58 protein-coding genes and 1 pseudogene (1 of these 59 only partly in view) are annotated in these 57099 nt (G+C 49.0%); 34 read left to right on the top strand and 25 right to left on the bottom strand.

Annotated features, from left to right (window positions below):
• The 8 genes from D3D03_RS12955 to D3D03_RS12920 all read left to right on the top strand — a co-directional run.
• On the top strand, positions 1-767 hold the 3' portion of the coding sequence (locus tag D3D03_RS12955; RefSeq protein WP_028107165.1) for a TerC family protein. The gene continues 91 nt to the left of window position 1, outside the view; 767 of the gene's 858 nt are visible here — the last part of the coding sequence; its start codon lies off the left edge, out of view; the stop codon is at positions 765-767.
• A gap of 153 nt (positions 768-920) precedes the next feature.
• Positions 921-1676 (top strand): TerC family protein, encoded by a 756-nt coding sequence (locus D3D03_RS12950; protein WP_119923780.1) that lies wholly within the window; start codon positions 921-923, stop codon positions 1674-1676.
• A 61-nt stretch (positions 1677-1737) separates the two neighbouring features.
• Positions 1738-2871, top strand: coding sequence for a YfbR-like 5'-deoxynucleotidase (locus D3D03_RS12945; RefSeq protein WP_026834188.1), 1134 nt, complete (start codon positions 1738-1740; stop codon positions 2869-2871).
• A 13-nt stretch (positions 2872-2884) separates the two neighbouring features.
• Positions 2885-4084, top strand: a complete 1200-nt coding sequence (locus D3D03_RS12940) for a Bcr/CflA family multidrug efflux MFS transporter (protein ID WP_119923779.1) — start codon at positions 2885-2887, stop codon at positions 4082-4084.
• 165 nt (positions 4085-4249) lie between these two features.
• On the top strand, positions 4250-4501 hold the full coding sequence (locus tag D3D03_RS12935; protein WP_119923778.1) for a hypothetical protein: 252 nt from the start codon (positions 4250-4252) through the stop codon (positions 4499-4501).
• On the top strand, positions 4491-5012 hold the full coding sequence (locus D3D03_RS12930) for an NfeD family protein (protein ID WP_119923777.1): 522 nt from the start codon (positions 4491-4493) through the stop codon (positions 5010-5012). Before D3D03_RS12935 ends, D3D03_RS12930 begins: the two co-directional genes overlap by 11 nt.
• A complete protein-coding gene (locus tag D3D03_RS12925) occupies positions 5009-6532 on the top strand; it encodes a flotillin lipid rafts scaffold protein FloT (protein WP_028107163.1) in 1524 nt (507 codons plus the stop codon). The genes D3D03_RS12930 and D3D03_RS12925 overlap by 4 nt, the downstream gene beginning before the upstream one ends.
• Positions 6529-6939, top strand: a complete 411-nt coding sequence (locus D3D03_RS12920) for a hypothetical protein (protein WP_119923776.1) — start codon at positions 6529-6531, stop codon at positions 6937-6939. Before D3D03_RS12925 ends, D3D03_RS12920 begins: the two co-directional genes overlap by 4 nt.
• 112 nt (positions 6940-7051) lie before the next feature.
• On the opposite strand, the gene D3D03_RS12915 is transcribed toward D3D03_RS12920, so the two are convergent.
• A complete protein-coding gene (locus D3D03_RS12915; protein ID WP_026834182.1) occupies positions 7052-7900 on the bottom strand; it encodes a DegV family protein in 849 nt (282 codons plus the stop codon).
• Positions 7901-7914: 14 nt separating this feature from the next.
• On the bottom strand, positions 7915-8739 hold the full coding sequence (gene lipL, locus D3D03_RS12910; protein WP_026834181.1) for an octanoyl-[GcvH]:protein N-octanoyltransferase: 825 nt from the start codon (positions 8737-8739) through the stop codon (positions 7915-7917).
• A 148-nt stretch (positions 8740-8887) separates the two neighbouring features.
• Here lipL and D3D03_RS12905 point away from each other — a divergent pair, with 148 nt between their 5' ends.
• The 3 genes from D3D03_RS12905 (at position 8888) to D3D03_RS12895 (ending at position 12343) form a co-directional block, all read left to right on the top strand.
• On the top strand, positions 8888-10192 hold the full coding sequence (locus D3D03_RS12905) for an HD domain-containing protein (RefSeq protein WP_028107161.1): 1305 nt from the start codon (positions 8888-8890) through the stop codon (positions 10190-10192).
• Positions 10189-11040, top strand: coding sequence for a phosphotransferase family protein (locus D3D03_RS12900; RefSeq protein WP_119923775.1), 852 nt, complete (start codon positions 10189-10191; stop codon positions 11038-11040). Before D3D03_RS12905 ends, D3D03_RS12900 begins: the two co-directional genes overlap by 4 nt.
• A gap of 124 nt (positions 11041-11164) precedes the next feature.
• Entirely contained in the window at positions 11165-12343 is a 1179-nt protein-coding gene (locus D3D03_RS12895; RefSeq protein WP_028107159.1) for a NupC/NupG family nucleoside CNT transporter, read from the top strand.
• A gap of 95 nt (positions 12344-12438) precedes the next feature.
• On the opposite strand, the gene D3D03_RS12890 is transcribed toward D3D03_RS12895, so the two are convergent.
• Positions 12439-13068 (bottom strand): NAD(P)-dependent oxidoreductase, encoded by a 630-nt coding sequence (locus D3D03_RS12890; protein ID WP_119923774.1) that lies wholly within the window; start codon positions 13066-13068, stop codon positions 12439-12441.
• Positions 13069-13144: 76 nt separating this feature from the next.
• Entirely contained in the window at positions 13145-13330 is a 186-nt protein-coding gene (locus tag D3D03_RS12885) for a 2-hydroxymuconate tautomerase (RefSeq protein ID WP_014969267.1), read from the bottom strand.
• 168 nt (positions 13331-13498) lie between these two features.
• Here D3D03_RS12885 and D3D03_RS12880 point away from each other — a divergent pair, with 168 nt between their 5' ends.
• The gene (locus D3D03_RS12880; RefSeq protein WP_028107157.1) at positions 13499-14026 is read left to right on the top strand and encodes a hypothetical protein; all 528 of its coding nucleotides are present in this window, start codon (positions 13499-13501) and stop codon (positions 14024-14026) included.
• A 70-nt stretch (positions 14027-14096) separates the two neighbouring features.
• A complete protein-coding gene (locus D3D03_RS12875; RefSeq protein WP_119923773.1) occupies positions 14097-14591 on the top strand; it encodes a YwhD family protein in 495 nt (164 codons plus the stop codon).
• 99 nt (positions 14592-14690) lie between these two features.
• Here D3D03_RS12875 and D3D03_RS12870 read toward each other — a convergent pair whose 3' ends face one another.
• Both D3D03_RS12870 and D3D03_RS12865 read right to left on the bottom strand, forming a co-directional pair.
• On the bottom strand, positions 14691-15533 hold the full coding sequence (locus D3D03_RS12870) for a metallophosphoesterase (RefSeq protein WP_233550708.1): 843 nt from the start codon (positions 15531-15533) through the stop codon (positions 14691-14693).
• Between the two features lie 78 nt (positions 15534-15611).
• Positions 15612-17168, bottom strand: a complete 1557-nt coding sequence (locus tag D3D03_RS12865) for a BCCT family transporter (RefSeq protein WP_119923771.1) — start codon at positions 17166-17168, stop codon at positions 15612-15614.
• Positions 17169-17548: 380 nt separating this feature from the next.
• Here D3D03_RS12865 and D3D03_RS12860 point away from each other — a divergent pair, with 380 nt between their 5' ends.
• The 3 genes from D3D03_RS12860 to speB all read left to right on the top strand — a co-directional run bounded on the left by D3D03_RS12860 (position 17549) and on the right by speB (position 20138).
• A complete protein-coding gene (locus D3D03_RS12860; protein WP_119923770.1) occupies positions 17549-18223 on the top strand; it encodes an NAD(P)H-dependent oxidoreductase in 675 nt (224 codons plus the stop codon).
• Positions 18224-18365: 142 nt separating this feature from the next.
• Complete coding sequence (gene speE, locus D3D03_RS12855) at positions 18366-19205, top strand: polyamine aminopropyltransferase (protein WP_014969274.1); 840 nt, start codon at positions 18366-18368, stop codon at positions 19203-19205.
• Positions 19206-19265: 60 nt separating this feature from the next.
• Complete coding sequence (gene speB, locus D3D03_RS12850; RefSeq protein ID WP_028107152.1) at positions 19266-20138, top strand: agmatinase; 873 nt, start codon at positions 19266-19268, stop codon at positions 20136-20138.
• A 45-nt stretch (positions 20139-20183) separates the two neighbouring features.
• Here the strand turns inward: speB and D3D03_RS12845 are convergent, their stop codons facing one another.
• Together D3D03_RS12845 and D3D03_RS12840 are read right to left on the bottom strand one after the other, a co-directional pair.
• The gene (locus tag D3D03_RS12845; RefSeq protein WP_119923769.1) at positions 20184-20768 is read right to left on the bottom strand and encodes a LysE family translocator; all 585 of its coding nucleotides are present in this window, start codon (positions 20766-20768) and stop codon (positions 20184-20186) included.
• A 3-nt stretch (positions 20769-20771) separates the two neighbouring features.
• A complete protein-coding gene (locus D3D03_RS12840; RefSeq protein ID WP_119923768.1) occupies positions 20772-21230 on the bottom strand; it encodes an Lrp/AsnC family transcriptional regulator in 459 nt (152 codons plus the stop codon).
• Between the two features lie 219 nt (positions 21231-21449).
• On the opposite strand from D3D03_RS12840, the gene D3D03_RS12835 reads away from it, so the two are divergent.
• Both D3D03_RS12835 and D3D03_RS12830 read left to right on the top strand, forming a co-directional pair.
• Entirely contained in the window at positions 21450-22247 is a 798-nt protein-coding gene (locus D3D03_RS12835) for a DUF4397 domain-containing protein (RefSeq protein ID WP_026834168.1), read from the top strand.
• Positions 22207-22830 (top strand): class F sortase, encoded by a 624-nt coding sequence (locus D3D03_RS12830; RefSeq protein WP_233550707.1) that lies wholly within the window; start codon positions 22207-22209, stop codon positions 22828-22830. The genes D3D03_RS12835 and D3D03_RS12830 overlap by 41 nt, the downstream gene beginning before the upstream one ends.
• A 74-nt stretch (positions 22831-22904) precedes the next feature.
• Here D3D03_RS12830 and D3D03_RS12825 read toward each other — a convergent pair whose 3' ends face one another.
• From D3D03_RS12825 to D3D03_RS12785, 9 genes are all read right to left on the bottom strand, one after another.
• Positions 22905-24212 carry a globin-coupled sensor protein gene (locus D3D03_RS12825; protein ID WP_026834166.1) on the bottom strand — a complete coding sequence of 436 codons (1308 nt, stop codon included), beginning with the start codon at positions 24210-24212 and terminating at the stop codon, positions 22905-22907.
• Positions 24213-24418: 206 nt separating this feature from the next.
• The gene (locus tag D3D03_RS12820; RefSeq protein WP_026834165.1) at positions 24419-24643 is read right to left on the bottom strand and encodes a hypothetical protein; all 225 of its coding nucleotides are present in this window, start codon (positions 24641-24643) and stop codon (positions 24419-24421) included.
• A gap of 86 nt (positions 24644-24729) precedes the next feature.
• Positions 24730-24936 carry a cation transporter gene (locus D3D03_RS12815; RefSeq protein WP_119923766.1) on the bottom strand — a complete coding sequence of 69 codons (207 nt, stop codon included), beginning with the start codon at positions 24934-24936 and terminating at the stop codon, positions 24730-24732.
• Positions 24933-27065 (bottom strand): heavy metal translocating P-type ATPase, encoded by a 2133-nt coding sequence (locus D3D03_RS12810; protein WP_119923765.1) that lies wholly within the window; start codon positions 27063-27065, stop codon positions 24933-24935. The genes D3D03_RS12815 and D3D03_RS12810 overlap by 4 nt, the downstream gene beginning before the upstream one ends.
• A 12-nt stretch (positions 27066-27077) precedes the next feature.
• Positions 27078-27374, bottom strand: coding sequence for a metal-sensitive transcriptional regulator (locus D3D03_RS12805; protein ID WP_028107147.1), 297 nt, complete (start codon positions 27372-27374; stop codon positions 27078-27080).
• Between the two features lie 134 nt (positions 27375-27508).
• The gene (locus tag D3D03_RS12800; protein ID WP_028107146.1) at positions 27509-29041 is read right to left on the bottom strand and encodes a DHA2 family efflux MFS transporter permease subunit; all 1533 of its coding nucleotides are present in this window, start codon (positions 29039-29041) and stop codon (positions 27509-27511) included.
• Between the two features lie 229 nt (positions 29042-29270).
• Positions 29271-29597 carry a bacillithiol system redox-active protein YtxJ gene (gene ytxJ, locus D3D03_RS12795; RefSeq protein WP_026834160.1) on the bottom strand — a complete coding sequence of 109 codons (327 nt, stop codon included), beginning with the start codon at positions 29595-29597 and terminating at the stop codon, positions 29271-29273.
• A 4-nt stretch (positions 29598-29601) separates the two neighbouring features.
• Complete coding sequence (locus tag D3D03_RS12790) at positions 29602-31227, bottom strand: acetolactate synthase large subunit (RefSeq protein ID WP_026834159.1); 1626 nt, start codon at positions 31225-31227, stop codon at positions 29602-29604.
• Complete coding sequence (locus D3D03_RS12785; RefSeq protein ID WP_119923764.1) at positions 31224-32663, bottom strand: NAD-dependent succinate-semialdehyde dehydrogenase; 1440 nt, start codon at positions 32661-32663, stop codon at positions 31224-31226. The genes D3D03_RS12790 and D3D03_RS12785 overlap by 4 nt, the downstream gene beginning before the upstream one ends.
• 370 nt (positions 32664-33033) lie before the next feature.
• Here D3D03_RS12785 and D3D03_RS12780 point away from each other — a divergent pair, with 370 nt between their 5' ends.
• From D3D03_RS12780 to D3D03_RS12725, 11 genes are all read left to right on the top strand, one after another.
• Positions 33034-34734 carry a glycoside hydrolase family 13 protein gene (locus D3D03_RS12780; protein WP_051524068.1) on the top strand — a complete coding sequence of 567 codons (1701 nt, stop codon included), beginning with the start codon at positions 33034-33036 and terminating at the stop codon, positions 34732-34734.
• A gap of 115 nt (positions 34735-34849) precedes the next feature.
• On the top strand, positions 34850-35272 hold the full coding sequence (locus D3D03_RS12775) for a YwiB family protein (RefSeq protein WP_233550706.1): 423 nt from the start codon (positions 34850-34852) through the stop codon (positions 35270-35272).
• Entirely contained in the window at positions 35262-35681 is a 420-nt protein-coding gene (locus D3D03_RS12770; RefSeq protein ID WP_026834156.1) for a hypothetical protein, read from the top strand. The genes D3D03_RS12775 and D3D03_RS12770 overlap by 11 nt, the downstream gene beginning before the upstream one ends.
• Before the next feature lie 79 nt (positions 35682-35760).
• A complete protein-coding gene (locus D3D03_RS12765; RefSeq protein ID WP_119923763.1) occupies positions 35761-36201 on the top strand; it encodes an NUDIX domain-containing protein in 441 nt (146 codons plus the stop codon).
• A gap of 79 nt (positions 36202-36280) precedes the next feature.
• Positions 36281-37324, top strand: a complete 1044-nt coding sequence (locus tag D3D03_RS12760) for a zinc-binding dehydrogenase (protein WP_119923762.1) — start codon at positions 36281-36283, stop codon at positions 37322-37324.
• A 189-nt stretch (positions 37325-37513) separates the two neighbouring features.
• Positions 37514-39646: a (Fe-S)-binding protein gene (locus tag D3D03_RS12750; RefSeq protein WP_119923761.1), complete on the top strand. Its 2133-nt coding sequence runs from the start codon at positions 37514-37516 to the stop codon at positions 39644-39646.
• 366 nt (positions 39647-40012) lie between these two features.
• Positions 40013-40411 (top strand): MerR family transcriptional regulator, encoded by a 399-nt coding sequence (locus D3D03_RS12745; RefSeq protein ID WP_028107138.1) that lies wholly within the window; start codon positions 40013-40015, stop codon positions 40409-40411.
• Between the two features lie 34 nt (positions 40412-40445).
• Positions 40446-41759, top strand: coding sequence for a hemolysin family protein (locus D3D03_RS12740; RefSeq protein WP_026834150.1), 1314 nt, complete (start codon positions 40446-40448; stop codon positions 41757-41759).
• Positions 41760-41932: 173 nt separating this feature from the next.
• Positions 41933-43618 (top strand): LytS/YhcK type 5TM receptor domain-containing protein, encoded by a 1686-nt coding sequence (locus D3D03_RS12735; protein ID WP_026834149.1) that lies wholly within the window; start codon positions 41933-41935, stop codon positions 43616-43618.
• Positions 43619-43721: 103 nt separating this feature from the next.
• Positions 43722-44750: an aldose epimerase family protein gene (locus tag D3D03_RS12730; protein WP_026834148.1), complete on the top strand. Its 1029-nt coding sequence runs from the start codon at positions 43722-43724 to the stop codon at positions 44748-44750.
• 71 nt (positions 44751-44821) lie between these two features.
• Positions 44822-45676 carry a DegV family protein gene (locus D3D03_RS12725; protein WP_026834147.1) on the top strand — a complete coding sequence of 285 codons (855 nt, stop codon included), beginning with the start codon at positions 44822-44824 and terminating at the stop codon, positions 45674-45676.
• Positions 45677-45743: 67 nt separating this feature from the next.
• On the opposite strand, the gene crcB (D3D03_RS12720) is transcribed toward D3D03_RS12725, so the two are convergent.
• Both crcB (D3D03_RS12720) and crcB (D3D03_RS12715) read right to left on the bottom strand, forming a co-directional pair.
• Complete coding sequence (gene crcB, locus D3D03_RS12720; RefSeq protein ID WP_026834146.1) at positions 45744-46091, bottom strand: fluoride efflux transporter CrcB; 348 nt, start codon at positions 46089-46091, stop codon at positions 45744-45746.
• Positions 46088-46489 (bottom strand): fluoride efflux transporter CrcB, encoded by a 402-nt coding sequence (gene crcB, locus D3D03_RS12715; protein ID WP_026834145.1) that lies wholly within the window; start codon positions 46487-46489, stop codon positions 46088-46090. Before crcB (D3D03_RS12715) ends, crcB (D3D03_RS12720) begins: the two co-directional genes overlap by 4 nt.
• Before the next feature lie 146 nt (positions 46490-46635).
• On the opposite strand from crcB (D3D03_RS12715), the gene D3D03_RS12710 reads away from it, so the two are divergent.
• A complete protein-coding gene (locus D3D03_RS12710) occupies positions 46636-48108 on the top strand; it encodes a methyl-accepting chemotaxis protein (protein WP_119923760.1) in 1473 nt (490 codons plus the stop codon).
• Between the two features lie 101 nt (positions 48109-48209).
• Positions 48210-49139, top strand: coding sequence for an NADP-dependent oxidoreductase (locus D3D03_RS12705; RefSeq protein ID WP_119923759.1), 930 nt, complete (start codon positions 48210-48212; stop codon positions 49137-49139).
• Between the two features lie 259 nt (positions 49140-49398).
• On the opposite strand, the gene D3D03_RS12700 is transcribed toward D3D03_RS12705, so the two are convergent.
• Together D3D03_RS12700 and D3D03_RS12695 are read right to left on the bottom strand one after the other, a co-directional pair.
• Positions 49399-50169: a nucleotidyltransferase domain-containing protein gene (locus tag D3D03_RS12700; RefSeq protein ID WP_119923758.1), complete on the bottom strand. Its 771-nt coding sequence runs from the start codon at positions 50167-50169 to the stop codon at positions 49399-49401.
• An 81-nt stretch (positions 50170-50250) separates the two neighbouring features.
• Positions 50251-50622 (bottom strand): winged helix-turn-helix transcriptional regulator, encoded by a 372-nt coding sequence (locus D3D03_RS12695; protein ID WP_026834139.1) that lies wholly within the window; start codon positions 50620-50622, stop codon positions 50251-50253.
• A gap of 120 nt (positions 50623-50742) precedes the next feature.
• Here D3D03_RS12695 and D3D03_RS12690 point away from each other — a divergent pair, with 120 nt between their 5' ends.
• Complete coding sequence (locus tag D3D03_RS12690) at positions 50743-51603, top strand: VOC family protein (RefSeq protein ID WP_119923757.1); 861 nt, start codon at positions 50743-50745, stop codon at positions 51601-51603.
• A 329-nt stretch (positions 51604-51932) separates the two neighbouring features.
• Here the strand turns inward: D3D03_RS12690 and D3D03_RS12685 are convergent, their stop codons facing one another.
• Positions 51933-52853 carry an Rgg/GadR/MutR family transcriptional regulator gene (locus D3D03_RS12685; protein ID WP_119923756.1) on the bottom strand — a complete coding sequence of 307 codons (921 nt, stop codon included), beginning with the start codon at positions 52851-52853 and terminating at the stop codon, positions 51933-51935.
• Between the two features lie 179 nt (positions 52854-53032).
• Here D3D03_RS12685 and D3D03_RS12680 point away from each other — a divergent pair, with 179 nt between their 5' ends.
• Positions 53033-53635, top strand: coding sequence for a CPBP family intramembrane glutamic endopeptidase (locus D3D03_RS12680; protein ID WP_026834136.1), 603 nt, complete (start codon positions 53033-53035; stop codon positions 53633-53635).
• A gap of 98 nt (positions 53636-53733) precedes the next feature.
• Here the strand turns inward: D3D03_RS12680 and D3D03_RS12675 are convergent, their stop codons facing one another.
• Both D3D03_RS12675 and D3D03_RS12670 read right to left on the bottom strand, forming a co-directional pair.
• Positions 53734-54519 (bottom strand): NUDIX domain-containing protein, encoded by a 786-nt coding sequence (locus tag D3D03_RS12675; protein ID WP_119923755.1) that lies wholly within the window; start codon positions 54517-54519, stop codon positions 53734-53736.
• Between the two features lie 177 nt (positions 54520-54696).
• Positions 54697-55908 carry a dicarboxylate/amino acid:cation symporter gene (locus D3D03_RS12670; RefSeq protein ID WP_119923754.1) on the bottom strand — a complete coding sequence of 404 codons (1212 nt, stop codon included), beginning with the start codon at positions 55906-55908 and terminating at the stop codon, positions 54697-54699.
• Positions 55909-56210: 302 nt separating this feature from the next.
• On the opposite strand from D3D03_RS12670, the gene D3D03_RS12665 reads away from it, so the two are divergent.
• A complete protein-coding gene (locus D3D03_RS12665; protein ID WP_119923753.1) occupies positions 56211-56798 on the top strand; it encodes a DedA family protein in 588 nt (195 codons plus the stop codon).
• A 99-nt stretch (positions 56799-56897) separates the two neighbouring features.
• Here D3D03_RS12665 and D3D03_RS12660 read toward each other — a convergent pair.
• Positions 56898-57099, bottom strand: a pseudogene (locus tag D3D03_RS12660) (copper amine oxidase); the annotation flags it as partial.

Below are 57099 nucleotides of genomic sequence, written 5' to 3'. Positions count from 1 at the left end.
TGGCAGTAATGGTAAAACATTTGCCGGGCGAGCAACAGAAAAAGGCTTTATTTTATGGATTGGCAGGAGCATTTGTGCTTCGATTCGCGGCATTATTCGCAATTTCATTCCTCGTCGACATTTGGCAGATTCAAGCACTTGGTGCCGCCTATCTCTTGATCATGGGACTGCGGCATATCTACAAAACCGTCAAGGCCCGGCGAATTGGTGAAAATCATGGCGCCGAAAATGAACTTGACGAAGAACCAAAATCAGAAGAACCGGTCTCAAAAGCAGAGTTTTGGAGAACCGTTGCAAAAATCGAATTCGCTGACCTTGCGTTTGCCGTCGATTCGATTTTGGCAGCCGTCGCACTGGCTGTTGCTCTTCCGAACTGGGGAACTGGAGAAATTGGTGGCTTAAACACAGGTCACTTCGTCGTCATCTTAACGGGTGGACTGATGGGGGTCGTCTTGATGCGATTCGCAGCACGTGTCTTCGTTAAATTGCTGGCCGAGCGTCCTGGTCTTGAAACAGCCGCTTTCGCCATCGTTGCTTGGGTCGGGGTAAAACTCGCAGTCCTCGCACTCGAACACCCGAACTACCATGCATCGATCGAAGGAACGATTTTTGAAGCAATGAAACTTCCGGAAGGTTTTGCTCACAGTACACCATGGCAAATCTTCTTCTGGACAGTGATGGTCAGTCTTGCACTTTGGGGTTGGTTCTCATCTCCAAAAACGAAATCAAATCCAGATGCAGAAAAGAAAGTCGAAAAAGAGTTATAAGAAAGCTGAGGCTCTCCTGAAATGGAGAGCCTTTTTTTGTCTGAAAATCCTCCGGACCGGGTAAAAAGAAAAATCATCCTCAAGCCTTCAGTCTTTTTCTTTTAGGTAAGCCGCATTATAATAAACTTACTGAACAAAAAGGGGATTCGTTTTATGGATATTGGATTAATTACGCAGTATGCGACCGTTGGGCTCGTCTTGATCATCTTGCAAGGGCTGTTGTCTGCTGACAACGCGATGGTCATGGCTGTCCTCGTTCGTCCGTTACCGGATGAGCAACGGAAAAAAGCTTTGTTTTATGGATTGATTGGGGCCCTCGTCTTACGTTTTGTCGCCATCTTCTTCGCCTCGTACTTGGCGACGGTTTGGGAATTGCAGGCACTTGGGGCGATTTATCTGTTTTATGTCGCCTTCAAAGGGATTGTGGAAGCACGATCTAACAAACATCAAGTGCCGGACGCGATGGCATCACAAAAAGCGTCCCCTAATTTTTGGTGGACGGTCGTCAAAGTCGAGTTTTCAGATTTAGCATTTGCCGTTGATTCGACGCTGGCAGCGGTTGCCATGGCGACGACGCTACCGATGATTGGCGGAACGATTGGCGGATTGAACACCGGACAATTCTGGGTCGTCTTCTTCAGCGGAATCATCGGACTGGTCATCATGCGTTACTTCGCCAGCTGGTTCGTCGTCTTGTTACAGAAACGACCGGGTATTGAAGAAGCTGCCTTTTGGCTCGTCGCCTGGGTTGGGGTGAAGTTAGTCGTCATGACGCTTGCTCATCCATCGATTGACGTGTTACCACATGAATTTCCGGAGAGTACACTTTGGCAAACTATTTTCTGGGTTGTCCTCGCACTGATTTTGGTGTTAGGTTGGTTTAGAAGTGGTACGAAAACAGAAAAATAATAAAGAAAAGCGGGCAAGGGTCATCATTCCCCTGCCCGTTTTTGAATGAGGAGAGATGACGATGCAAAACGGTAATTTCATTCGGATGTTGACACGGATGCAAAATGTTCCGCGCTGGGATGAGTACGCTCCGCGTTTTCCGGATAATGCGGCGAGTCACAGCTTTCGGGTCGCGTTATTCAGCTTGATGGCGAGTTATATCGAAGAGGAGGCGACCGGCGTCAAGTTGGATCGTCTGTCGTTACTCGGAAAAGCTTTGTTTCACGACATGAACGAAGTCATCACGGGACCGATCAAACACCGGACGAAAAAAGAACCGACGCTGCATGCGCATATTCAGGCGATGGAACAACAAGCGAGTGAAAAACTCGTCGCGCTGCTGTCCAAGTCGTTGCAACCGGATTTTACGAACTATCTTGTCTTTGCGGAAGATGATTCGCGGGAAGGACAGATGGTCGAGGCGGTGGATACGTTTGATGCGATGTTGTTTGCGAAACGGGAAGCCGACATGACCGGGTCGACGTTCTTTAAAGCCAAAACGGCGGAATTGCAGACAGTGCTTTTAGATCATCCTATACATGCGATCCGGACGTTGACCCATTCCGTGTTTGCGGAAGATACCATGTCGCGCTTCATCGACAACGTCCTGATGATGGATACGATCCGGCGCTGGAAAGGCCGTTTTAATACGATTGATGATAACGATGCGACGCATGCGTTCCGTGCTGCATCGCTTGGGCTATTCAACGGCTTGATTGAATCGAAGAAGTACGGCGTGGAGATCGATACGGCGGAAGTCGTGTCGCGTCTGCTTTGTCATGATTTGGTCGAAGGAACGACAGGCGATGTCCTCGGTCCCGTCAAACATGCGACGCCTGTCACGGCAGCGGCTTTTGAAGCGTATGAGCGGACGGAAGGGGAAGCGTTGATTCATCTGCTTCCGGCATCGATGCAGCGTGAGTTTCACCGGTTTGTCGTCGAAGCCAAAGATGAAACGTATGAAGGCCAGATGGTCGATGTCGTCGACAAACTCGATGCATTGATTAAGATGAACATGGAGCGGAAACTGAACGGCGTCGAATACGAGACGGGTTACCGGGCACAATTAAAGAAAGTCCAAACGGCCTATGAGAATCCATCGGTAGTCTTTTTCCTTGCCTATGTCTTACATGACTTGGATTACGTGACATCTTAAAAGGAGGAAGACGATGACAAACGCCTCACCGATTCAAACGAAACGATTGACGCTCATTTTAATTTTAGGATCACTCGCGGCACTGGGTCCGCTGTCGATTGACATGTATTTACCGGCGTTTCCCGACATGTCGCGCTCGTTTGGCGCCAGTGCCTCGTCGATTCAACTGAGCTTGACTGCCTGTATGCTCGGGATGGCACTCGGGCAGATTATCGTTGGACCGCTCAGTGACGTACGCGGACGAAAACGCCCTTTATTGATGGCGTTGTTCGCCTACTTGCTCGCCTCACTCGCCTGTGCCTTTGCACCGACGATTGAAGTCTTGATTGCCTTGCGGTTTGTTCAAGGGGCGGCAGGTGCATCGGGGATCGTCATTTCACGAGCGATTGTCCGTGATTTATTTGAAGGACCCGAACTGACGAAATTTTTTGCGGCGTTGTCGCTCGTCAACGGAACAGCACCGATTTTGGCACCGATCATCGGTGGGCAGATCTTACGGTTCGGAGACTGGCGGGTTGTCTTTTACCTTCTTGCCATTCTCAGTACACTGATGCTGATTGCCGTCGCCTTCCGGTTACCGGAAACACTCCCGGTTCATCATCGGGTGGAAGGGAACTTAAAAACGACGTTCCAGACATTCGGACGGTTGTTATCGGACCGGACGTTCCTCGGATACGCGTTCGCCCAAGCGTTTGTCATGGGAGCGATGTTCGCCTATATTTCCGGCTCGCCGTTTGTCTTACAAAATATTTATGGCGCCAGTCCACAACAGTTCAGCTTTTTGTTTGGGATCAACGGAATCGGAATCATCATCGCGGCGCAAACCGCGGGACGACTGGCCGGACGGGTCGACAGTGAGAAGATGATGCGGATTGCGTTAACGGTCGTTGCGCTTGCGGGTATCGGTCTCTTCCTTGCCTTGACCTTGTCGAGTTCCTTGATTTTGGTCATGATTCCATTATTCTTTGTCGTCTCGAGTGTCGGGATGATTTCGACGCTTGGTTTCACCTTGGCCATGCAAAATTATGGGTCGACGGCAGGAAGCGCTTCGGCGTTGCTCGGTTTGTTGCCGATGCTTGTCGGTTCACTCGTCTCTCCACTTGTGGGGGTGATGGGCGAAGATTCAGCCTTGCCGATGGGATTGATCATCATGACGCTTGATTGTTTGGCACTTCTCGTCTACATGCTGCTGATCGTTCGAAAAAAAGGATAAGCAGATCATGACAACGAAGCCGATTCCTGTTGAATCGGCTTTTTTTGTTGCGGATACACTCAGATTCCAGAAAAAAGTCAAAAAGGATTCCGTGGATTTTGAAACTATTTCCAAAAAGAGACCGTAAATAAAAGTGAGCTCAGCACGCAGGAAAGGAGCAGGCGGATGAAAAAACGACACTTGTCAGGTACACGGCCGGTACCTGAACTTCGTGATCAACGGACACTTGAAAGTCTGCTGGCACGGCATTATGCGGCACAAAAAAAGTATGACAGGCGGCGCCGCGAAGCGGACAGTCCTCGGGAACGGGAACTGGCCGGATTGTTATATGAAGAAAACCGGTATGCCTATCTTCAAGCTTACCGCCAACTCTACGGATCGAGTCCGTTCGTCGAGGTGACCGAAGATGGACGTTAGTACACTGTATCTTTACGCACTGGCAGCCGCTGCTTGCGGCGTCTTATTGTCCGTTGTTTTCTCCGATTTGATTCCGGGCATCGATCAAATCTTTCATCCGACGTTGATTTTGTCCTTTGTGATCGTGACGTCAGCTTTCGGTTTTGCTTTGGAGCATCTGACAGCACTGGGTTCACTCGTTATTTTGCTGATCAGTGCCGGAATCAGCCTTGTCGTCACGTCCTTATTGCATCTATTTATTTTTGTTCCCTTGGCAAAGGCGGAGCAATCAATCAGTTTTTCAGAACAGACCTTGGAAGGACGCAGTGCGATCGTCATCGTCCCGATTCCGGAAGCGGGGTACGGTGAAATTCTCGTCGATGATGTATCAGGACGAATTGCCAAATCAGCCGTTCTTTTTGAAGGTCCTGCTTTAGAACAAGGAACAAAAGTCATCATCATTGAAATGAAACAAGGCGTGGCGCATGTCATGACCTATCCCATCCAGTGGAAAGAGGAGATGTTTTCATGAATCCGATTATTATCGTAGCCATCATTGCCGGCGCTCTGATTTTGGCGCTGATTGCTTTATTCGTAACGAAATACCGGACAGTCGGACCGGAAGAAGCCTTAATCGTATCCGGGAGTTACCTCGGAAATAGTCCGACCGTCAACACCGATGAATCCGGCAACCGGGTCAAGATCATTCGCGGCGGCGGAGCCTTCATCTTACCGGTATTTCAACAAGCATCACCACTCAGTTTACTGTCGAGCAAACTCGAAGTGACAACGCCCGAAGTCTACACGGAGCAAGGGGTTCCGGTCATGGCGGACGGGACAGCTATCATTAAGATCGGCAGCTCGATTTCTGAAATCGCGACGGCAGCCGAACAATTTCTCGGTAAATCAAAGGAAGACCGGGAAGGCGAAGCCCGGGAAGTCCTTGAAGGTCATTTGCGTTCGATCCTCGGTTCGATGACGGTCGAAGAAATCTATAAGAACCGCGATAAATTCTCGCAAGAGGTCCAACGTGTCGCGTCTCAGGATTTAGCGAAGATGGGACTGGTCATCGTATCGTTTACGATCAAAGATGTCCGGGATAAAAACGGCTATTTGGAATCACTCGGGAAACCGCGGATTGCCCAGGTTCGCCGTGATGCAGACATCGCGACGGCTGATGCGGAAAAAGAAACACGGATCAAACGGGCGGAAGCCTCAAAAGACGCCAAAAAAGCAGAGCTCGAACGGGCGACGGAAATTGCGGAAGCGGAAAAAGAAAATCAGCTGAAGATGGCCGATTACCGCCGCGAGCAGGACATCGCGAAAGCGAAAGCCGACCAAGCATATGATCTCGAAAATGCGCGTGCCCAACAGGAAGTCACGGAACAACAAATGCAGATCAAAATCATCGAACGTCAGAAGCAAATCGAACTGGAAGAACGTGAGATTCTCCGTCGCGAGAAACAATATGATGCGGAAGTCAAAAAACGGGCGGACGCCGACCGGTACTCGATCGAGCAGGCGGCACAAGCCGACCGCGCGAAACAATACGCGGAAGCCGATGCCACGAAATACCGGATTGAAGCGTCCGCGAAAGCCGACGCTGAACGAATTCGTCTTGATGGTCTGGCCAAAGCGGAAGCGGAGCGGGCACAAGGGGAAACGGAAGCCGATATCATCCGTTTGAAAGGTCTTGCAGAAGCCGAAGCGAAAGAAAAAATCGCTCAAGCGTTCGAACAGTTTGGACAAGCGGCGATTCTCGATATGGTTGTCCGGATGATGCCGGAATATGCGAAACAAGTGGCGACACCGCTCAGCAACATCGACAAGATCACGGTCGTCGATACAGGAAGCGGGGAAGGCGGCGGAGCAAATCGGGTGACCGGATACGCCACTGACTTGATGGCATCGTTGCAGGAAACACTCAAAGCATCATCCGGCATCGATGTGAAAGACTTGATCGAAAACTTTTCGGGCAAAGGCACGACGAAACCATTGACGGTCAACTTGAACCAAGGGGAACCGGTCGCGTCGGGAACGAAGTCTGAATGAAACCGAACGTTGTCTTGACAGTGCTGTTCCTGCTGGTCATCGTAAATCTCGTTGCACCGCTGTCGCTCCTTGTCCTCGTAGCAATCGCTGCGGCGTTCGGGCTGTACAAAGGCTATACATCAGAGGGCGGAATCCAGAACATCTTTAACGTCAAGCGGGTTTCCTATTCGCTTCGCCATCCGCTGACGCGGGCGGAAGCGCTGGCTGCCGGTCTGATCGGTCTGTTGACGATAGATCTTCCCTACTTGTGGAACGGAATCCGGACAGGACTGTCCTTGCAAGACGTTGGCTATTTGTTCTTTGAACTGGTGACGTTGCTCTTGTTTGTATATGTGTTGTTCCGCTTTTTGGTACTCGGGCTTTTTGAACCGGGAACAGAGCGGACACCGTATGCATCGAGACGATAAAACAGTGAAATAACAGATTAAAAAACAAAAAATCCGGATGATCCAACCTTTCCTGATCAAGAAGAGGGGGGATCATTCGGATTTTTTTAATGTGAATAAAATCAAGCGGCTGTCAGGCCGGCAAATCATAGCCGATGACAAGCAGTCCCGGTCCGGTGTGCGAACCGATGGCCGCTCCGGCAATCGTAATCAAGACTTCACTTGGAGAGAACTGGGCTTCGATCAATTGTTTTAATTGTTCTGCCCGTTCGAGCGAGTCGCCGTGACCGATGATGATCCGGTGTCCGTCGATGGCAGGACGTGCTTCTTCCATCCATTCGACGATCCGGTTCATGACCTTTTTCTGACCACGGATCTTTTCTTTTGGAATCAGTTTCCCGTCTTCGACCGTCAACAGCGGAAGAATCGACAACAAACCGCCGATGAAGGCACTTGCCCGCGAGACACGCCCGCCGCGCATCAAGTATTCGAGCGATTCGACCGTAAATAAGTGTCGGACGGTACTGATTTTTTGTTCCGTATAGGTCTTCGTTTCCTCAAATGAATGCGTCTTTGCATATTCAGCGACGTCTAAGACGAACAGTCCTTGACCGGTCGAAGCGGTTTTCGTGTCGATGATCGCATACGGGACATCGGGATAGGTTTCAGCGAGTTCTGCTGCAAGCATCGTCGCGGTTTGGTAAGTACCGGACAGTTCGCTGGAAAACGCCAGATAGATAAACGGGTCACCTTGTTTAAAGTGCGCCGTAAAGACCTCGACCATCCGCGACACCTCGACTTGGAACGTTTTAGGTGCGGCACCTTCCCGCATTTTGGCGTAGAGTTCGAGCGGCGAAATGGATTCCCCGTCAAAAAACGTATCTTCTCCAATCAATACGCCAAACGGCATGACGGTAAAGTCATAGGCATTCAGTAATTCTTTGGGTGCATCGGCACCACTGTCTGTAATAAAACGTATCATGTTCGTTCTCTCCTTTATTCACCTAGGACTTTTTCATTTCGATCCAACATCCGACCCAGGTTTACACCGAAGCGTTCGTTCTCGATTTCGCTCAAGACGGACGGTGTGAGTGTCGCGCCGAGTTCCATCAAGGAGCGATAGACACGCAAGAGACATGATTCGACCGTTAACGGAAGCTGCAGTAACTCTTCAAGGGAAGCCATCGTTTCCGGGACGACGGTCGGATACACGAATTTAGTTGTTTCTCCTTGTAAGGCGGCAGCGTAAAAATCACGGACAAGTTGCGCTCGGGCACTGCCACTGCCGTTCACGCAGAGATAAATTTGGACAGCGACGCCTCCGCGGACACGTCGTTGTGAGATGCCGGCAAACTTTTTACCGGCAATCGATAAATCATACGATCCGGGACAATACGAACCAACGACCTCTCCGGCGACGATCGCATCGGTTTCTTCGGCGAACATACGGCGGACAAGAGCGAGCATCGCTTCATATCCGCTGTCGATATCAATCCCTCCGCGTTCCGGAAGAACAAGCGAGACGTTGAGGACGCCGGCATCGAGGACGACGGCAAGGCCGCCGGAATTCCGGATGACCGGTTGGAAACCATGGGCATGCAAAACGTCGATTCCTTGATCGAGATGAGGAAGACGTGCATCCTGGATTCCGAGGACAACGGTTTCGTGGTGGACCCACGAGCGGATGGCCGCACCCTCTGTAGCGACGGAGGCGCATAATGTATCGTCCATCGCAAACGATTGTGTCGCATGAAAGGCGTTTCCGAGTGACGTTTGATCAAAAATACGATAATGTTCTTGTTTTAAGAGTTCGATTCCCATAGGCTCGTTCCTTTTTTTCTGGATTTGCGACATCATTATAGCATAAGGCGATGTAAACTTTCTGTAAGAAGCAAGTGAAGGAACAGGAACAAACCGTTTCAGACCGAAATAGAACGATAGAGAACGAACCATTAAAAGGAGAGAGCGTATGTATCAGTCACTGGGGCAATTAAAAGAAACAAAGGTATTTAAGGATCCCGTTCATCGTTACATCTACGTCAGTGACCAATTGATCTGGCAATTGATCGGAACAAAGGAATTTCAGCGCTTGCGCCGGATCAAACAACTCGGAACATCGTTTTTGACGTTCCATGGAGCCGAGCACACCCGTTTCCACCATTCGCTCGGCGTATATGAGATTACGCGGCAATTGATTGACGTCTTTAACGGTCGTGCCGACTGGGACGATCAGTACCGTGAATTGACGCTTGTCGCAGCACTGCTGCACGACGTTGGACACGGACCCTTTTCCCATGCCTTTGAGAACGTCTTTGGCGTCGATCATGAGGAATGGACGGAACGGATCATCTTGGGGGATACAGAAATCAAGCAGGTTTTGGATCAAGTCGGTGAAGGGTTTGCGGAAGAAGTGGCGTCGATCATCAATAAAACCCACCCGAACCAATTGCTCGTGACGATGATCAGTTCCCAGCTCGATGTTGACCGGATGGACTACCTGTTGCGGGATGCGCACTTCGCCGGTGTCAGTTACGGGAAGTTTGACCTCGAACGGATGCTGCGTGTCCTGCGTCCGGCACCGAATCAGATGGTCGTCAAGCAGTCCGGCATGCACTCGATTGAAGATTACATCATGCGGCGGTATCAGATGTACTGGCAAGTCTATCTCCATCCCGTCACGCGATCGAGTGATTATTTATTAAAAGCGATTCTGGAACGGGCCAAAGAACTGTATACGGGCGATTACGAATTTGCGATTGATCCGATTCATTTAAGTCCACTCTTTACACAACAGATGTCCTTAAAAAACTATTTGGCGCTCGACGAGACAATCGTCTACTTCTACTTCCAACAGTGGGCGGAGGAGGAAGACGTGGTATTAAGCGATCTGGCACGTCGGTTCGTCGACCGGAAATTATTTAAATATGTCGATTACCCGGCTGATAAACGGGCGCGTGTTCATAAAAAACTCTGTTCCTTATTTGAACAGATTGGTCTTGATCCAACCTATTATCTGCTCGAAGACAAGCTCAGCCGCCTGCCGTATGACTTGTACGGGGACAATGGAGAAATCAGTAAACAACCGATCATGCTCCAGATGAAAAGCGGTCAGATGAAAGAGATTTCTCAAGTCTCGCCTCTTGTTCAAGCGATTGCCAATTCGCGTCAGACGGACGAGAAGCTGTTTTATCCCCAAGAAATCTTGCACGACTTACGCGAATTTGCGAATGAGAAGATGCAAATCGACCAATTGTTACTTGGAGAAGAGTCATGAACGACATCATCGCGACCATTTTACGGCGTGTCGGGTTGGAGCAAGAACTGATTGAACCGTTAAAAGGCGCCACTTCCTCGCATGTGTTTCGAGCGGGGGAGAGTGTCTTTCGAATTCATACAAACGCTGCATGGCTCAAGCAGGAACCGGACCTCGTCGCGCACGAGGTTTTTGCGTTACAGGCCGCAGGTCATCTTGGACCGGATGTTGAGAATTATCAATTGACGCAGGAGGGCGACATTCCGCCATGGATCCAAATGACGCATCTGCCGGGAACCGTTCGACTCGAGCCGCTCGATCGGTCCTATCTCAGACAACTGGCGAAGACGTTAGTGAGGATTCATCAACTGCCGGTCCCGGAACGCCGGTATCAGTATGCTCCGTATGCGACGCAACGAATGGTTCCGTCTTGGGCGAAACAAACTGAAGTATGGCAACGAGCTGTAGCAGAACCGCCGGCAGAGAGTCGGCAGATCCGGTTCATTCACCGTGATTTCCATCCGGTCAATGTGTTATACGAATCAGCTGAAAAGTATAACGTAGTCGATTGGATCAATGCCTGTGTGGGTCCGGTCGAAGTCGACGTCGCCCATTGCCGATTAAATCTGGCGCTGCTCGAATCACTCGAGGCAGCAGAGCAGTTTTTAGCTGAATATATCGAGTGGAGCGGATTTTCGTATGACCGAAAGTGGGATTTAACAGCTGTTTTTGATTTTGAACCTGAGACAATCGATGTGTATCCCGGTTGGAAAGCATATGGGAAGGCGAACATCAGTCGGGCCAATGTTCGGGAACGGATGGAAAACATTGTATTGAAAGTTTATGAAAATGACGAAAGCGGTTACTAAATGAACTTTACCCCTTGCAGTTCTTCCGAATGTTGATTATTCTAGTACTTGGGAAAGAGATTGAACGTCAGACCTCGTACTTATGTACAACTGATAAAATACACTATGGATTGAGGGATAGTTCGTGAAATATTTAATCGCAATACTTGGACTTGTCGTCGTGTTCGGCTTGGCATTCCTTGTCAGTAGCAACCGTAAAGGCATCAAATTGAAACCGCTTGCGGTCATGCTAGTGCTTCAGCTTGTTCTTGGATTCATCCTGTTGAATACGTCGTTCGGTTTTATCATCATTAAAGGGATTGCCCAAGTCTTTGATAAATTGCTCAGTTATGCAGCAATCGGTATCAACTTCGTCTTCGGCGGATTAGCGAACGAAGGGTCACAACCATTCTTCATCAACGTCCTGTTACCAATCGTTTTCATCTCGGCTTTGATCGGGATTTTACAGTTCACGAAAATTTTACCGCTTCTCATGCGTGGGATCGGCTTAGTTCTCTCGAAAATCAACGGCATGGGACAACTTGAGTCATACAATGCCGTAGCGTCAGCTGCAATCGGTCAGTCAGAAGTTTTCATCACGGTTAAAAAACAAATCGGTAAATTACCGCCGAACCGTCTGTATACGTTATGTGCGTCCGCGATGTCGACGGTGTCGATGTCAATCGTCGGAGCGTACATGACAATGGTTGAACCGAAATATGTCGTCACAGCCATCGTCTTGAACCTGTTTGGTGGATTCATGATCGTTTCGATCATCAATCCGTATACGGTTGATCCAAAAGAAGATATTTTGGAAATCGTTGAAGAAAAACAAACGTTCTTCGAAATGCTCGGCGAATACATCATGGACGGATTCAAAGTTGCGATCATCGTCGGAGCGATGTTGATCGGATACAATGCCTTGATCGGAATGGTCAATGACATCTTCTTGATGGTACTCGGCATCTCATTCCAAGACATCCTTGGTTACATCTTCGCACCGTTCGCCTTCATCATGGGGATTCCATGGGCCGAAGCGGTCAGTGCAGGTAGTATCATGGCAACGAAATTGATCACAAACGAATTCGTCGCGATGCTCAGCTTGCCTGAATACGCAAAAGAATTCTCAGAGCGGACACTCGGAATCGTTTCCGTCTTCTTGATTTCGTTCGCGAACTTCTCTTCAATCGGAATCATTGCTGGTGCGGTCAAAGGACTTGACGATCGTCAAGGTAGTGTCGCAGCAAGCTTTGGTCTGAAGTTACTCTACGGAGCAACACTGGTCAGCGTCTTGACGGCAATCGTCGTCAGCGTGTTACTGTAATTTAAATTGGGGTGACGATCCGGTCGCTCAATCAAAGAAGGACCTGATTTTTAAAATCAGGTCCTTCTTTTTTGTTGTTGTTCATATTCATTGCTTTAACCGCGCGAAGCAATCCCGACCCGTTCCCGGTGGAAAAGATCTTCCGTATAGACTTCATACGCAAAGCGGGCGACATTGATCCGTGGAATCGGACCGGTGTCTTGCGTAAAACGGTTGGATTCAATCAACACGTCCTCGATTGCCTCTTCTTCGACGAGTTGTGTCGGGCAGATGACGGTGTAATCGACGTCGGCATCTTTCAGCGTCAGATACGCTTTCAGATGATCTTCGGCCGCGACAGTTGAACGACGACGGGATTCGCTCGACTGGAACCGGTACTTGCCGGGTTCATCGGAAGCATCCAGAATGCCTGCCGTACCGACAAAGATGATGCGGTCAATCTGTTGTTCTTTCATTTTTGTAACGAGGTGGGGAATCGCTACCGAAAGAATTTGTTTTTGATCGGTCCCGAGACAGCTGAAGACAGCCGAGGTCCCTTGAACGACACGTTCGAGATCATCGACGTCGGTGGCATCCCCCTGGATGACTGTCAGATGGGGATGATCAGGCAAACCGTGTTGCTCAGAACGAACGAGTGCGTGCACCTCGTGTCCTTCTTGCAGCAGTAAGTCGAGTAATGGTCGTCCCGTTCTCCCGGTTGCGCCGAGTAAGCTGAATGTTGCCATGATAATTCATCCTTTCTCCGGTAAGTATATGGAACAGGAGGAACGATACGGTAGAATCGTTCCTCCTGAAAAGTGTTTATTTATCAGCGAACATCACGCCAGCTTGACCATAATCGGTTTTCTCCATCTCTTCGATGAAGACAGTAACGTTTTCTTTTGGTGCATCAACTGACTCAGACACAGCTGCTGTGACTTTTTCGATCAAAGCACGTTTTTGTTCAACCGTGCGTCCGGCTAACATTTTGACTGTAACGTAAGGCATTTCTATTCCTCCTTCTGGCATAAGTTCAACACGCCATCAGTATACCGTACGTCACCCGGGTTGCGTCAAACCGCACATGGAAATCGAAAAAGAAGGGTATAAGACAGGAGTAGCCTGTCGTAAGCAAGAAGTACTTACACTAACAAATGATGAGGATGAGGTGAAGGCATGGAGATGGAACCGGTGATTCGTAAAAAAATCCATACGCTACTGATTTTTGACCGCGCTTTACCAGAAGATGATACGTACCCCCTGTCAGGGGCAAAAGGTCTCGAGGTCGCGGAAGTGTTGTTCGGACAAAACATTCCGTTTGGACGGCTCGTGACGGACAAGGAACTGGCTGTACTTGTCGGCAACGAGGAAGCGAAACGATACGGGATGCTGACATTGTTACGTGATGATGTCCGATTTAAGCCGATTTTTCAAAATCGGAAACCAACGCCGGAAATTGAAGAAGAAATTTCGGAGCGCGTTCGGGAGCTGGCCAAACAATTGCGGGCCATCCGCTCAAGATGTTCGTCACTCGAGCGGGTCATCTTGTTTGGACGCGGTGCGCAAACGCTGTATGATCAAGCCTTAGTGCAGTTGGAAGAGCTGAATCCTCCCGCCCACGAAGAGCTGACTTCCCTTGAGTGTCATCGCTTACCGACGATTCGTCGTGTCACACGTGACCAGCTGGAGACGCTGAGACGATAAACGAAGACTTGCGCCGACTGTTGGATGCGGTATGATAGAAGCAACAGCGGTAAAAGGGGACGAGTAAACGATGGAAAAGAAAATTAACTTTAATATCATTTCAGATAACTCAACAGACGGACACGGTGGATTTGGTGTCGGAACGTTGAGCCTAAACAGCATGTCACCAGTCATCATCTCACCGGAAGATGGTGAAGCTTATATCGATATGGGCGCCATGCATGCCAAAGCGGCAATCGAAAAACGGATTAAGTTCACGACGGACAAAGCGGATACACCAAACGGGAAACCGTACTGGATCGTCTGGGTGACGGTCGGTCGGAAACCGGAAGGCTTTTATTACGGCGGCGTCGCAGCGTGTGACCTGTTAGTCGATGTCGAAGCGAGACGCGGCTTTAAGATTTTGGCGGATCATGTCAACAAGATGGACAAATCGTTAAAAGGTCGGATCGTCGTCAGTCATATGGATGAGATATCGAAACGATTGTTGCGTGAATTCCTGCAAACACACAAACCGGAGATGTGGGAGAATGCAGAGCCGGAATTACATGAAGCATTGGCTTAAAATAAGGGGCTGACTCAAAAGTCAGTCTCTCCAAAGACAAGGGTGGCAGAATGATAATCTGCCACCCTTGTCTTTTTTCAGTCTGCCCCTTTTGATGGATCACGTGCGTAATGTCACGACAATCAGCTCGGGGTGATTGAAAATCCGGAACGGGAACAGACTGTTGCCAAGTCCGCGGCTGATGATCATCTTTGTCTGCTCGATGGTATGTTGTCCCGCTGTCAGCTCCGGGAAAAATCCTTGACCCGGTGCATACATCCCGTCAGTCAACGGAAGCCGGATTTGTCCGCCGTGAGCATGTCCGGACAGGACGAGGTCCATGTTTCGTTCGGCATACAGCGGCAAGTATTCCGGGCGGTGCGCCATCAACAGTTGGAAGGCGCTGGTGTCGACTGCTGACTGGGCTTGATCGAGACTTTGACGGATTCCGTCCGGCTCTTGCAACCCTTCACTCCAGCGGGTCGTCGTCGGATCGTCGATTCCGAGCAATTCAATGAATTGTCCTTCCTGCTCAAGCGGAACGGATGTATTTCGCAGAACCGTTACGCCGAGCTGTTCAAGCTTCGGCAAAATCGTGAAATTACGCCGGACTTCGTGATTGCCGGTGACAAAGTAGACAGGGTAGTCTGCCGCCAATTTTTCCATCAGCAGAAGAGCATCTGCTTCACCGTCACGTCGGGAATCGATCAAGTCACCCGTCATTAAAATGAGATCGGGCTGGAGCTTATTAATTTTTTTCAAAAGATACTTCTGACGGGAACCAAACGATTTCCCGTGCAAGTCGGCAATCTGCAAGATTTTATAGTCGTCAAACGCGGCAGGCAGTTTATCCGATTGAACGGTTACTGCCGTCGTGTCGATTTGATTGTTTTCCCGGTACAAAAACCAACTGCTGAGAGCAAGAATCCCGAGTGGAATGAACCATTTTTTTTTGAGACGCAAGTCCCCACCTCTTTTCTTATCTTCAGCATACCAAAAAGACCCTGTCTTCCGCATGAGGGAGACAGGGTCTGACTACAGTTACGCTTCTTTTTTCAAATCGTCTGTTGCTTTCGCAGCATCCGGTTCATTGGAAAGATCCATGAACAGGGCGATCACCATCATCCCGACGACAAAGATGAACGGGAAGGCCGCGAGAACGGCTGCTGCCTGCAAGGCACTGAGCCCGCCGGCATACAGGAGAACGGCAGCGATGGATGACTGGATGATTCCCCATGTCAATTTGATACGCAGACTTGGCATCAAGCTACCACCGGAAGACAACATCCCGAGGACGTAAGTTGCCGAGTCGGCAGACGTGATGAAGAATGTTGTGATCAAGAAGACGGCAATGATGCTGAGGAACGTTCCGAGACCACCAAACGTCTCGAACAAGGCGAACATGCCGGTTTCGACACCTTTGTCGTTGACCGTCGAAATGAGATCAACGTTGTTGAACAATTCGTTCCAGATCGCAGATCCACCGAAAACGGAGAACCACAGCAAACCGAAAATCGTTGGCACGAGCATAATACCAAGAACGAACTCACGGATTGTCCGTCCTTTTGAAACCCGGGCGATAAACGTTCCGACGAATGGTGACCAAGAGATCCACCACGCCCAGTAGAAAATTGTCCACGCATTAATCCAGCCGCGTTCATCCGGATTAAAGGCTGATGCCCGGAAACTCATGACAGGCAGGTTTTGCAAGTAAGCGCCTGTCGTTTGGACAAACAAATCCATGATGAAACTGAACGGTCCGAGGAACAGAACTCCGACCATCAAGAGTGTCGCGAGGACGATGTTGGCGTTACTTAAACGAACGATTCCTTTATCGAGACCGGAAGCAGCACTCATCATATAGAGGACCGATACGACCAAGATGATGATCAATTGCGTCAAGAATGAGTTCGGAATACTATCGACGAGGAAATGAAGCCCCCCGGAAATTTGTTGAGCACCGAGACCAAGTGATGTCGCGACACCAAACGCAGTGGCAACGATGGCGAGTACTTCAACCGTTCCTTTACCTGCTGCTTCGTACTTCGGTTTCATCAGCGAGGCGACCGTGTCGCCGATTGTTGCCGGACGTCCTTTACGGAACGTCGAGTAGGCGATGGCAAGACCAACGATCGCATAAAGCGCCCACGGATGAAGACCCCAGTGGAAGAACGAGTAGCGCATGGCGAGCGGAGCAGCTTCCGTTGGATCGCTTGTCGCGACCGGTGGCGTATGGAAGTGAGTCAGTGGTTCCGAAACACCCCAGAACACAAGACCAATCCCCATACCGGCGCTGAATAACATCGCGAACCAGGAAATGAGTCCGTACTCCGGACGGTCCGAGTCTTTACCGAGTCGGATTGAACCGAAACGGGAAAAAATTAAGAAGATAGCAATTAATAAAAAGGCACTCATCCCAATGAGATAAAGCCAGCCGAAGCCGTTTGAGACAAAGTTTTGAGCGATTCCAGTAACATTGCCAAGATTTGCGGCACCAATGAGTGATTCAGGCAAGATTCCCCATATGGTAAAGAGCACACAGAAAATGACGGATACAATAAAGACGTTCGTGATCTTACTTTTTCGTTTATTTTCCATCGTGTTCAACACCTTCTTTCGAATTTTACATGTGAGTTTTGTGTTCTTTTTAGACAACGACATTAATAATTCCCGCGTTCTTTAAAAACAAAACCTTATCACGCAAGTTCTTACCGTAACAAACTTTGGAGGTAACTGGCAAATCACAATGGGTAATGACTAAAAGTGGAAGGGCTTCAATGACATGGAGTATTTTCAGTGGGAATCCCTTGATGGAGCGGTTCAGGCTTCCTGTTGTTAAGGGCGAAAATAACAGGAATATTTATTATTTCCCGCTTCTGCTTTTTTGTAACACACATCAACGAAGCAAAATAACAGACGTGCCGAAAGGGGTTTGATATCGTATCAAGTAGTCATCACATCATTAGGAGGAATCAACCATGCATCACGAGCAAACGAAACAACAGATTTTAGAAGCATTTCAGTTCCGCCATGCAACCAAGTCATTTGATCCAACGAAAAAAATAACAGCAGAAGATTTTTCATTTATTTTGGAGACGGCACGTCTTTCACCAAGCTCATTTGGCTATGAGCCGTGGAATCTGCTTGTCATTCAAAACGAAGCGCTCCGCAAAGAAATCCGGAACGTCTCGTGGGGGGCGCAAGGTCAACTGCCGACCGCGAGCCATTATGTCATCTTCCTCGCCCGGACAGGGGAACAGATGCAACCGGATGGGGCACATGTGCAACATATGATGGATGTGCTCGGTTTATCAGACGAAGCCAAAGCCGGTCGGACGAAACGATATGGCTTGTTCCTCGAAGAAGACTTTCAGATTGGTCGCAATGAAAAAGCGATGGCAGATTGGTCAGCAAAACAGGCTTACATTGCGCTCGGAAACATGATGTCGACGGCAGCACAAATCGGGATTGATTCCTGTCCAATCGAAGGATTTGATCAGCAGGCGGTCGAACACCTTTTGGAACAGCATGATTTACTGGATCGATCTGTTTTTACCGTCCCGGTCATGGTCGCCTTCGGTTATCGGTCGGACGAGCCAAAACGTGAAAAACAACGGCGGTCTCTGGATGAAATCGTCACATTCGTCGACTAAAAAACGGTTGAAAATTTTCGAATTATATAGAAGTTTCTTTCAAAGTCCGGTATACTCGCATTTGTATGATTAAGAAGCGCCGTAAACGCCACTCGCATACGAACAACTTTTGTCTTGATGAAAGAAAGGGGTTCTATCGCAAATGGAACAAAAATTAAAGTTATGGTTCACGGAACACCAAACGGAAGATTACGGTATCACATTCCGTGTCAACCACGTTTATGAGAGCGAACAAACGGAGTTTCAACGCCTGGAGATGGTTGAGACGGACGAGTTCGGTACGATGTTGTTGCTTGACGGAATGGTCATGACGACAGATCGAGATGAGTTTGTATATCACGAAATGGTCGCACACGTTCCACTGTTCACACACCCGAATCCAAAATCGGTTCTGGTTGTTGGTGGAGGAGACGGTGGCGTCATCCGCGAAGTGTTAAAACACCCATCAGTCGAAAAGGCTGTTCTTGTTGAAATCGACGGAAAAGTCATCGAATACTCGAAGAAATATCTACCAAACATCGCAGGTGGTCTCGACGACGCACGTGTTGAAGTCATCGTGGGAGACGGCTTCATGCATATCGCAGAAGCAGTCAATGAATATGATGTCATCATGGTTGACTCGACAGAACCTGTTGGTCCTGCCGTTAACCTGTTTACAAAAGGTTTCTACTCAGGAATCTCAAAAGCATTAAAAGAAGACGGTATCTTCGTCGCACAGTCGGATAACCCATGGTTCACACCAGACTTGATCCGTGATGTCCAACGCGATGTCAAAGAAATCTTCCCAATCACGAAACTCTACATTGCCAACGTTCCGACTTACCCGAGCGGTCTGTGGACATTCACGATTGGATCGAAAAAACATGATCCTCTCGCTGTCGCACCAGAGCGTTTCCACGAGATCGAAACGAAGTACTATACACCGGAACTTCACACAGCAGCATTCGCGCTACCGAAGTTCGTCAAAGATTTAACGATTTAATTGTACGTCAGGAGTGTTCCGTTTTTAGGGGCACTCCTTTCTATGACTGGAGGAATAATGATGCGTTTTGATGAAGCTTATTCAGGTAAAGTGTTTATCGCGAGTCAACCGACTCACGAAGATGCAAAAGGTGTATTGTACGGTATGCCGATGGACTGGACGGTCAGTTTCCGTCCCGGTTCACGATTTGGTCCAGCCCGGATCCGTGAAGTGTCGCTTGGACTGGAAGAGTACAGTCCGTATCTTGACGGCGATATCGCCGATGCAAAATTGTTTGATGCCGGCGACATTCCGTTACCGTTCGGCAATGCCCAAAAGTCACTCGACATGATCGAAGAATACGTCGATTCGTTGTTGACGGCAGGAAAGTTCCCGCTCGGTATGGGAGGCGAACACCTCGTCACATGGCCGGTCGTCAAAGCCTTCGACAAACATTATGATGATTTTGTTGTCCTGCACTTTGATGCACATACGGACTTACGCGATTCGTATGAAGGAGAGCCGTTGTCGCACTCGACACCACTCAAAAAAATCGCGAACTTGATCGGACCGGAAAACTGTTATTCGTTCGGCATTCGTTCAGGGATGAAAGAAGAGTTTGAATGGGCGAAGACGTCCGGTTACAACTTGTTTAAATACGAAATCGTCGAACCGTTAAAAGCCGTTTTACCGAAGCTTGCTGGTAAAAAGGTTTACGTGACGATCGATATCGATGTGCTCGATCCTTCGGCGGCACCCGGAACCGGGACGCAGGAAATCGGCGGTGTGACGACAAAAGAATTACTTGAAGTCGTTCATATGATTGCACGTGCGGATGTCGACGTCATTGGAGCCGATTTGGTTGAGGTCTGTCCGGCGTATGATCAGTCTGACATGACAGCGATCGCGGCTGCCAAGGTCTTACGTGAAATGATGATTGGGTTTATCAAGTAAAAACGAAAAGGTCAGATCCGTTTTGCGGAATCTGACCTTTTTTCGTCATATCAGAAGTTCATACAATCCGTATCCACCAAAACCCAGCAACAAGAAAGCCGACAAGTATTGAATGGAGCGGGAGAGAGCAGGAGAAATTTGTTTTTTGACGAGATGCATCAGTTGGCTTAAAAACAGCCACCAACTGGCTGAACCAAGAAAAATACCAAGCAGTAAGCTGAGTGGCGATACTGCTGTCTCCTGAAAACGGGCGAGAATGGCTAAAAAGGCAAGAATCGTCATCGGATTCATCAACGTGAGCAGTAAGGTCGATCCATATGCTACTGCTAATGAGGTAGTTGGCCTCGATAACGGAACCGCGTGTGTCTGCTTAAGTGTTTTCACGCCGAAGTAACAGAGAAACAGACTGCCGACGAATTGAAGCGGAACGGTATGTGTCACAAACAGCTGGATCAGTGATAAGCCGGATAAAGCGATCAGTCCATAAATTAAATCCGCTGTGGCGGCCCCTAAACCGGAAACGAATCCGAAACGTCTACCGAACTGAAGTGTCCGTTGGATACAGAGTAACCCGATTGGTCCAACCGGAGCTGCGATGGCGAAGCCAATCAGCAAACCGTTCATTACCATGGATCAATCCTCCGGAAGCAGCGGTAAAGCCGTCGATTCTTTTAATGTCCGCATGATAATCGTCGTTTTCGTCCGGGAGATGCCGTGCAGGCTTTTGATCTGGTTCGTGATGATATCGTCTAATTCTTCGGTATTGCGGCACCGGATTTTCAGCAGATAATCATCTTCTCCTGCGACATGATGGCATTCAAGGATATGCGGCAACTCCTGAATCCGTTGTAAAAAAGGATCACGGTGTTCGGGGCGTTCCAGGGAAACGGCAACGAATGCGCCAAGATCGTAGCCAAGCCGCGCAGGATCGAGAACAGTCTCGAACCGACGAATCATCCCTTGTTCTTGTAAACGGTTGACGCGGTCAGCTGTTGCGGGAGCCGATAAGCCGATGTGCTTTGCAAGAGTCGACCACTTCATTCGGGCATCTTGCATAAGTAACTTAATTATCTTCATATCCAATGAATTCATAATTAAAAACCTTCTTTTCTATTGTTTTTAATTATAATTTATTTCATTTAAAATAAAATCGCAATATGCAATTTTTGAAAAAAAAGCACACTCAAACATTTACAGAGGTTGTGATTTACTTTAAGTTTAAGATGTCACCACAAGGGAAATGTTCTAAGTGTAAAACGAAATGTTGGTTTGAGAGCGGAATACATTATGACATGAGAGGTGGAAAAAAAGATGAAAAAGATTTTATCTTTCGTTACAGCTGCTCTGCTATTCGCACTTTTTGTGCTCCCAGTAGGCGCAGCGGACCATCAGGCAATGGTACGTGTAATTCATGCTTCGCCGGATGCTCCAGCAGTTGACATCGCTGTCGACGGCAAAAAAGCCGTGTCAGGAGCGGAGTTTAAAGCAGTCACAGATTATCTCACTCTCCCAGAAGGAGAACATAAAGTAGAAGTCTTCGCAGCAGGTACAACAAAAGATCCTGTACTTTCTCAAACACTCAACATCGAAGCGGGAAAATTCTATTCTGTTGCGGCAATCGGTAAATTAGCAGACATCAAACTTGCTGTTATGGAAGATAACGGCAAAGGGGAAGATGGCAAATCAATGGTCCGTGTCGCTCACTTTGCACCGGATGCACCAGCAGTTGACGTCGCTCCAAAAGGTGGAGATCCACTCTTCAGCGACCTTGAATTCTCGAAAGTCTCAGATTACGGCACACTGGATGCCGGCACGTATGATCTTGAAGTACGCCCAGCCGGTGCGACAGATGTCGTCAAAGCACTAGATGGTATCAAGCTCGACAGTGGCAAAAACTATACAGCACTTGCAATTGGTTTACTTGAAGGAGAACCAGCCTTCGACGTCCTCTTGATTCCAGATGGCGGTGAAATGGCCGCAATGCCGGACACTGGTCTCGGCGGAACAACGGAAAACTCTTCAATGGCAACAACTTGGGCACTCGTAGCACTTGCTGGAGCAGCACTTGTTGGGACAGCCTATGTCGTCCGTCGTAAAGAAAACGCGTAATCTCCTTTTATTCTGTACCGTGATGCTCGCTGGGTGTGGAGGAGCAGAGAAACCGGCTGCTCCGTCCGTACCACAGTCAGAGGAACCGGCATCACCTGTCGTTGAGCAACCGAAGCCAAAATCAACTGAGAAACAGACGGAACCATTTGTTCCGGCACGTTTACGTATTCCGACCATCGACGTGGATACAAAAGTAGAAGTCGTCGGGAAGGATACGAAAGGGCGAATGGACGTACCAAAACAGACGGATCAAGTCGGATGGTACCAGTATGGGGCGAAAGCCAACCAGACCGGCAATGTCATTTTGGCGGGTCATTTAGATGATACGGATGGACCGGCAGTTTTTTATGATTTAGCGAAGGTCAAGCAGGGGCAGCGGATTGAAGTAATTTCAAAAACGGGTGAGAAAGTCTCATACGTGGTGACAAACGTGAAGTCTTATCCCGTTGATCAAGCACCGGTCGGATCGATTTTTGGTGCGACACTTGCACAACGTTTAACCTTGATTACTTGTATCGGAACGTTCACCCAATCGAAAGGGTACGATGAACGATTGGTCGTGACGGCGGAACAGGAGAAATAACAAAAGGACCAATCCATAACGGATTGGTCCTTTTGTTTAGTCAAAACGGATTGGAAAAACGATTTCCGGCGGAATTAGGCGTTGACTTCAGAAGCCGCGACGAGATCCGTTGTTAAAGCAGACAACCCTTGTGTCGTTTGACTGATGCCTTGGATCGTTTGGACGATTTGACTTAAATCATTTTTATTACGTCCGAACATGTCTAAGTAGTTTTCCATCTCTTTTTTAACGGTGTGGATCCCGACTTTCACTTGTTGCAACTCATTGCGGGAAGCGGAGTTCGAACGCGTGATGTCCTCCATCTGTGACACCAACTCGTTGATGTTGCCGTTGTTTTTTTGAATTAATGTATTGATGCTGCTGCTGAGTAACTTCGCGTTTTCCGCCAAGTTGCGGACTTCGATCGCAACGACAGAGAAACCTTTCCCGTGTTCACCGGCCCGGGCGGCTTCAATCGACGCATTCAAGGCAAGCAAGTTCGTCTGATTCGCGATGTCTTCAATTCCTTGTGTCATCTTGACGATTTCATCCGACGTCGTTTTCAGTTGCTGAATGCTCGTCAACGACGTGCTGACTTGTTCCGTCGATTGGACGAATTGTTGCTCCATTTTTTCCATCTGCGTTTCATTTTCTGATGTCAATCCGACCAGATTGCGGCTTGTCTTTTCCGTTTGATCGGTTTCAGATAAGATTTGTGTCGCGCGACGACTCGTTTCCGAGATCGCACCTTCCGTCTGTTCGACAGTACTTGCGACTTCCTGGCTGACACGCACGACGTCTTGTAACAAACGGCTCCGTGATTCGTTTGCCGCACTGACTTCATGTAAACGGGCATCCACATATTGACTCGTCACGATTTGCGCATCGAGATTCATCGCGTGGTTGAGCGCTAAAATGGCATTCGACAACTGAGCCGGATCGTGTTGGAAATGCTCAACGATTTTCGGAATCAACAATGTATTAAACGCTGCGTAAGACGCGATGAACCAGGTCACCGGGACGAAGTTGCGGTTATGCGTTTTCCCCATGCGGGTCCGCATCGCCAAGAACTTATCATCCATGTTACCGGTCAATAAACTGCCGAAGTAGTCAGCAAACACTTTTTTGAGCCGTTCCCGTGTCGATGAGTTTTGAGCAATCTGGACCATCTCTGGATGCAGAAGCAAATGATCGAGTACTTGCTCGAGGACTTCATCCAAGATGCTGTTGACGACAGGTGCCATCGCTTTTAAGGTTTGCAGGTGTTCTTCCGTGTAGCCCATGTATTCTAAGCGTCCTGTTAAGCTCGGATCACTTGTTTTCGTAATAAGTCGTTTGTCTGGAAATCCGATTGTCGCCTGATAGGTCGACGTCGATGATTTAGTTTTAAATGGATTGCGCACGATTTGCCCCCGATTTTCTTGGAATTAAGATTTTTAGTGTCTTGTTTGTTATCGGCTGTTTCTGGAAATCCGATAATCGTTTTCTATAAAATTTAGTTCTGGCTGATAAAACATTGACCTGAAACAAAAAAACTCACGGTCTTGGACCATGAGTGAAATGACCTCTTCTGAAATGAAGGGTACGTGCTATATGTGTCAAACAATAATTAGACAGGTTGATCCTCTTGAAAGGCTTTTTTGGCGTCGACGATTGTCCGCATCCGGCTGACACAACCTTGAACGAACTGAATGTCGATCGACGTAAAGCGGGTGACAGGTCCTTTGGCTGACTCAGCGCTGAATGTGAAGGTTCCGAGATTCCAAAGTTCGATTTTAAATCGTTTTCCTTTGTTGTCATCGAAGTGTTCTACGAATTCGATTTTCGGTACCATACGAACCCCTCCTTGTAGAACCATTCCCGTTTTTTTCAAAATAAAAAAGCCAAACTGCGTGTTTCAGACAGTTTGGCGCAAAATATTTAAGCGGATGGAACGTCGTATCCGATTTCTTCAATGGCGTCGACAAGACGTTCTGTCGTGACGTCTTCGTGTGTCACCGTGACCGTGTTGTCCGCAAGTGAAACCGTTGCGTTGGTTACACCGTCCAACTCATTTAGTGCCGATTCGACACTCGCTTTACAGTGATTACATGTCATACCGATAACAGGGATGGTTGTTTCTTTCATGATAGATGTCCTCCTTTAGATAATGGAATACGTTTTAAGCGTAACGCATTTGTGACGACGGAAACAGAGCTGAATGCCATGGCGGCACCTGCGACCCAAGGGGCGAGGAGGCCGAGACAGGCAATCGGAATCCCGATTGTGTTGTATCCGAGGGCGAAGACCAGATTTTGCCGAATGTTTTTCATCGTCTGTTCACTGAGTCGAATGGCGGTGACGACTTGCTGCAGGTCGTGTCCAAGTAACGTGACGTCTGCCGCTTCGAGTGCGACGTCTGTCCCGCTGCCAAGCGCAATCCCGACGTCTGCCGTCGCCAGTGCCGGCGCGTCATTGATGCCGTCCCCGACCATGGCGACCCGTCGTCCTGTTGCCTGCAATGCTTTGACGTGGTCGGCTTTTTCAACCGGTAACACATCAGCGAAGACGTGATTTTGCGGAATACCAAGTTCGACTGCCAGCTGGTCCGCGACTTCCTGCCGGTCCCCGGTCAACAGGTAGACTGCTTTTGTTTGTTGCAGTTCTTGAATGACCTGCTTGGTGGTAGGTTTCAGTTCATCCCGGATGGCGTATCCGGCTTTGATTTCCTGATCAACTGCGACATACACGAATGTAGCGCCGGCAGCCGACCAGTCAGGGAGAGCAAGATTACGTTCCCGCATCATGCGTGCCGATCCGACGATCACGTCACGCCCTAAAATCACTCCGCTGACACCTCGTCCGGCATCAACGGTGAAGCGGTTGATGTCAAAGACGACATCCCGTTCCTCCGTAATCGCATGCGCAAGCGGGTGTTCCGATTTTTTCTCAAGTGCTGCCGCAAAATCAAGGGCTTCCTCCTGACCAAATGTCTTGACGACGACAGGCCGACCAACTGTCAACGTTCCCGTCTTATCAAAGACAACGGCGTCGACATGCTGTAACGACTCGAGTTGCGCACCACCTTTAAATAACACACCATGTTCGGCTCCTTTGCCCGTTCCGACCATGATGGAAGTTGGTGTCGCAAGTCCAAGGGCACACGGACAGGCGATGACAAGCACGGCGATTGCCGGACGAATGGCTTCCGCGAACGAACCGGTCGTCCACCACCAGACCGCTAACGTCAGCAAGGCGATGGCGACGACAATCGGAACGAAGACACCGGAAATCCGGTCAGCCTGCCGCTGAATCGGCGCTTTTTCCGTCTGCGCTTGTTCGACGACGCGGATGATGTTCGCAAGCATCGTCTCCTGACCAACTTTTGTCGCTTCAATCACGAGATGTCCGTTCGTGTTTAATGTGCCTCCGATGACGGCGTCGTTGTTCGTTTTATGGACCGGAAGCGGTTCACCGGTCAACATCGATTCGTCGAGATAAGCATCACCGGATACAATCATTCCGTCCACCGGAATTTTTTGTCCCGGTTTTACGACGAGCTGCATTCCGGTTTGGATCTGATCCATCGGGACGGTCCGTTCGACGCCTTGTTCCAGGACAACCGCATCGGTCGCCTGTAAGGAAAGAAGACTTTTAATGGCACCCGTCGTTTGTTGTTTGGCACGGTCCTCGAGGACTTTTCCAAGAAGGACAAGTGTGATCAACACGGCGCTGGTCTCAAAATAGAGATTCGGCATCGCCGGATGGATCAGCATTTCCGCGACCGAATAAAAGTAGGCAGCCGATGTCCCAAGTGCCACGAGGACATCCATATTGGCGCTTCCGCTGCGCAGGCTCTTATAGGCTCCGATATAGAACGGAGCACCGATGATGAACTGGACCGGTGTCGCCAGCGTGAACTGGAGCCACGGATTCATCAGGAATGGCAAATGGACCAGACTATTCGGGATGTGTGACACCATGCTGAGCAACAACGGCAAAGACAACAAGGCGGCGATCCAAAAGCGGTAGAGCATCCGGCGGTTTTGAACCTGTTCGTGCGGAGTCGTCTTAAGCGTGGCGCTGTAGCCGACTTTTTTTATCTTATCGAGGATCGTCTGCTCTTCCATGTCGTCCGGAACAGCAATTCGAGCAGTCTCAAGCGGCAGGTTGACCGTCGCTTCGACACCGTCCATCCGATTTAAGACCTTTTCAATCCGTGCGGAGCAGGCAGCACAGGTCATGCCTTCGATGTTGAGTTCAATCGTTTTCGACATCTGGATCCCTCCTTACTTCTTGAGACGCGCGATGACGGCCATCAGTTCATCGACATACACATCCGTGTCCTCGTTACCCGTTGCAGCATCGTGCATACACATCTTGACGTGACGTTCGATGATCTGCAGCTCGACTTGCCGGAGTGCGGCCTGAATCGATGCGGTTTGGGTCAAGATATCAATGCAGTAGCGGTCTTCCGCGACCATGTTGGCAATGCCGCGGACTTGACCTTCAATCCGTTTTAAGCGTTTCGTTAAGGCATCTTGTTCCTCGGATGAGCGGGGAACAAGCGGGTGATCATGCGCCATGAGAGGGCACCTCCTTTTGGCTTCTTTGTCTGGTTCGACTATACCATATAGGTATGGGGGGTACCAGTATAAAGATTCAACATAAAAAAACCGCTTCATCCAAAAGGATAAAGCGGTCGTAAGAACTAATTGATTTACTGATTTGAGACTTGCGGTTTGACGATTTGTTCATTCAACGACCGGTTGCTGATGATATCTTCGGCTTGTGTCGCTCGTTTGATGAAGAACGAGAGCACAAACGCAAGACCGGCGATAAACGTCGAGATGAAGAAGGCATAGTTGATGCCGTCGAGCGTCGCCTGCATGACGATTTGCTGTTTCATAGCAGCAGCAGCCTCGGCAGTCGGTTGACTCGTCATGTTTTTCGCCGCTTCCTGCGCGAGTTCTGTCCCGCGTGTCTTCGCATGGGTCGACATGATCGTGACGAGCAGAGCTGTTCCGATTGCACCGGAGACTTGCTGTAACGTATTGTTCATCGCTGTCCCGTGCGGGTAGTAACGGGTAGGCAACTGGTTCAGTCCGTTAGTCGAAACCGGCATCATGACCATCGACATTCCGAACATCCGGAGAGAATACAGGATGATCAAATGCGTATACGTCGTATCCATCTCAAGCTGACTGAAGTAGTAACTCGTGACGACCGTGATGAACAATCCGGTAATCGCCAGCGGACGTCCGCCAATCTTATCAAACAGTTTTCCGTTGATCGGCGACATGACAGCCATCAAGATGGCTCCCGGCAGTAACATCAGACCGGCATCGAGGGGAGAGATACCGCGAATCGTCTGAACGTAGATCGGTAAGAGCAGCATCCCGGAGAACATCGCGATCGTCACGACCATCGAGATGACTGACGACAGGGCGAACATCGGATACCGGTAAATTTTAAAGTTGAGCATCGGACGTTCCATCTTCAATTGACGCAGGATGAACGTGACGAGGGCGACAACTCCGATGATCAAGGCCAAGATGACATGGAGACTGTCCCATCCCTTAGAACCGGCAGAACTGAAGCCGTACAACAGACCTCCGAATCCGAAGGAAGACAAGACGACCGACGTAAAGTCGAGCTTGGCATTGGATCGTTCTTTGACGTCACGGAGTAAGACGAATCCGGTCACTAGAACAATCAAGGCGATCGGCGTGATGAAATGGAACAACATCCGCCAATCGTAATGCTCGATGATCCAGCCGGATAGTGTCGGACCGATGGCCGGTGCACCCATCATGATGAGACCGAAGAAGCCCATCGCGGTGCCGCGTTTTTCGATCGGGAAACTGACGAGCATGACGTTCATCAACAGAGGCATCATGATGGCAGATCCAGAAGCCTGAATCATCCGACCGGCGAGCAGGACCGGGAAGGCATCCGCAAAGCCGGCAAGAATCGTCCCGAGCGAGAACAAGGTCATCGCCAGCAGAAACAGGCGGCGGACCGAGAATTTTTGAATCAGGAAAGCGGAAGTCGGGATTAAAATCCCGTTAACGAGCATGAAACCCGTCGACAACCACTGAACGGTCGAGGTTTCAATGTTCAAATCCTTCATGATGGAAGGAAGGGCGATGTTAAGTAACGTGTTGTTTAAAAAAGCAATAAAGGCACCGATCATCAGTACGGCAATGATGCCATAGGGGGGACGAGCGGAAGCAGATTTTTCATGTTGCATGGGTTTCCTCCTTAATGAACTGGCAGTACACATTTCTATACGGTCGTTCTATCTGTTGTCTATCTTAATCTGATTTAACTTGAATTACAAATATTAATAGCTAAGAAAGATAATTTTATTTTTTGTAAACAAGATGAATCGTTAGGAGGGATCGTTTCATATAAAAAAGCGTCACTCCTTTTGCTTTGTCGAAAACAAAAGGAGTGACGCTTTAATAAAATAGACGTTATTATCCGACGTGTGTCTGCAGGGCATCCATCGTAATGTCGTAATGCGATGTCGTCCAAACGGCGCGTCCGTCCTGAATAAACAGCACTTGCGGCGACTCATGCCGGACATTGTAATGTTCTGCGATGTGATTCGACAAGGTCCGTGCTTCCTGAACCAACAAGTAAGCAGTCGGAACGGATGTCGTATCAGCATACTTCGTGTACTCGGAAAAACCAGCCGAACTGATCGGGCAGGTTGTACTGTGTTTACAGATGACGAATGTCGTATGTTCTGAAACAAATTGATCAAAATCGGAAAGCGATTGTAATTTTCTAAGCTGTGTCATTCTATCATCCTCCATAAGTTCGTAAACGGTCACTTAACTTCAGATTCTCCCTGTAATCGACCGGACAGTCAATTAAAACGGGTCCGTCACTCAAGAAAGCTTGCTCGAGACAAGCGGAAAGTGTGCCGTGTTCTCCGACACGCAGACCAAGTGCGCCAAAGGCGACAGCGAGTTGCACGAGGTCCGGATTGTCGAATTCGATATAAGGGGCCCGTCCGTACGCTTGCTGTTGTTTCCATTCGATCAGTCCATACGTCCCGTCGCGCCAGATGATGACGACGATCGGCAACTTCAGCCGAACAGCCGTCTCAAGATCCTGACCGTTCATTAAAAAGGCCCCGTCACCTGACGCACAGAGGACACGCCGGTCCGGATAAAGTAGTTTCGCGGCGATGGCACTTGATAACCCGTATCCCATCGAGGAAAAGCCGTTCGAAATGAACAGTTGATTCGGGCGTGTCGTTTGAAAATGCCGTCCGAGCCAAACTTTGTGCGCGCCGACATCGGAAAAGACCATCCCGTCCGAACCGGTCGCCTGTTCCAGTTCCCGGACGATGCTTTGCGGATGAAGCGGCAGTGCCATCGAGTAGGGTGCCTGAATTTCCTTGCGTAATCGATCACGGTCTTGTTGCCACCCGGACCAGGCACGATTCGGCACGTCGTCGGCAAGTAACCGTAACGTATCCGGCAAAGAACCAATCAAATTGGCGACGACCGGATAATACTGGTCCACCTCATGTTGATTCGTATCGATGTGGAGGACCGGTGTCCGGTTCGGGTTCCATTTCGACGGCGGCAGTTCCGTAATGTCATAACCAATCGCGAGGATTAAATCGCTTTGGTCGATGATGCGTTGATTATAATCAGCGTTCGGCAGACCGATCGTATGAGCAGCGAGCTCGTGGTCGGACGCAATCGTTCCTTTTCCCATCATCGTCTCGACAACGGGGACACCTAAACGTTCGACGAAGTGACGAAAGGCATCCGTCGCTCCGCTCCGATTAATTCCGAATCCCGCAATCACGACAGGTTTTTCCGCTTGTTCAATCTGACGCAAGACGGCACTGTCCTTGACCGAGGTCGGATGCAGATACGTTGGAGCACTATCCACAAGCAAAGGAGTTTTGGCATCGACGTCAGCTTTGGCAATGTCTTCCGGGAAGGAGATATGTGTCGCGCCCGGTTTTTCGGAAGCAGCTTGAGCAAACGCCTGGCGGACGACTTCTGAAATGACTTCACCGGAAGAGATCGATGTACTGGATTTTGTGATCGGCTGGTACATCTCAACTAGATCGAACATCTGATGCGAGGCTTTATGCTGCCGCCACGTTGCCCCTTGTCCGGTAATCGCGACGACCGGAGAATGATCCATCGTCGCACTGGCGATACCGGTCATCATATTCGTTGCACCGGGTCCAAGCGTCGAGAGGCAGACGCCGGGGCGTCCGCTCAATCGGCCGAACATCGAGGCCATGAATGCCGCGTTTGTTTCATGACGTGTCGTCACGAAGGTGATGTCTGATTTACTGATCGCTTCGAGTAACGTAATATTTTCTTCCCCCGGCACACCGAAAATGTGTGTCACACCTTCTGCTTCGAGACAGTCAACGAACCGTTCAGCGGCGTTCATTGGTCGAGACCGCCGATGGAGACATACTTCGTTTCAAGATAAGCCTCAAGCCCTTCAGAACCGCCTTCACGTCCGACACCGGACTGTTTCATGCCGCCAAACGGCGCTTGAGCCGCCGAAGGAACACCGTCATTCCAACCGACGATTCCATAATCGAGATTTTCGATGGCTCGGAATGCCCGGGCATAGTTGTTCGTGAAGACGTAAGACGCCAGACCAAACGGCGTCTGATTGGCATAATGAACGGCTTCTTCATCCGAACTGACCCGTTGGACGGGGGCGACCGGACCAAACGTTTCTTCGTTCATGATCAGCATCTGTGGAGTGACGTCAGCAAGAACCGTTGCTTCATAATAGTAGACATCCTGATCCTCGTCGGTTTGTCCTGTTCCGCCGGTTACAATCCGTGCACCGGCTAATGTGGCGTCATCGACATGTTTTTTGACTTTGTCGTAGCCGGACTTGTTGATCATCGGACCTATTTTCGTGTCGCTGTCGAGTCCGTTGCCGGTTTTCAATTTAGCTGTTTCCTGACCTAGTTTTTCGACGAAAGCGTCGTAAATCGAATCGGATACATAAATGCGGTTCCCGCAGACACATGTTTGTCCGCCGTTGCGGAACTTCGATTTGATCGTTTCAGCGACAGCAAGATCCAAATCGCAGTCATCAAATACAAGGATCGGAGCATGTCCGCCAAGTTCGAGGGACATCGCCTTGATCGTCTCGGCACCTTGAGCCATCAATGTCCGGCCGACTTCGGTTGAACCGGTGAAGGTGATCTTATCGACGTGGGGATGGGTTGCAAGCGATTCCCCCAAGTCTTTACCGCTGCCCGTCACGGCATTGACGACGCCGTCCGGAATGCCGACTTCCTGACAAAGCTCAAGCAGACGGAGTGCGGTCAACGGAGTGGCCGTTGGTGGTTTTAAGACAAACGTACAGCCGGCGACGAGTGCAGGTGCCAACTTCCGCGTAATCATTGCCGCCGGGAAATTCCATGGTGTAATCGCAGCGACGACACCGACCGGCTGTTTGATGACGTGCAGTCGTTTGTTTGTATCATGTGACGGAATGATCCGACCGTAGGCGCGTTTTCCTTCTTCCGCAAACCATTTGACGAAGTTCGCCGCATACTCGACTTCGCCTTCCGACTCAGCGAGGGGTTTTCCCATCTCGAGTGTCATCAGCCGTGCCAATTCATCCTTTTTCTCAAGCATCTTCGCATACAATTTTTCAAGTAAGGCGGCGCGTTCATAAACGCTCCGTTTCGACCATTCCGGAAAAGCCTTCCGGGCGGCTTCGACGGCATCGTTGACATCTGACTTTGTTCCGTTCGGTACACTGCCGACGACTTCCCCGGTCGCCGGATTTTTGACATCGGTTCGTTCCCGCTCATGATTGAGCCATTGTCCATTAATCAAAAACTGTCCGTCCATCTTACAAAATCCCCCTTTTTTATTCGCATTGTTAAGGATATACCCGAAGATTGAAAAAAAGATTCATTTTTCCGGGAAAAGGTTGTGCAAAAGGCTAGAAATTGACCGATAAACAGTGTAGGATAATTCAGTAAATGTAATGTATTTCTGTTAGAAAAATTTTGTTTAAAAATCAAATTCGGCAATTGTGTAAAGTAACGGAATCAACCTTGAATCGTTGACATTCCAACTGGGTTTGATAAGATAAAGATAGGGTATTTGCGCAATCGGTTGCGCTATAAAAAACTAAACCGATGAATAGTATAAAACGTCGAGAATTTGTATAAAAAAACGGACAACAAAGACTGAAATACGAGAGGATTTATCCATAATGACACAAATGATACCGCGTCCGGAAACGGCACAAAAAACACTCACGCGAGCTTGGTGGAAAGAAGCAGTTGCTTATCAAATTTATCCACGCAGCTTTTATGATGCAAACAACGATGGAATCGGCGATATCCCGGGTATCATCGCAAAATTGGATTATCTGAAAGATCTCGGAGTCGATGTGTTATGGATTTGCCCGATGTTCAAATCACCAAACGATGACAACGGATACGACATCAGTGATTATGAAGACATCATGGACGAATTTGGAACGATGGCCGATTTTGATTTATTAATGGAAGAAGCACATAAACGCGATATTAAAGTACTGCTGGATTTAGTCGTCAATCATACGTCGGACGAACACCCGTGGTTCCTCGAATCCCGTTCGTCAAAAGACAACGATAAACGTGACTGGTACATCTGGAAAGATGCAGTCAACGGCGGTGAGCCGAACAACTGGGAAAGCATCTTCGGCGGTTCAGCATGGGAATACGATGAAAAGACCGAGCAGTATTTCCTGCACGTCTTCTCACGTCGTCAACCCGACTTGAACTGGCGGAATAAAGACATGCGTCAAGCGGTCTACACGATGATCAACTGGTGGCTTGATAAAGGGGTCGACGGTTTCCGGATCGATGCCATCAGCCACATCAACAAGGATCAATCGTATGCCGACTTGCCAAATCCACTCGGTATGCCGCACGTTCCTTCATTTGAGATGCATATGAACGTCGAAGGGATTCACGAATATCTCGAAGAATTAAAAAACGAGACGTTCTCTAAATACGACATCATGACAGTTGGTGAAGCGAACGGTGTAACACCGGAAGAAGCAGATCTTTGGGTCGGAGAAGAAAACGGCAAGATGAACATGGTCTTCCAATTTGAACACATGGATCTGTGGCGGGCCGACGCCGAAAAAGGCGTCGACGTTGTCAAACTGAAACAAGTTTTGACGAAATGGCAAAAAGGACTCGAAGAAACAGGCTGGAACGCACTGTATCTTGAAAACCACGATAAGGTCCGCTCGGTCTCGCTTTGGGGTGATGAAGGACAATACTGGAAACAAAGCGCGAAGTCACTTGCGATGATGTATTTCTTCATGCAAGGGACGCCGTTCATCTACCAAGGGCAAGAGATCGGAATGACAAACGTTCAGTTCCCGGACATCTCCGACTACGATGATGTCGCGACGAAAAACATGTACAACATGCAACTGGCATCAGGGAAAACACATGAAGAAATCATGGAAGTCATCTGGAACTCGTCCCGTGATAACTCCCGGACACCGATGCAGTGGACGAATGAACAAAACGGCGGGTTCTCGGAACAGTCGCCATGGTTCGGCGTCAATCCAAACTTTGCGGATATTAACGTCGCGTCCCAGCAAACAGATGAAGACTCGATCCTGAACTTCTACAAACGGATGATTCAGATTCGGAAGATGGAAGAAACGTTGATTTACGGAGAATACGACTTAATCCTTCCTGAGGATACAAAAGTGTATGCTTACACACGAACACTCGGAAATGAACAATTCCTGATCGTGACGAATCTAAAAGATGAAGTGGCGGAAGTCGATACCGACATCATTCTTCACTCGGATAACGTCATGCTCGCGAACTACGAGACGACGTATCACGAAGGAACAGAATTGACGCTTCAGCCGTTCGAAGCACGTCTGTACCGCGTACGCTGAGGAAAAGACTGGATTTGGCAGATGCTGAATCCGGTCTTTTTTGTTTTGGCGCGCGGAAAGCAGAAGATGCAGGACATCAGAAAATCGTGTACGCTAGACGGTGAGGTGATAAAAAGTGAAACCAACACGTTATCCGGTGCGGTTGCGACAAGTCACATCGATTCAAGATGAAGCGATGCGAGAATCTGTCGAGCTTGAAACCGATGGCACATTGTTTGAAACGAAGGATGGGTTTGCCCTGAAGTTCATTCAAGAGGACGATCAACCGATTGACACGACCATCAAATGGTCACTCGATCAGGTGGCGTTGAACCGAAAAGGTCCGGTCTCGATGCACCATGTCTTCATACTGGGACAAAAGACGAAAAGTGGTTATGAGAGCCAGTTTGGTCAGATGGTCATGGAGACGGAAACCGCAACAATCGAAATGACAGAACAACGCATGCAATTCCAGTACGACCTGATGATGAACCATCAGCCGGTCGGCACGTATACGATTGAACTAACTTGGGAACGGAGTGAGACAGATGGCATTTGAACAAACGGTAAAAGAGATGGAACAGATGCTCGAAGAAGATTGGTTCGAGTGGTTGGAAAATGATGAGCCGAAATACAACGAATGGCGCGATCAACTTGAGGCGCTTGCAGAGCAGGTCATGACGGAATACAATTCGAAAGTCGATTCGGACGCGATTGATTCCTTATTATTGATTAACGAAGACTTACCGGTCTTGTACGGTGAAGATACGGTCATGCTGTATACGGCGTTACTTCATTCACGAAAAGAAGATGATTCGGTCTACGAACGTTATTTGACGATCTTAGGTGCCTTTTCAGAAGAAAATCATCCGGCAATCCGGGAAGTCGAACAGGCCGTGTCGAAAAAAGATTACAAAACAGCATATGCACGTGCCGTGAAATTACCGCAATCGCTTGGATTAGAATAAGTATGTGCCGGAGCAGTTCCATTCAAAGGATATTTGAACGGGCTGCTTTTTTTGTGTTCATGACAAAGGGGGAATCAGCATGAGAACGTTATACCGGATTGTCGTCGGGATTGTCAGACAAGGGGATCAGTTGCTGTTGGTCAAAAATCAGGCGGATGGAGCGGAATCGATCTGGAGTCTGCCGGGTGGTGTGATTGAAGCCGGCGAGACGCTGGCGGACGCTTTAAAACGAGAGATGGCAGAAGAAACCGGACTGTCCGTCGAGACGTTCCAACTGGCATACGTGACAGAAAACTTCATCGAACAGTTTGATGCCCACAGTCTCGTCACCTATTTTGAGTGTACGGTCAGAGGCGAATTGTTACCAAATGATCCTGACCGAGAAGTCGTCGACTGTCAGTGGGTGCCGATCGAACAGCTGGGGGACTATCTTCTGAATCGTGATGTGCTTGAACCGTTGCAGGATTATTTGAATGAGACATCCAAATCCTATTATCTGTACGAAAAGATGGTTTGGTAATTTCGCAGAATAAAGTCTAAAGCTTTTAAAAAGCGGGCAAGGGATAAAGAGAAACTGTTTCAGAGAGGAAGGAAAACATATGAAAGTCGTTCAAGTCAATGGATATGGTGGTGTCGAGCAACTCGAAGTCGTGGAACGTCCGGTTCCGAAACCGCGCGCCGGGGAAGTCCTGATCGAAGTGAAAGCATGCGGCATCAACAATACGGAAATCTGGATGCGGGAAGGCGCCTACGGAACGGATGCCCAATCAGGCTGGAAACCGGAAGGCGTTCAGTTTCCCCGTGTCCCGGGTTCTGACATCAGTGGACGGATCGTGCAGGTCGGAAGCGGGGTCGACGAAGCACGCAACGGTCAAGACGTCGTCTTGTTTCCGTTCACTTCAGGGGGTCAGCCGGGAACGGAACATATCAGTGAAGACATGGCGTTCATCGGATCAGAGTATGACGGAGGATATGCCGAATATGTCGTTTGGCCGGCAGAACTGTGTTATGCGATGCCGCTTGCCGACTACACGAAAAGTGCTGTTTTCTCCGTCAGTGGATTAACGGCATGGCACATGAACGAACAAGTGCAACTGCAACCGGGGCAAACGGTCCTCGTCACAGGTGCAAACGGCGGCGTCGGCTCCTTGAATGTCCAGATTGCCACCCGCGTGTTTGGGGCGACCGTCATTGCCGTGGTCGGAGACTTGAAGACGGAAGAGGCACTCAAACGTCTTGGCGCCACACATGTCTTGTCGTACCGCTCGGAACAATTGGCGGACGAGATCATCGCCGTTAACGGCGGACCGATTGACGCTGTGCTCGACGTGGTCGGGGATCCGTTGTTCAAGACGGCGCTGACTGTTTTGAAAAATGGCGGGAAGTTCTGCATTTCCGGTTCTGCCGGCGGTCAGCAGACCAACTTGGATTTCCGGACGCTGTATTTAAAGCATTTGACGTTTTACGGCTCTGTTCTCGGAACACGTGCCGAATTCGCACGGATGCTTGACGCGATTGCTGCCGGAAAACTGGAACCGGTCATCGATCGGACATTTCCGCTTGAAGAAGCAGCAGCAGCCCAGACGTATTTTAAAGAAACAGGAAAGCTCGGGAAAATCGTATTGATACCGGATCAAAATTAAAAAAATCGTAATTGGTAAAACGTGTTGTTTTCACTCGCCTGAGGAAAGCGAGAGAGAACAACACGTTTTTTGTGTGGTCTTTCATCTAACAGCGAGTCAGAAAAAACATTAAAATAATGAATGAATAGCCATTCATTATATGCTATACTCATATCAAATAATGGCTTTAGGGGGAAAGGGGCTTGTTTCATGGGGACGTTTTTACTGATTAACTGGATTGCCTTCCTGCTCGTCGCAGGTTATGCAGGTTATTTGTTCGTCACGCTAGTCAAAAGTCGGTATGAGGCGATTCGCAGGGGGAAAAAGGCGGAATGGACGCTGACGAACAAAGAACGGCTCAATGCGGTTCTCGTCAACGTATTCGGTCAAAAGAAGCTGTTGAAGGATAAGAAAAGCGGTACGATTCACGTCATGATGTTTTATGGATTTTTACTCGTTCAATTTGGAGCGATTGATTTTATCTGGAAAGGACTCGCGGTTGGACAACGTTTTCCGCATGTCCCGCTCGGACCACTGTATCCGATTTTTACATTTTTCCAAGAAATCGTCATGCTCGTCATCTTAGTGGCTGTCGTTTGGGGATTCTACCGCCGCTATGTTGAAAAACTGGTTCGTCTGAAACGGAACTTCATGGCCGGACTGGCGTTGATTTTCATCGGCGGATTAATGGTCGCCGTTCTGTTCGGAAACGGATTTTTCCTGGTCTATGAAAATCATTCGACGTTCGGAGAACCGGTGGCGTCAGCGATTGCCTTTTTATTCAGCTGGGTACCGGAACAAGTGGCGTTTGGTCTGTTTGTGTTCTTCTGGTGGGTCCATCTCTTGTTCCTGCTGAGCTTCATGGTCTACATTCCACAAGGAAAACATGCGCACTTGATTGCCGGAACCGCCAACGTTTGGCTTGGACGGACATCAAAAGTCGGACGCATTACACCGATCGATTTATCGGTCATGGAAGAAGCGGAAGACGACGAGGCGGAATTCAGCTTTGGTGTTAACCGGATTGAAGATTTTAATCAGAAGCAACTCGTTGATTTGTATGCCTGTGTCGAATGCGGACGCTGTACCAACATGTGTCCGGCGAGCGGAACCGGGAAGATGCTGTCACCGATGGACTTGATCGTTAAATTACGTGATCACCTGAATATGAAGACGGCAGCAATCACTCAAAAATCTCCGTGGGCACCGGCGTTTGCCTTCGAAGGATCACAAGGGAATCAAATCGCGTCGCTTGCTGCGGCAGGTCAGATGGATGTTGTGCCGGATTCATTGATCGGCAACGTCATCACAGAAGAAGAAATTTGGGCCTGTACGACATGCCGGAACTGTGAAGATCAATGTCCGGTCATGAACGAACACGTCGATAAAATCATCGACCTCCGTCGTCACCTTGTGATGATGGAGGGAAAAATGGATCCCGAGATGCAACGGACGATGGCGAACATCGAACGTCAAGGGAATCCGTGGGGGATGAACCGGAAAGAGCGCGAAAACTGGCGCAAAACGCGCGAAGAGTTGGTCGTCCCGACTGCAAAAGAAAAGAAAAAAGCCGGCGAAGAATTCGAATACCTCTTCTGGGTCGGAGCAATGGGCTCATATGACAGCCGCAGTCAAAAAATCGCGATGGCGTTTGCGCGAATTTTAAATGAAGCGGACATCTCGTTTGCGATTCTCGGAAACGATGAGAAAAACTCCGGCGACACACCACGCCGTATCGGGAATGAAGTTCTGTTCCAGGAACTCGCGGAAGCGAACATCAAGTCGTTTGAGAAATACGGCGTCAAAAAAATTGTCACGATTGATCCGCATGCATACAATATGTTTAAAAATGAGTACCCGGACTTTGGTCTCAGTCCGGACGTCGAAGTGTATCACCATACGGAATTACTCGCCCGGTTGATTGACGATCAACGGATCAAACCGATCCATGAAGTCAGTGAACGGGTTGTCTATCACGATTCGTGTTACCTTGGTCGTTACAATGATATTTATGATGCACCGCGTTACATCTTAGAGAAGATTCCGGGAATCACGCTTGTCGAAACGGAACGCAACCGGAAAAAAGGGATGTGTTGCGGAGCCGGAGGCGGCATGATGTGGCAGGAGGAAAAAGTCGGGGCACGTGTCAATGTCGCCCGGACCGAACAGTTGTTGACGGTCCAACCATCTGTCATCGGATCGGCTTGTCCGTACTGCCTGACGATGCTCAGCGACGGAACGAAGGCGAAAGAGGTCGACGAGCAAGTCGCGACCTATGATGTCGTTGAACTGCTCGAACGGTCAATCGTCGGAACACTCGCGAAAGAACCGGTAACCAGCTGATTGAGGTCGGGAGCATGGAAAAACGCAGAAAAAGCTCAAGGGGCTGACTCAAAAGTCAGTCTCTCCAAAGATAAGGGTGACAGAATGATAATCTGCCACCCTTATCTCGTTAAAAAAAGAATTACTCGTTACACGCAACTCCTACAGGGAAAAGCGCATTTTTGCGCTGTCAGAGACAAACAAGACCCGCTTTCCTGCCTGAATGAGGCAGGAAAACTGGCTTGTGTCTCGCCTGAGGAAAGAGCGTGAAAAAACGAGTGGTTCTTTTTTTTAGTCAGCCCCTTTTTCCTGTTGCCTAATAAGCATAACGTTGTTGTGTACGGTTTAACCGTGGTATGATAAAAACATTATCTAACGGAATAGGAGGTGAGGATCTTTGGGAAGGCGTTGCTTAAAATCGGTCAGGTCGCGGAGGCCACCGGCTTATCAAAACGGACGATCGACTACTATACATCGCTCGGTTTATTAACAACAGAGCGCACAGCATCCGGCTATCGTTTGTATACGGAAGATGTCATTCAACATATTCAAAAGATTGAGTATTTAAAAACACAACGGCTGTCCCTGCAAGAGATTCTTGCTTTCTTCACGGAGCGTGAAGTCAAAACGGGTGACGCCATTTATCAGGAAGTACAGCAGCTTCAAAACACGGTCACGGGACTCGAACAGCGTTTGATGCAGGCGACGGATTTTGAGAAACAGGAAATTCGGCTTGAATTGTCGCGTCGGTTAACATTGATTGCTTCGTTGATTGCTCAGCTGTAACAAAAAAATGGAGGTGACCCCTGTTTAGGGGATTTTGGATACTATATTATTTATCAATTTATTTTTAGTGGTGTTATTGATCGCGTTGACCGCGTTTTTCGTCGGATCAGAGTTTGCTGTCGTTAAGGTACGGATGTCGCGTCTGGATCAAATGATTCAGGAAGGAAACAAAAGTGCCATCTTGGCGAAAAAGATTGCCGGCGACCTCGATTATTACTTGTCTGCCTGTCAGCTTGGAATCACGGTAACGGCACTTGGTCTTGGGGCACTCGGTGAACCGACCGTCGAAAAAATCTTACACCCGGTGTTTGATGAATTTGGTGTGTCGGCTGCCGTTTCGACCTTATTGTCATTCGGGATTGCCTTTGTTTCCGTGACGTTTTTACACGTTGTTATCGGAGAATTGGCACCGAAGACACTGGCGATTCAGTATGCGGAAAAAATGACCTTATTGTTTGCCCGTCCATTGTATATTTTCGGGAAAATCATGTACCCGTTCATTTGGTTGCTGAATGGTTCGGCCCGACTGTTCCTTGGATTATTCGGTGTCAAACCGGCTGGACACGAACAAGCCCACTCAGAAGATGAGTTGAAAATCATCATGGCACAAAGTTTTCAAAGCGGTGAAATCAATCAGACGGAACTTGCGCTCATGCAGAACGTCTTTGCGTTTGACGAACATGTCGTAAAAGATTTGATGGTTCCGCGGATGCGGATGGCGACGATCTCAGAACGGTTGTCAAAAGACGAATTGATGGAAATCTTCATGGATAATCCGTTTACACGTTATCCGGTGACGGAAGAAAACGATAAAGACCGGATTCTCGGCTACATCAACGTCAAAGAGATGCTGACGGACTTCGCCAACGGGAATAACCATCCGGTCACACATTACGTGAAAGATTTACCGGTCGTCTCGGAAGTCACATCGCTCCAAGACACGTTGCGGAAAATGAAGAAAACGCGCTCGCACATCGTATTGGTCGTCGACGAATACGGCGGAACAGCCGGAATCGTCGCGATGGAAGACTTGCTCGAAGAGATCGTCGGTGAAATCCGTGACGAGTTTGACACGGATGAAGTCGAAGAAATCCAAGAGTTGCCGAACAATGAGTATCTGATTGCCGGTACTGTATTGCTGGAAGATCTTGAAAACCGATTCGGCTTGACGTTTACGAACGATGAGGACGTCGATACGATCGGTGGTTGGATTCAGATGCACAACATCGATTTACAACCGGGAGAACACATTGATACGGAAGCCTTCTCAGTCGAAGTGATCGAGATGGAAAACTATCAGATCAATCAAATTAAATTATGGTTGCACCCGCTTGAACAAGCGGAATAACCTGTTGCGTCTTTCGCCCTGTGCGGAAGGCGCTTTTTTTCGGGAAAAGATCAGTCGGAAATTGAAATTCACGGCGAATGTGTAAAGAATATTTCAGTTGGTAGGGAAACGGTGAAGCGACCGGGAAAGAGGTAACAAGACAAATAGAGGGTTCATGAGAAGGGAGGTTTCCGGTGCTTGAGCAAATTCCGTTTTTACTCAGCCGCTTAGGCATGTTGGCTTTACTGGCTTTTTTATTATCGCAGTGGCGGACGTCACGGCACCTGTTCCAGACGTCTTCGCGACGTGCCCATCACCTTGTGTTGTTAAGCGTGTTTGTTGTATCCGGCATCCTGATGAATTATGCCGGCATCGGCTTGTCGGCGGACCAGACGATTGATCCGTTGCTTGGACTTGCAGTCTCGCCCGATCAATGGGTCGTCGATACCCGGCTGACGATTATCGTGACGAGTGGTCTGCTCGGCGGACCGCTTGTTGGCGGAGTGACCGGTTTGCTCGTAGGTTTTCACCGCTTTTGGCTCGGATCGTTTGGTGCGGAATCCGGTTGGATCATCGCCGTTTTAGCGGGATTGTTAAGCGGATTGTACAGCCGGCACTGGCGGATGAAGGATCAGTATGCCTTGCTCCAACCGATCGGGATTGTCTTGAGTGCCGTCATTCTTGATATCGGGATTGCCCTGCTGTTAGCTTCAGACCAAGCCCTTGTCCTGGAATTGACCCGCCAGGCCGTCTTTCCGATGTTGTTCGTCAATGCCGTCGGAATCAGTGTGTTCATCGCAATTCTGCGAGCTCAGTTAAAGCTTGAACATGAACTGTTTGTCCGCGAGTCGGCACGCGCATATCGCCTGCTTGATGCGATCCGTCCGTTACGGAAACATGGATTGACGGTCGACGTTGCCCGTCAGATCGGCACGACGATTTTGGCCGAGACGAAGATTAACCGTGTGGTGTTGCTCGGAGCAGAGGGGATTCTGGCGGATGTCCGAACGGGACACGACACCGCCGATTTGTTTCAACATCAGACGATTCTCGAGTGGGTCGAAGCCGGAGTAGTCCACCGGTCGGAGGATGCACTGACGCATCAAATCGTCTCCTTTCATCCGTTACAGATCGAAGGAAAAAAAGCCGGCATCGTCTGTTGGTTCCCGGCCAATTTGTTTGACGATACGATGGAACAGACAATGGAACAACTGGTCGGACTGCTGGCGCGGGAACTGGTGCTGTATCAAGACGAGCAACTCGAGCACTCCCCGAACCAAACGATCAAACCGATTTTAAGCATGAATTATCTGCTTGGCATCGTCGACGAAATCCACCAAACGGCGGATCCGGACAGTCCGGTCAAACATCAGCTGGGTGCGTTACGGCAACTGTTGACGACGGCTCGCCGGATGGATCTCCATCCGCTGCGCGAGGAGTTGCTGACGCTGAAGTCGTATTTATCGCTCGAAGGGATACGCCGGCATCATCCGTTGACGTCTGCTGCCGTCACGATCGATCTCGACATCGAGACGGCTGTCGAAGAACACTTTGTCTTTCCGCTGCTCGTGACGCAACTGGTCGATAATGCGTTACGGCATGCTTTTCCGCAAAGTGGACCCCATCACCGGATTGACGTCCGGGCATTTCAGGAGGAAGCCCATTGGGTGTTGGAAGTGACGGACAATGGAACGGGACTGCCGGGAGACTTCTTGAAACGATGGCAGCAGGACAAAAAGCTTGAAACGAGTAATCTCTTTTTGTTACGTCGGGCATTAATGCGGCGATATGGAACGACTGCTCAGTGCACGATCCATTCACGACCCGGGAACGGGACGCGGATCAAAATCGTCCTGCCGATGGAAACCGACTGGACCTGACAATCGTTTGATTCCGCGTGCTGGAATCGGACGATTGTTTTTTTTTAGCTGATCCTGGGTAAAAATGAAAGCAAGAGCAGATTGATACAGGAGGATAAGGCGCATGATTACAACAAAAGAAGTCGGGTATTCCGGCGAGCAACCGATCATCGCTTTTACATTGATGAATCGCAGCGGACACAGCGTAGAGCTACTCAATTTAGGCGGGAAAATCACGGCAATCCGCGTTCCCGATCAACAGGGAACGGTCGAAAATGTCGTCTTGGCCTTTGATGATATTGAAGAATATTTAGAAGATCCCCATCATTTAGGGGCGACGATCGGACGGGTCGGCGGTCGGATTGCCAACGGAGCATTTGCGCTTGAAGGGATGAACTATATCCTCGAACAAAACGAAGGGGAGCATCATCTGCATGGCGGCAGCGTCAACTGGTCGAACCGATTTTTTGAACATGAAATCGACGGCGACACGCTCCACCTGTTGTTGACGAGTCCGGATGGCGAAAACGGTTATCCGGGACAACTTGATGTCCGGTTGACGATTGACTGGACCGATGACGATGCGTTGATTTTAACGTACCACGCGACGACGACGGCTTCGACACCGTTCAGTCCGACGAACCACACGTATTTCAATTTGACGGGAAATGCGAAAACGACGATTGAGCAGCACCGTTTGCGAATGGATGCACCGTTTTATATTCCGTTAAATGAGGAATCGGTTCCGACGGGTGAGATTTTATCCGTCAATGAGACCGTCTTTGACTTCCGGACAGCGCGTTCTCTGTATGAAGTGACACATGCGAGTGATGAAGCACTACGCCAGGCCGGCAGCGGTGTCGACCACCCGTTTTTATTAAAAGAAGGCGGGGAAATCGTATTGGAAGAGCCGGTCAGCGGCCGGACACTGCGTGTCGAAACCGATCAACCGGGCGTCGTCGTCTATACGGGCAATCATCTGGCGGGCGACTTTACGATCGCCGGACGTCGCGCAACACCGTATCTTGGAATTTGTCTTGAGACCCAAGGGTTGCCGGATGCCATCAATCAGCCGGATTTTCCGTCTGTCGTCTTGCGGGCAGACGAGGTCTATGAAAAACGGACGACCTTCCAATTTAGTCGGATGCAGTAACGTTTTTTTGCTAACATCCTAAGCGAGTATGGTAGGATAAAGCGAGAAGAATCTAACGGAGGCATAGGAAAATGACTAAAATAGCATGGGTGACCGATAGTATGGCCTATTTCAAAAAGGAAGAGGCAGAAGCAATCGGCGTCAATGTCGTACCGATTCAAATCTTGCTCGGTGAGACAGCATATAACGAAGATACGATTACCGTCGAACGGTTATTCCGCGCGCTTGAGGCAGACAAGAAATTGGTCGCTAAAACCTCGCAACCGATTTTTGGGGAATTCGTCGGGACGTATGAACGATTAAAAGAAGAGGGATATGACTGTGCGATCGCTGTCCACTGTACGAACGGTTTGTCGAGTACAGTGCAAAGTTCAGCATCGGCAGCGGAAGCAGCCAGCTTCCCGGTCCATATCATTGATTCCCATACGGCGTTTGAAAACCAACAGGAATTTATCCGTTACGGCATGGAACTCGAAGCAGCAGGCAAGTCAGTCGAAGAAATTACGGCAGCCTTGCATGCACTGGCGAAGAAAACGCATTTCTATATGATCGTCGGAAACATGGAGACGATGCGCCGGGGCGGACGTGTTTCATCCGGTGATTTGTTCCTTGCCAACCTGCTCAGCATCAAACCGATCATCACGACGGACGAATCCGGAAAAATCGTCCCGTTTAAAAAAGCGCGGTCGCTGAAAAAGGCGTACATCGAAATCATTAAACAGGTCGAAGAAGCGATGCGTCAGCATACGTTTTATAAAAACCGGATTTATGTCGCAACGACGATGGCACCAGAGATGGCGGCTGATTTACGGACACAAGTCGCAGCAAAATTCCCGGAACTGACGGTGCTCGACGGGACGTTTGGTCCGGCAATCGGAACACACGCCGGAGCAGAAACAGTCGGCTTGTTCTGGCTGAATGACTAAAAAACAACGAAAAACCAGAATCGATTCCTTGAGGCAGGGAATTGATTCTGGTTTTTTTTCATGTCGATCAGGCAAGAATGATTCCTAAAAAAGCGGCACCGATCCCGCAGAGGTAACTGAGTCCGAGATACAGCACCAATGTCTTTCGATTTTGATTCTGAACGAGTTGTAACGTTTCCAGCTTAAAGGTCGAAAACGTCGTAAACGAGCCGAGGAATCCGGTCCCGAGCAACAACGTCCAGGTCGAATCGAGGTGGGAGCCGATGACAAGACCGAGTAAAAACGAACCGAGCACATTGATGACGAAAGTCGCCAACGGAAAATCCTGTTTCCACACCGTTTTCGTCCACTGGCTTAAGGCGAAGCGGCTGATTGCCCCAAAAAAGGCACCGGTCGCAAGAGCAAGGAGATTCATGAGACCTCCTCCTTTTGAAAGCGGCGTAACCGGCGTGTTCCGAGGAGGTAACCAACGTAAGACAACAACAAGCCGCCAAACAAACTGAGACTGATATAGGCGAACGCATAACTGTACACACCAGCCCGCAACAATTCAACCGATTCGACACTGAACGTCGAGAAGGTCGTGAAGGAACCGACAAAACCGGTTCCAAGTGCCGTCATCGCATACTGATGCAGCAAGGTTGTCTTAAATAAAAAATGTGTCGCGTAGCCGAGTACGAAGCAACCGATTAAATTGATGCTTAACGTCGCCCACGGGAACACACCCACCGCAACGTGTCCGATGAGAAGACCAAGACCATACCGGGCAGAGGCACCGAGTATACCGGCGAGCCCGACTAATAGATAGAGCATAGAGAGCCTTCTTTCACTCATTTTGTATTTACCATACGCTTTTCAGAAATCAAGCGTCAAGTCATGAAAATTTTTATGGAGACTAAACGTCATCTCAAAATTGGACGATAAGAAAGTGTACGAATCCAACAGAAGGAGTTTTGCAGATGGTCTCACCGCTTGAACGATTGAGTACAAAAATACTCTCTCGTCTGATTCCTGTATTGATTACAATTGCCCATCCCTTGATTTTTATTTTTGCACAAATCGGCTATGTCCCGATGAGTGTCTTTTATCAGTTTTTAGCCGGCGGACTGTTATTAACAGTTGCGTTGCTTGCCGGAAATCAGTTTTTTGGTGAAAAACCGAGTGGGAAATACATTCAAATCGTCTTGACGTACCTTGTCCTGGCACTGGTGCTTGTCACCTTACCGTCTCAAAGCATCTGGACGATTGCTTATCTCTATCTGACAATCTCGATCGTCTATCTCATCCCGCACCTTGTCGTGCTCGCAGGTGTCCTCGGATTGTTTGAACTGGTTCTCTTTACGCTGCTCGGAACCATCGTCTTTACGAACACGTTTGACATGATCGTTGCTTTCGTCATCTACTTGATGGTCTTTTCGGCAGCGACGTTCGTCGCCGTATTCGGGCGAAACGTCATGCGGGAAGTGAAGCGCCAACAAGAAAAAGCCGAACATTATGCGGAGACGTCTCAACTGACGCTTCGTCAGTCAGCGGCGACCGCAACGGATGTCACGACGTTCACGGAAGAGATGAGTGAAACGGTCGATACGGCAAAAGCTTCGTTTGAGAAAATTGATCAAGCGATGCAGATGCTGGCGGACAATTCTTCGAAAAATGCCCAATCCGTCCGACAGATTAAACGGATGAACACCGATAACGTCGAGTTGATGGCAGATGTGGCAACAGCCGTCGATCGGGCACTTGCTCTCAGTTCATCATCAAAAGTTACGGCGGAGCAAAGTCAGGCTACGATCAGTGAAGCCGGCGAGTCGTTACAACAATTAACCGAAAGTATGGATGAATCGGTCACCGCCTTTGGACAGCTCGCAGGACGCTTCAAAGAGATTGTCAGCATCACCTCGAGCATCAATGCGATTGCGACACAAACCAATCTGTTGAGCTTAAATGCCTCAATCGAAGCGGCGCGTGCCGGCGAGTTCGGTAAAGGGTTCACCGTCGTCGCCCAGGAAATCCGGAATCTGTCCGCGCAGACGGCAGCGGCTTCAACGGAAATCAATCAGATCATCGAACGGGTTGACCGTGATGTCATGCACACCGGAAACTCGATTGATGCCAGCACCAGCTTGCTGCGGGAACAGGAAGCGCGGATGCAACGGAGTCAAACCGCATTGCAGACGATTGCAACCGATTCGAACGATTCCGTGCAGGCGATCAGCGGCGCACAACAGCAATTCGTGACAATCACAAACAGTCTGACGAACATCGCACAGGCGACGGAACAGCTTGATGCCTTCATGGATCTGTTGCTGACGAGCAGTGATCAACTGTCCGGATTGACACGGTCGCAAGTCGAACAAATCGTTGATTTACAGCAGGCCATCCATACGTTAAATGCCACGGCATTAACACTGCAACAGACAGCCCATGCCTGACACCTGTGTATCGATTCTGACGAGTCGGTACACTTTTTTCGTTTGTCGCAAGTGGTGAACGGGAACAACTAGAAGGTACAACAATCAGAGGAGGAAATGACATGAAAGCAGCCTATATTGAACAGTACGGTGGTTCGGAGCAATTTAAAGTGGGGGAACTCGACCGTCCGGGTATCGGAGCGGATGACGTCTTGATTGCAGTGCATGCAGCAAGTGTCAATCCGGTTGATTGGAAGTTGCGTGAAGGATACTTAAAAGAAATGCTCAGTTACGATATGCCGCTCGTCATCGGTTGGGATGTGTCCGGTATTATCGAAGAAGTCGGGGAGAACGTAACGGACTTAAAAGTCGGCGACGAAGTGTTCAGCCGTCCGGATATCGCCCGTCAAGGGACCTATGCGGAATATGTCGCGGTGGATGCTCATCTTGTCGTCAAGAAACCGGAAGCGCTGACGTTCGAAGAGGCAGCGTCACTCCCGCTCGTCGCCCACACGGCATGGCAGGTCATGTTTGAAGTGATGGATGCGAAAGCGGGGGACAAAATCTTTATCGGTGCCGGTTCAGGCGGCGTCGGAACAGTCGCGATTCAACTCGCGAAAGCGCACGGATTACACGTCATTACGTCAACAAGTACAAAAAACGTTGACTGGGTGAAGGCGCTTGGAGCAGACGAAGTCATCGATTACAAACAGGAAGACCCGGCAGATCGTGTCCGTGATCTTGATTTTGTGTTTGATACGATGGGCGGCGACGGACAAGCGAAGTTGTACCACATGCTTAAACCAAACGGAATGCTCGTCTCGATTTCGACACCACCCGATGAAGATCAGGCGAAGGAAGCGCAGGCACGCGTCGCCTATGTCTTCATGCAACCGACAGGCGAGCGGCTGCAACATATCGCCCAGGCCGTTGAACGGGGAGAGTTAAAACCGGTCGTCGACCGGATCTTTGATTTAGACCAGATTAAAGAAGCGCATGATTACGGCGAAGAAGGTCATGCCAAAGGTAAAATCGTGATTAGAGTGAAGTAAAAGCAGACCTGACGTTTCTAGCGTCAGGTCTTAGCCTGTAGACGTCACAATCAACTAAAAAAGATTCTCTCCTCCCGTGCTTTCCTCGGGCGAGACGCAAGTCGCGGCTTCTTGTTCACTAGGAACAAGGAGCCGGGTCTCGCTTGTCTCTGACAGCGCAAAAAAACGCGCTTTTTCCCGTAGGAGTCACGAGCGGACGAATCTTTTTTTTAGGTTAGCCTCTAGCGAGAGACCCGCAGTTTAACTGTAGGGTCTGTTTTTAATAGACCTGTTCGGATACCAACAGTCGATCGAGTAACTGTAATGTATCTGGCTGACGGATCAGCATCTGTTGCAGGTGCGTCAATTCTGCCTGCAAAAATTCCCGATAGAGGCGAGCTGCTTCGCCATGCGTGGCCGGAACGAGGACCGCATAAATCGCTTCCAGGCGCAGGCGTGGAGCGTCCGGTAAATAATCAGGAATCGTCTTTAAACCGAGTTGGGCCCGGTCGGGGACGTAACGGTGCAGCAACACTTTGGCGAATTTCGTCAAGGCACTCCGCAACATTTCAACCGCCCATAAGGCATTACCACGTCCGGCTGCTTTTTGGTACTGGAACAGGAACCAGATCGCATCAATCGCTTCGTCTTCTGCTTCTTGTGTACTCAGTGCTAAAGAAGACGTGTCGGTATAGCGCTCGAGTTGTCCGGCCGGATCGTACAGAACACGGATCGTATCGTGGTGATTCAAGGAATCGAGTGTCACCGTAAACAAATCAATATGTAAGAGATCGTCATAGACGGCAATCAACTGCGGGGCGACGATGAAGATGTCGTCTTTCCAGATGATGGGGCGGTAAGCAGACAGATGATCCATCCGGCGTGTCAAAAAATCGGGCAATGTGTCACCGGCGACCAGGCAATAGAGGTCAATATCTGAATAGACATCGTCCTCTCCACGGCCAAATGATCCTTTCAGAAAGACGGCTTCGACAGCCGGATCTTGTTTTAAGCTTTCAAGCAACTGTTCAATCGCATAAAGTTGACGCATTGGTTTCGCTCCCTTACGTAGTCTATTCCGTCAGTATACGTGAAATTAGGGATATTATTTCATAAAAAAAGAGCGATTCGATTAAAATGAATCGCTTGCACTAGAAGCAGTGGTTTCTTGGAGCATCTCTTTCTGCGCCAAATGGTCGACGTGTTTTTCACCCCACGCGTTGATGGCGTTGAGGACGGGAATGAGCGTCTTGCCATAATCGGTCAGTGAATATTCGACACGGGGCGGGACAACTTGATAGATTTCCCGGTGGACAATATCGTTCAGTTCGAGTTCCCGGAGCTGGGCCGTCAGCATTTTTTGCGTGATGTTCGGCAGATGCCGTTTCAGCTCGCTGAAGCGAAGGGTGTCATGGGTAATTAATTCGAGCAAAATCGACGGTTTCCATTTTCCGGTCAGAATTTCGAGTGCGGTCTCGACGCGACAGCTGGGTGTCTGTTCCATCATGGTGCCTCCTTCGTGGTATCGTTTAGGATACTATACCACCTTTTAGTGCCTACTTCCGTTCCGGTCGCTCCTGACGGATAATGAACACACGAAGCGAATCCATGAGGAGGAAAAAAGATGAACATTGACCCAAACATTACACTCGGACCCGTCCGTTTACGGATTACGAATTTAGCTCAATCGATTACCTTTTACCGTGATTCACTCGGCTTGACGGTCTTGGCACAAGACGAACAGACGGCCACACTCGGTGCCAAAACGACACCGCTCGTGGTGCTCGACCAGCACAGTACGGCAAAACAACTGCCGAACAATTCGGTGGCCGGCTTGTATCATTTTGCGATTTTATTGCCGAATCGAAAAGAGCTCGGATTTGTCATCCGTAATCTGATTGCCCAAGGAGTTGAACTCGGGCAAGGCGATCATCTTGTCAGCGAAGCGTTTTATTTATCGGATCCGGACGGGAACGGCATTGAAATTTATGCCGATCGTCCACGCGAGACGTGGACCTACGAAGCGAACGGTGACGTCAAGATGACGACCGATCCGGTTGATTGGCAAAGCATGCTCGTGGAAGCGGGTGAGGAAGAGTGGTACGGAATGCCGGCGGATACGGTCATGGGACACGTTCATTTCCACGTCAAATCGCTGGAAGCGGCGCGGAAGTTTTATGTCGAGACGCTCGGCTTTGATGTGGCAGCGGATGCTTCGCGAATGCGGGCATTGTTCCTTGCTGCCGGTGGTTATCATCACCATATCGGAACAAACGTCTGGGCAGGTGTTGATGCGCCGGAAACACCGTCGGACGCCGTTGGACTTTCGTACTGGACACTGATTTATCCGACTGAAGCATCACGTGAAGCAGCAATTTCGGCAATCGCACAGACATCTTATGAAATGAACCGGATGGAAGATGCCGTTTACGTGACGGATGACGCCGGGATTACCGTTCGATTGACTCTGGCTCCATCTGTATGATCGAAATTGCAGATAAAACAACATCCCCCGCCACATGACGATGTCGTGTCGCGGGGGATGTTTGGATTGAAAAGTAAATGGATACTTATATGATTTTAAAGCAAAAACAGTTGAACCGATAGGAACCCGGATAACGGTATCATTAGCTTTGATCCGAATAAATGTGTCTGCATATACATGTAAGTGAGCCAAAAAAAAACAATGGAAATCAAAACGCGTTCTAGCAGCATCTTTCCCGAATAACGTGTTTTTTTCAAAAAAGTCACCGTCCTCTTATTTGATCTAGATTTACTTTATCGACATCAAGAGGATGGAACGTAAAAAGTCACTTATTTGATACCCGAATCCGGTCCTTCTTCTCCGAGAAGGGTGACATAAAAAGAACGGGAGAGTTCTTCTTGGTGATGGTAGCCGAGTACGTTGTAGATCATCAACGCCTGCTCGACGTCCTGTTTCCCGGTGTTGTGCTCACCTTGGGCAATCAGGAGGAGTCCTGTATAAAAGAGATGAGTATTTCGATAAAACATCGTTTCGATCCCTTGTGAAAATTCATCGAGTTGGATGAGTAAAGTCTGCGCCATATTCAGCTCAGAACTCATGATCAATTCATGGATTTCATTAATCAGCAAAGTACAGATGACGGTCCGTCCGCGCTTAAAGTGCTTGTAACGATGCAGGGAGGGGAGAATGCTGCGGAAGTATTCTGTTTTTCGCTCATAGTCAATGAAATCAAGCGTGTTCGCAAAAAAACGTAGTTCGCCAATCGTCCAAGTTTGAATCTGGTCCAAGTAGTCGTGAATCGTATCACGCGTCTCTTGTGAGACCGCTTCTTTCGACAGTACACCGTATTGATTGAAATAGGAAAGTTGCTCGATACGAGCATTCAGTTCGGCAATCCGTAAATCATTTTGGTAGGAATCAGGAAAATCGCGATAGGTCTCCCGTAACGCCATCAATCCTTTAATATCATTCGCATTTCCCTTTAATCCATACTCATCATAAAATTGTTCGACGAGCGATTCCTTGTATTCATGCTGAATGTACAGGAATTCATCAAGTTCTATACCAAGCCGTTCGAGGAGTAATTGGATGAGATGAAACGAGATCTCATGTTTTCCCTGTTCGAATCGAATCGCATAGGATTTGGACATGACGTCACTGTACAGTTCTTTTTGTGTGACGCCTTTTTTGATCCGCAGTTCCCTCAGTAATTCTCCGTGAGATAAGATAAAAATCCCTCCTGTGTTCATAGTCAATGGACTGCTGTTTCCCAATGAAAAAAGAACGAGACAAAAGAATAAACGTTCCTAAAAAGGACAGGTACTAAATAGGAGACTATTGGAATTATTCCCGAATGTACGTCTTATACTTCAAGTATCAAATCAAACACGATTTAGACATCGTGTAACTACTCAAGGAGGAACATGTCATGAAAACGATGCGGACGACAAACAGTGGCTTATTAATAGGAGCAATCTTATTATTAATTGGTTTTGGAGCGTTAGTACAGTGGGAGTCAGCATGGTCAGCGTTATTTGTTTGTGGGCTTATCGCATGGGCAGTAGCTTTTAAAAAGGATAGTCTTCAAGTACTTTCATTTCCGAAGAAAATTTGGATGATTCCCCTTAGCGTCATCCTTTACTTTGTCGTGGGTCTGCTGATCGGGGTATTATCGGGAATGGCAGGAATGGAATGGGCGGCGAACCCGGCATCCGGTCATCTGGGACAAATCATTTTTATCATGCCGTTCATGCTGATGGGTGAAGAATTGCTCGGAATCGGTATTCTTGAAGGCGCACGGAGTAAAGGATTATCAATGTGGACGAGTACACTGTTAAGTGCTGTCGTCTTCGGTCTCATGCATATTCCGTCATACTGGGATGGTTCATTCGTATCGACACTCTTGCATGTTCTTCTTCTGCAAGGTGTGGCCCGAGTGATCTTCAACTACCTTTACATCAAAACGGGTCGTAGTATTTGGGGTTCCTGGATCGCGCACGTGATTGTCGACTTGATTGCACTCTCCCTCTAACAGATTGCATGTCTGAACCTGAATTCAAAAATCCAGCAGTAGACGTATAGAGTCTACTACTGGATTTTTTTGTTGAGTACTGATGAATTACACGTTGTTTAACGGAAAGATGACGTTGCATTTCCGTCATAACGGCTGATCAGTTCATATGGTCTAACTTTATATAAAGCATGCGGGAAGTAATGTGGATCCATCGCGTCGAGTGTCCGCAACTGGAAGTGTTCCCGCTTGATATACGTGTCGATAGTGTCGCGCGTCAGCGGGAAGAAGCCGACTTCCGCCGTTTCTCCTTCTTGCGGACGGAGTTCTCCGCTTGTGTACGTACCGCGGAAAGCAACGCAGAGGACGTGGCTTGAGATGTTTTGATAAATCCCTGTGATGCCGTCAATTGTGACATCTGCGCCGGTTTCCTCTTTGACTTCACGCTTAATGGCATCAAGAATCGATTCATGATTTTCGACCTGACCACCCGGCATCTCATACGTGTCCCCACGATGGAGATTGCGGACAAGCAGAACTTCTCCGGCTTCGTTCGTGATATAAGCGGTGACGCTGACGATGGCACGCGGCGGGGCATAAACACCGGTCGCCGTCAAAAAGTCTTCCGTTGATTTAATATAAAGGTTTTTTCCGAGACGGGCGCGTTTTTTCATCGCTTCGCGGCGCAACGTGCTGCCACGGACGTCCCGGTCGACTTGTTCGTAATGTTCACGATCACGGTATTCCCAGATTGCAATGACTTCATCTTCTGCTTCGTTTACCCAGCGACCGACAAGACGGGCGCCGTGGCTGATTTGTAACGGGTAGAGATACGTGTGAAAGAACTCGGTAAATTCCTGCAGTCGTTCCGGGCGAATCGTATAGGTCTTCCGGCGATGTAACATGGAAATTCCTCCTCTATCGTTTCAGCAGTTATGTTCTTAGACTACCTTCTCGGACGCGAAACGAAATCCCTGCTTTTCGCCGGAATCCGTTCACGAAAAAACGACTCCGCGTCATGCGAAGTCGTTTGGAATGTGCCGTTCAATTAATCTTTTTTTGAGGCACCACTGAGATCCGCATCAAGCAATTTCACGCGGCTTTTTTTCGTCGAGAATGGATGTGTTGCGTTTGATGGCATGCACGATTTTCGCGATGGCCCCATCACCTGCGACGTTAGCGGCTGTGCCGAAGCTGTCTTGGGCGATATACAGGGCAATCGCCAGACTGACCATCGTTTGATCAAATCCGAGCATCGACACAAACAGTCCGGTCGCAGCCATGACAGCTCCGCCCGGAACGCCCGGTGCGGCAATCATCGTGACGCCGAGGGCGAGAATGAACGGGAAGATTTGACCAAATGTCACCGGCAGATTGTTCAAGTAAAGAATCGCAATGACGACAGAGGTCAATGTAATCGTTGAACCGGCGAGGTGAATCGTCGCACAGAGCGGGACGACGAAATTGGCGACTTCCTCATCGGTATCGTTCGCCTTCGTTTGACGCAGCGTAACCGGAATCGCTGCTGCCGAAGACTGTGTCCCGATGGCAGTGAAGTAAGCCGGCATCATCGTCTTGAGGAGGCGGAACGGATTTTCTTTATTGACGATGCCTGCGATGACATATTGAAGTGTCAGCATGACGAAGTGCAAGACGATGATGACGACGAAGACAAGGGCAAACACAGAAAGGATTTCTGCGACTTGACCGGCATACGTCATGTTCATGAAAATTCCCGCGATGTGGAATGGAAGTAACGGGATGATGACTTTCGCAATTACGAGTTCAATGATGCTGCGGAAATCAACCGCGAGTTCCAAGAGGCGGTCACTCTTGACGGCAGCAATCCCGATGCCGAACACGAATGCCATGACAAGAGCTGTCATGACGCCGAAGACCGGCGGGATTTCGATTTCCATGAAGCCTTTCAGCAACGCTTCTTCCGGGTTTTCCATCTTGCCGAATGAGCCGCTCAACATTTTAGGGAAGAGGCTGACGGCCGTTCCATAAGCGAGGAGTCCGGCGGTAACCGTTGACAGGTAAGCGATGAGGGCGGTGATGCCAACCAGCTTTCCGGCACCTTTCCCAAGTTCTCCGATCCCGGGAACGATAAAGCCGAGGATGATGAGTGGGATGGCGAACGATAAGAATTGACCAAATATACCGTTAAACGTTACAAAAGAACGGACGATCCAATCGAAGCGTTCGGTGACGAGACTACCTGCTATAATTCCAAATGCGATGGCGATCACGATACGTCCCAGTAGACCAATGTTAAACTTCAAACCAATCATCCTTTCTCAAAAGAGTAGTAAAGCTGAATAGGTGCTATTTTCGCACATTCAAAATGGTATTACCACCGTGTTTGAATCATTCCGATTATTTCGAAAACAGAAACCGATTGCAGGGTTTCCCGAAAAAATGCTTGATTACTTTAGTACAGCCACTTCTAATCGAAACAATGTACAGATTTAAAATCATATTTTTAGGACATCGTGAAAATATAAGAACTAGTTAAGAAAAGAAAAGGGCTCAACTATAGAAAAAAAGGGCATACTTGAACTATAGAGAGAAAAAAGAGGGAAGTGAGAGAATCATGGATTTTATGGCGTTGGTCCGATTAGCGGGCGGCATTATGTTTACCCCTTTATCGGATGATGTGCTGATGATGGGACACGTTGCATTACGATTACGGGAAGGCATTCATCCGATTTTGATTTGGCTTGCGGCATGGCCGGTCTTTTTTATTGCGTTTACTTGGTTTTATCTGCTCGCACGTTTTTTCCGGGAGATCCCGCTCGTGAAACGTTTCATGAAATCCAAATTTCTGGAACAGGCCGAGTCGATTTTGGAACGCCGCGGGTTGTGGGCAATCGGGTTATCGTTCTTTTTACCGGGTGTCCGGCACCCGATTCATTACGTTGCCGGGTTGCTCGGTTATCCGTTACCGCGCTATTTGGCGATGACATTCGCTGCGGCAGGTCTCTACACCGGGTTATGGACGTTTTTGATTGTTCGAATCGGAGAGGCGGTCACATGGTCGGAGCTTTGGATGTGGTTAACTCAAAATCCGAGTATGGTGCTGCTAATTTTAGCTGTTTTGTTAACGGTAGTTGTTTCAAGTGTCGTACATGCGAAACGTCGGCAACGCATTAAAAAAGAAGAAAGTTACGTGACGGAATAAGACAACTGAACACTGAGAAGTGGACAGGTGTTGTCTTATTTACATAAAAAGACCCCTTCAGAAACGAATTCTGAAGGGGTCTTTGTTCATCCATTAGTCTTATGCGTTTTGACGTTTGCGAGCGAGGACGATTCCGGCTGCACCGAGTGCGAGACCGAAGAGTGCGATCGCACCAGTCGTTGCTGCTGTGTTGTTGTCGCTCATGCCGCCGTTACCTGTGTTTGGCATTGAGCCTGGTGTACCGTCCATGAACTTCTCTGGTGATTGTTTGACGATTGCGTCACCAAGGTTTGCCCCCACA

The sequence above is a fragment of the Exiguobacterium sp. RIT452 genome (assembly GCF_003598705.1).
Lineage (GTDB): Bacteria > Bacillota > Bacilli > Exiguobacteriales > Exiguobacteriaceae > Exiguobacterium_A > Exiguobacterium_A undae.
This window is presented reverse-complemented; position numbering and strand designations above follow the sequence as displayed.

Excerpts from the sequence above, each read along its gene's own strand:
- D3D03_RS12950 (WP_119923780.1), top strand. The coding sequence starts at position 921 with ATGGATATTGGATTAATTACGCAGTATGCGACCGTTGGGCTCGTCTTG.
- D3D03_RS12945 (WP_026834188.1), top strand. The coding sequence starts at position 1,738 with ATGCAAAACGGTAATTTCATTCGGATGTTGACACGGATGCAAAATGTT.
- D3D03_RS12940 (WP_119923779.1), top strand. The coding sequence starts at position 2,885 with ATGACAAACGCCTCACCGATTCAAACGAAACGATTGACGCTCATTTTA.
- D3D03_RS12935 (WP_119923778.1), top strand. The coding sequence starts at position 4,250 with ATGAAAAAACGACACTTGTCAGGTACACGGCCGGTACCTGAACTTCGT.
- D3D03_RS12930 (WP_119923777.1), top strand. The coding sequence starts at position 4,491 with ATGGACGTTAGTACACTGTATCTTTACGCACTGGCAGCCGCTGCTTGC.
- D3D03_RS12925 (WP_028107163.1), top strand. The coding sequence starts at position 5,009 with ATGAATCCGATTATTATCGTAGCCATCATTGCCGGCGCTCTGATTTTG.
- D3D03_RS12920 (WP_119923776.1), top strand. The coding sequence starts at position 6,529 with ATGAAACCGAACGTTGTCTTGACAGTGCTGTTCCTGCTGGTCATCGTA.
- D3D03_RS12915 (WP_026834182.1), bottom strand. The coding sequence starts at position 7,900 with ATGATACGTTTTATTACAGACAGTGGTGCCGATGCACCCAAAGAATTA.
- lipL (WP_026834181.1), bottom strand. The coding sequence starts at position 8,739 with ATGGGAATCGAACTCTTAAAACAAGAACATTATCGTATTTTTGATCAA.
- D3D03_RS12905 (WP_028107161.1), top strand. The coding sequence starts at position 8,888 with ATGTATCAGTCACTGGGGCAATTAAAAGAAACAAAGGTATTTAAGGAT.
- D3D03_RS12900 (WP_119923775.1), top strand. The coding sequence starts at position 10,189 with ATGAACGACATCATCGCGACCATTTTACGGCGTGTCGGGTTGGAGCAA.
- D3D03_RS12890 (WP_119923774.1), bottom strand. The coding sequence starts at position 13,068 with ATGGCAACATTCAGCTTACTCGGCGCAACCGGGAGAACGGGACGACCA.
- D3D03_RS12885 (WP_014969267.1), bottom strand. The coding sequence starts at position 13,330 with ATGCCTTACGTTACAGTCAAAATGTTAGCCGGACGCACGGTTGAACAA.
- D3D03_RS12880 (WP_028107157.1), top strand. The coding sequence starts at position 13,499 with ATGGAGATGGAACCGGTGATTCGTAAAAAAATCCATACGCTACTGATT.
- D3D03_RS12875 (WP_119923773.1), top strand. The coding sequence starts at position 14,097 with ATGGAAAAGAAAATTAACTTTAATATCATTTCAGATAACTCAACAGAC.
- D3D03_RS12865 (WP_119923771.1), bottom strand. The coding sequence starts at position 17,168 with ATGGAAAATAAACGAAAAAGTAAGATCACGAACGTCTTTATTGTATCC.
- D3D03_RS12860 (WP_119923770.1), top strand. The coding sequence starts at position 17,549 with ATGCATCACGAGCAAACGAAACAACAGATTTTAGAAGCATTTCAGTTC.
- speE (WP_014969274.1), top strand. The coding sequence starts at position 18,366 with ATGGAACAAAAATTAAAGTTATGGTTCACGGAACACCAAACGGAAGAT.
- speB (WP_028107152.1), top strand. The coding sequence starts at position 19,266 with ATGCGTTTTGATGAAGCTTATTCAGGTAAAGTGTTTATCGCGAGTCAA.
- D3D03_RS12845 (WP_119923769.1), bottom strand. The coding sequence starts at position 20,768 with ATGGTAATGAACGGTTTGCTGATTGGCTTCGCCATCGCAGCTCCGGTT.
- D3D03_RS12840 (WP_119923768.1), bottom strand. The coding sequence starts at position 21,230 with ATGAATTCATTGGATATGAAGATAATTAAGTTACTTATGCAAGATGCC.
- D3D03_RS12835 (WP_026834168.1), top strand. The coding sequence starts at position 21,450 with ATGAAAAAGATTTTATCTTTCGTTACAGCTGCTCTGCTATTCGCACTT.
- D3D03_RS12820 (WP_026834165.1), bottom strand. The coding sequence starts at position 24,643 with ATGGTACCGAAAATCGAATTCGTAGAACACTTCGATGACAACAAAGGA.
- D3D03_RS12815 (WP_119923766.1), bottom strand. The coding sequence starts at position 24,936 with ATGAAAGAAACAACCATCCCTGTTATCGGTATGACATGTAATCACTGT.
- D3D03_RS12810 (WP_119923765.1), bottom strand. The coding sequence starts at position 27,065 with ATGTCGAAAACGATTGAACTCAACATCGAAGGCATGACCTGTGCTGCC.
- D3D03_RS12805 (WP_028107147.1), bottom strand. The coding sequence starts at position 27,374 with ATGGCGCATGATCACCCGCTTGTTCCCCGCTCATCCGAGGAACAAGAT.
- D3D03_RS12800 (WP_028107146.1), bottom strand. The coding sequence starts at position 29,041 with ATGCAACATGAAAAATCTGCTTCCGCTCGTCCCCCCTATGGCATCATT.
- ytxJ (WP_026834160.1), bottom strand. The coding sequence starts at position 29,597 with ATGACACAGCTTAGAAAATTACAATCGCTTTCCGATTTTGATCAATTT.
- D3D03_RS12790 (WP_026834159.1), bottom strand. The coding sequence starts at position 31,227 with ATGAACGCCGCTGAACGGTTCGTTGACTGTCTCGAAGCAGAAGGTGTG.
- D3D03_RS12785 (WP_119923764.1), bottom strand. The coding sequence starts at position 32,663 with ATGGACGGACAGTTTTTGATTAATGGACAATGGCTCAATCATGAGCGG.
- D3D03_RS12780 (WP_051524068.1), top strand. The coding sequence starts at position 33,034 with ATGACACAAATGATACCGCGTCCGGAAACGGCACAAAAAACACTCACG.
- D3D03_RS12770 (WP_026834156.1), top strand. The coding sequence starts at position 35,262 with ATGGCATTTGAACAAACGGTAAAAGAGATGGAACAGATGCTCGAAGAA.
- D3D03_RS12765 (WP_119923763.1), top strand. The coding sequence starts at position 35,761 with ATGAGAACGTTATACCGGATTGTCGTCGGGATTGTCAGACAAGGGGAT.
- D3D03_RS12760 (WP_119923762.1), top strand. The coding sequence starts at position 36,281 with ATGAAAGTCGTTCAAGTCAATGGATATGGTGGTGTCGAGCAACTCGAA.
- D3D03_RS12750 (WP_119923761.1), top strand. The coding sequence starts at position 37,514 with ATGGGGACGTTTTTACTGATTAACTGGATTGCCTTCCTGCTCGTCGCA.
- D3D03_RS12730 (WP_026834148.1), top strand. The coding sequence starts at position 43,722 with ATGATTACAACAAAAGAAGTCGGGTATTCCGGCGAGCAACCGATCATC.
- D3D03_RS12725 (WP_026834147.1), top strand. The coding sequence starts at position 44,822 with ATGACTAAAATAGCATGGGTGACCGATAGTATGGCCTATTTCAAAAAG.
- crcB (WP_026834146.1), bottom strand. The coding sequence starts at position 46,091 with ATGAATCTCCTTGCTCTTGCGACCGGTGCCTTTTTTGGGGCAATCAGC.
- crcB (WP_026834145.1), bottom strand. The coding sequence starts at position 46,489 with ATGCTCTATCTATTAGTCGGGCTCGCCGGTATACTCGGTGCCTCTGCC.
- D3D03_RS12710 (WP_119923760.1), top strand. The coding sequence starts at position 46,636 with ATGGTCTCACCGCTTGAACGATTGAGTACAAAAATACTCTCTCGTCTG.
- D3D03_RS12705 (WP_119923759.1), top strand. The coding sequence starts at position 48,210 with ATGAAAGCAGCCTATATTGAACAGTACGGTGGTTCGGAGCAATTTAAA.
- D3D03_RS12700 (WP_119923758.1), bottom strand. The coding sequence starts at position 50,169 with ATGCGTCAACTTTATGCGATTGAACAGTTGCTTGAAAGCTTAAAACAA.
- D3D03_RS12695 (WP_026834139.1), bottom strand. The coding sequence starts at position 50,622 with ATGGAACAGACACCCAGCTGTCGCGTCGAGACCGCACTCGAAATTCTG.
- D3D03_RS12690 (WP_119923757.1), top strand. The coding sequence starts at position 50,743 with ATGAACATTGACCCAAACATTACACTCGGACCCGTCCGTTTACGGATT.
- D3D03_RS12685 (WP_119923756.1), bottom strand. The coding sequence starts at position 52,853 with ATGAACACAGGAGGGATTTTTATCTTATCTCACGGAGAATTACTGAGG.
- D3D03_RS12680 (WP_026834136.1), top strand. The coding sequence starts at position 53,033 with ATGAAAACGATGCGGACGACAAACAGTGGCTTATTAATAGGAGCAATC.
- D3D03_RS12675 (WP_119923755.1), bottom strand. The coding sequence starts at position 54,519 with ATGTTACATCGCCGGAAGACCTATACGATTCGCCCGGAACGACTGCAG.
- D3D03_RS12670 (WP_119923754.1), bottom strand. The coding sequence starts at position 55,908 with ATGATTGGTTTGAAGTTTAACATTGGTCTACTGGGACGTATCGTGATC.
- D3D03_RS12665 (WP_119923753.1), top strand. The coding sequence starts at position 56,211 with ATGGATTTTATGGCGTTGGTCCGATTAGCGGGCGGCATTATGTTTACC.